The following is a 57,671-nucleotide window of genomic DNA, read 5'->3' as shown; positions in this document are numbered from 1 at the left end:
CAAACATGGATGTGCCGATCGCACTGGCAGTCACGCTTTCCTACGGCATGTCGCTCTACGAGACGATCGCCCATGGCGAACATGCCTGGTTCGATGCGTCGGTCACCTTGCTGTTCTTCCTGCTTACCGGCCGGACACTCGATCATATGATGCGGGGACGCGCACGTTCGGCGATCAGCGGCCTTGCGCGCCTGTCGCCACGCGGCGCGACCGTCGTCCATCCCGGCGGCTCGCGCGAGTACCGCGCGATCGAGGAGATCAAGGCCGGTGAGCAGCTGATGATCGCCGCCGGCGAACGCATCCCCGTCGACGGGCGCGTGCTCTCGGGCGCCAGCGATCTCGACCGTTCCGTCGTCAATGGCGAGAGCGCGCCGGCGCCGGTTGCGGCGGGTGACGGCGTGCAGGCCGGCACCTTGAATCTCACCGGCCCGCTTCTCCTGGAGGCGACGGCGAGCGCGCGCCATTCTTTCCTGGCGGAGATCATGGGATTGATGGAAGCGGCTGAAGGGGGCAGGGCGCGCTACCGCCGCATCGCCGACCGCGTCGCCAGCTATTATTCGCCCGCCGTCCATCTGCTCGCGCTTCTGTCTTTCATCGGCTGGATGCTGGTGGAGGGCGACGTTCGCCATGCCATGCTGATCGCGGTCGCCGTCCTCATCATCACCTGCCCCTGTGCGCTCGGCCTCGCCGTGCCGGTCGTGCAGGTCGTTGCCGCCGGGCGGCTCTTCCAGGGCGGCGTCATGGTCAAGGACGGCTCGGCGATGGAGCGCCTCGCCGAGATCGACATGGTGCTCTTCGACAAGACCGGCACACTGACGGTTGGCGAGCCAAGGCTCGTCAACGCCTGCGAGGTCGCGCCCAAGGCATTGGCGATTGCCGCTGCCCTTGCCGCCCATTCGCGTCATCCGATCGCGGTGGCCCTGCAAAAGGCGAGCGCCGCCGCGCCGCCGCTTGCCGGCGACGTTCGCGAGATACCGGGCGCCGGCATCGAGGCACGAACGAAGGACGGTGTCTACCGGCTAGGCAGCCGAGTCTTCACCTGCGGTGCCGACGGGGCGACGAACGGCCAGTCGGAGGCGATCCTGTCGCTCGACGGCCGGGAGCTTGCGTGCCTGCGCTTCGAGGACCGCTTGCGCCCTGCCGCTCGCGAGAGCATCGAGGCCCTGCACGGCCAAGGCCTCGAGACCGCCATTCTCTCCGGCGACCGTGGGCCAGTGGTGGCGGAGATCGGTCGCCGGCTCGGCATCGGAACATGGCGGGCCGAGCTATCGCCGCGGGGCAAGGTCGAGGCCTGCACCGCCGCGGCCGGCGGCCGCAGGGCTCTGATGGTCGGCGACGGCATCAATGACGCTCCGGCTCTACGCGCCGCGCATGTCTCGATGGCGCCGGCGACGGCTGCCGATGTCGGACGCCAGGCGGCGGATTTCGTCTTCATGCATCAACCGTTGACGGCGGTTCCCTTCGCCATCGAGACTTCCCGACAAGCCAGCCGGCTGATCCGCCAGAATTTCGCGCTGGCCATCGGCTACAACCTGATCGCCGTGCCGATTGCCATCCTCGGCTACGCCACCCCGCTCGTAGCAGCGGTAGCGATGTCCACCTCCTCGCTGATCGTTGTCACCAACGCGTTGCGTCTGGCGAGCACTGCATCGACGAATGCATTTGATCGAATGGAGCCCGTTGCCTGCCCGCGGCCCTTGGGATCGGACGATGAACACGCTTGTCTATCTCATTCCGATCGCGCTCTTTCTCGGCGGCCTCGGCCTCGCCGCGTTCCTCTGGGCACTGAAGAGCGGGCAATATGAAGATCTGGACGGTGCTTCCTGGCGCGTCCTCGACGACGGTGATGGCAGGCCGCACGCCTAACGGCTCTTCACTTGTTTGACCGGTGTCAAGAAGCGTTGTCCTCCGAACGGCTAGACTGATGTGACTTTTGTCGAGGCTTGTGCACATGAACACGCTGCAATTGACGTCGACGGATAGGGCCACCCTCATGCGTTCCCGCTTCTTCGCGCGGCTGCCACAGTCTACTTTCGAGGACGTTCTCAACAGTGCGTCGGTATCTGCATGCGAAGAGCGTGACGTCCTGTTCCGGCAGGACGAGGATGTCGACGATGTCTTCTTCGTGCTTTCCGGGCTGGTTCGGCTTTGTCGCATGGGAAAGGACGGACGCGAAGCGGATGTAGCGTTATTCTCGGAAGGTGAGATGCTCGCAGAGACTGCAATGTTTCTAAGGCAACGGGCGACGGCGAGCGCGGTTGCTGCCAAAAAATCGGTCATCGCGCGCCTGAACGGCGGCAAGCTTCAACACCTCGCCGCGACGGATCACGAGGTTGCGCAAGCATTGATCGAGCACCTTTGCTACCGCGGAAAGATGACGGAGGATTTACTCGCAGAAGATCGCTTGCTCACCGCCACGCAACGCGTCGCGAACTTCATTCTCAGTCATTGTCCCAAGGACTCGACTAGTTTCCGCCTGCCGTTTCAGAAGAATATCCTCGCGGGCAAGCTCGGCCTCGCTCCGGAAGCCCTGTCGCGCGCCTTTTCGACGCTACGCCAGTCGGGAGTGACGGTAAGAGGTCGATTGATCGAGATCCACGATCGGCACGCGCTCGAACGATTCTGACGTGGCGGTTGACTCTGGCTGTGGGCCGCTGTTGGAGTTTAAGAGCTCGGTCGACCTGCATCAATGCTGACCGACGTATGGGAGGGTAGGCATGTCTTCGGCTCTACCCTGAATTTCGTCTCCTGCAATCGTCATCATTTCTCCGCTATTCGCCTCTCGAGAAACTCCTCCACTATCAGCGCCAGCTGGGCCGGCTGGTAGCCAACCGTTTTGAGATGCAGTTCAGGACTTTGGGGCATCTCGTACGGAGATGTGATGCCGGTGAAATTGGCGATCTTTCCGGCGAGCGCCTTCTCATAAAGGCCCTTTGGATCGCGCCGCGCGCATTCCTCCAGTGGCGTGTCCACGAATATTTCAATGAACTCACCTTGATCCATCATCTCGCGCGCCATACGCCTCTCTTCCCGGAAGGGCGAAATGAAGGATACGATTACGATCAATCCTGCATCGGCCATCAGCTTTGCCATCTCGGCGACGCGGCGGATATTCTCAACCCGATCTGCATCGGAAAAACCAAGATCGCGATTGAGGCCGTGACGCACATTGTCGCCGTCTAGCACATAGGTGTGCTTGCCACGTGCATGCAGCGATCTCTCGAGCGCATTGGCGATCGTTGACTTGCCTGATCCGGATAAACCGGTGAACCAAAGAATGGCGGGGCGTTGATGCTTGATCGCACTACGGGCCGCTTTATTCACGTCAAAACCATGCCAACGGACGTTTTTGGGACGGCGTCGCTGGGAAGCGTTCATGTCGGCGCCGACTGTCGGGTCCATCAGGACGAGTTCGTCGCTATCTTGCTCCATCTCCACACCGTTGTCATGCCGCAGGAAAAAAAGAACGGCTTTGCTGAAAAACGCCTTGCAAGGCGACGAGCGAATGGAATCTTTTCCAGTGAAACAGACCATAGCGAGCGTAGAGAACGTTCGTGCTGTTGCACGAGTCCTGCATTACGCCGTCGAGGATCAATGAGATCATCAGTTACCGCTGTTGTTCGAGAACCTCGGCGACCTCAAAAAATCTCGCGTAGGGCCCCCCGGCAAAATGAGCCCGCAACTCATGGAAATTCTCGACTGTTTCATTCAGTGGCCGTTGTTCCTGTCGCTCGAGCACGACGTCACCAGAAAGTCGAGGCGGAGCAACGCCTAGGAAATCACAAATCGTTGCCAGGCATCCGGTCGGATCGCCAAGGAGACCCTCGTACTCGATCGTGAGCGTGTTGGTCGACGCAAAGGAGCGCTTGACCCGAGCGTGGAAATCTTCGGTAGTCTTAAAGTAAGTCTCGCATTCAGCGATCGACAGTTTCACGCGTGGTGGCGGAGCCATATCTTTGTCGGAGCTAAACTTCAGCCAGTGCCCAGTCCGTCTCGCCTGTATCAACGAGCGCAGCGATTCCAATGTGTTTTTGCGAGTCAAGAGGATGACCTTGAGACCCGGCCAACGGGCAAGCTCGGACAGAAAGCCTGGACGCTCCTCGAATTGAGGTTCGTTGATCTTGCAGCCAACGTGCGTCACCTTCTCCTCGCGTGCAGGACGGCGCAGATAGGCAAGCTCGAGCAGTTCGCGATCGCTGCGCAAAAGGCGATCCTTATCGGGCCAATTCGGATCGTATTGATTGAGCAACTCACCGTTGCTCAAGACGCTCGGATGCTTGTTTAACAATGCTTCCAGGTAATGCGTGCCGGTTCTTGGCATCCCAAGAATTACAAATGGTTCTGGTGGCGCTGCGGGATAGGTCATCGGAAGGGCCTGCTCTCTACTGGATCGAACAGATACTGCATCACGTATCTCCTCAAATGGTGGTAAGTGGCCTCAAGGCATGAGGCGTCGACGTAACAGTGCCGCCGACAGGAAGAACGGCAATACTGTATAGATGCACAGTGCACCGATATGCAGCCCGACACTCTCGCCCGGTCGGCCAAGCAATGCCGGGCGAAGAAGATCCACTGCATGCGCAAGCGGCAGGAAGCGCCCCACCTGCTGAAAGGCGCTAGGCAGGTGCGAGACTGGAAAGACCGCGCCGCCCAGGAACAACATGGGTGTGAGGACGAGTGTCTGGTAAAAGATGAAATAGTCGTAACTGGGCGCAAGGGCCATAACGACCATCGCCAGGCTCGCGAAGGCGAAGCCAGTGAGAACGACGACTGGCAGCGCATAGAGAGCGGATGGCCATGCTGTATAGCCCAAGATGCTGGCAACTATCATGATAGCCGTGCCTGCTAGAAAAGCCTTCGTGGCGGCCCACGCCAGTTCACCGAGAATGATGTCGCCGAGCGTGAGTTGCGTGCACAGAATTGCTTCCCAGCTCCGTTGAGAATGCATTCGACCGAATGCCGCATAAATCGTTTCGAAAGTCGCCGAGGTCATCGCGCTTGCGGCGACCATGCCCGCCGCTAGAAAAGCGATATAGGAAGCGCCGTCGACCGGACCTACCATTATTCCAAGGCCAAAGCCGAGGGCGAACAGATAGATCAAAGGATCGGCGAGATTTCCGAGTATTGCCGCAATCGCGATTTTTTTCCATGCGAGATAGTTGCGTCGCCATACGGCGATCCAATTCCACGCGTTGGCGGGCATGGCCGCCGCCCAGCCTTCAACCATTGCTCAATTCTCCATGTCGCGCCCGGTCAGCCGCAAGAACACATCCTCCAGATTCGGAGGACGCTGCAAAACGCGCAGATCCGCGCGCCCGCGCAGTTGCACGCGCACCTGCTCGGGATCGCTCGCATAGCAAAAGACAGTCTCGCCGCTCATTTCGATACGCTCCGCGTAAGGATTAATGAGCGCGCGCAGCTCTCGCGGATTGCCGCCGTAGATCTCAAGCACGGGGCATCCGATCTGCTCCTCGATCAGCGCGTGTGGGCGGCCCTCGGCGATGATGCGCCCTCCATCGAGCACGCACAGGCGGTCACACAGCCGTTCAGCCTCTTCCATAAAGTGGGTCGTCAAAATTATTGTCTTGCCGCGCGCCAGCAGTAGGCGCAATCGCTCCCAGATCAGATGGCGCGCATGCGGATCGAGGCCGGTGGTCGGCTCGTCCAATACAAGCAGCTGCGGGTCGTTGATCAGCGCACGCGCAAGTGTCAGGCGCCGCTTCATGCCCCCCGACAGTGTATTGACGCGCGCATCCGCCTTGCTCTCGAGGCGGGCAAACTCAAGCAGCGGCGGGATAGCAGCTTCGATCTCGCTTCTGCTCATGCCGAAATAGCGCCCGAACACCAACAGGTTCTCGCGGACCGTGAATGCGTGCTCCAAATTGTCGAACTGCGGGACCACCCCGATGCGCCCGCGCGCTAACCGAGCGCGTGCTGGTACGGGCATGCCGAGTACGGTGATCTTGCCGGCGTCAGGTGGTGCCATGCCGAGTACCATACGCGTAATTGTGCTTTTGCCTGCACCGTTCGGTCCCAGCAGGCCGAAGCACTCCCCCGCCGCAACAGTGAACGACAGCCCGTCAACGACGACCTTGTCGTCATAACTCTTGCTTACGCCAGTAAGATCGATTGCTATATTGGACATACGTTCAGCTTGCCGTGAAGGTCGTGTCGACCAGCGATTGCTCGGTTGAATGCGTTTGCCTGAACAGCATGCCGTCGCACCATATGTGTTCAACGCGTCCCCACTCGCAGGCTGCAGCTGCACTTGGGAAGAAGCCACGCCCATGGTAATTGGCACTCGTGTTGCAAAGCAGCGGGATGCCCGTGAGCTTTTCGTATTCGACGAGTACCTCGGCAACCTTGTGGTGAGAACTCCTGGAAATCGTTTGCAGCCGCGCAGATCCGTCAAGGTGCACAACAGCAGGAACTTTGTCCCGCCACTCCGGCCTCGTCTGGTGATCGAACAACATGTATGGATCCGGCGTTCCGGGGCTGAATATATCCGGCGCTCGGTCTTCGAGGCATATCGGCGCCACTGGCCGGAAGTGTTCGCGAAATTTGATGTCGTTGAGATAATCTTTCATATCCGGCGAGGTGGCGGCTGCCAGAATGCTTCTTCCTCCCAACGCCCGTGGCCCCAGTTCGGCGCGCCCGGACAGGAAAACCACGGGTTTGTTGCTGGCGAGGATGGCCGCAAGTTCCGGGATGCTGCACGGCGTAGCGTCCCATCCGGCCGGCACATTGCCCGCTTGCAGGCTCGGGCCACTATAGACTGACCATTCCAGCGGGACGAAACCCTCCTGTGCCACTATTTCGGCGCAAGCTGCACCAATTGCAGAGCCGCTGTCATTCGGAAAGGGCGGCACCCAGACTGCATCGAAGAGGCCCGCCTCACGCAGTGCACTGTTCCATTTGATGTTGAGCCCGCAGCCGCCGGCTATGCACAAGTTGCGCGACCCCGGAAACGAATGGTGCTGCAAGGCAATCGCCATCTCCTTAACAACGAGGCGCTCGATGAAAAGATGAAAGGATGCGAGCACATCTTCCGGTGACGCGGCCGTCAACAGGAGCGCGCTGGCTGCGAAAAATTCATGCACGGCCGCAAGCGAGGCCTCAGCGTCGTTGATGTTTGCGCGATAGGTACGGGCAAGGTCCGTATCGCCGGCAAAGTGCTCCTCGTAGAGCTTCTGAAACACCGCGACGATGCGTTCATCAACCGAGCCGAGCGCGATATAGGCCATCAGCTTGCCAGCCACGCCCAAGTCCCACCCCCCTCGGCTCGCCTGCTTATAGGGCCCGAAGTAATGGCCCGCGGCAGCGTAGGTCTGGCCTATCATCGGGAACAGAGCTTTGAAGAAGCGGGCTGTCTTGCCCTCCACATAATAGAGGCGCGGAAATATACAGCCATCCCACACTAAGCAAAACGCAGGTTGCCCTGACTTGGCAAAGGGGCTGGTGCAGTATGCAGAGGCCACATGGCCCGTCACATGCGGATAGCTTCTATAGGGAAAAACCCGCCCATCAAGCGTCAGGCCGGAGCCGTCGAGCGAGTCGAGAAGTCCCTCGTCATGGCGCTCAACGTAAGGCGCCCCTCTGAGGGTAAGAGGGGTCACCCCACTGAGGACCTGGAATTGGGACTCGACCTCACCGTCCCAGCCGTCGATAACAAACTGATCAATATCCCGCACATTAAGGCCGTGTTCCGCCAAAACGGCGACAACTGCATCGAGATTATCGATTGTTTGATATCGCGTATTGTTATCCCGCTTCTCCTGCTCAACGCAGAAGACGAGCTTTCCATTCTCAACAAGGGCGATAGCCCCGTCATGGGTCAGTTTGATGCCACAGACGCGCATAGTGTCTCCATGTAAGTTGAATCTGTTAGAAACCGGGTTTCTGGAAACGGGCGAGCAAGCAGTCTTCGTTGGCCGACTCACCCCGGCAATCAAGCCGCTCCGCCTCGATCAACGTTTCTCCCAGCATCGCCATGACGGTCTCAGCACCAGCAACATGGCCCCAACGTCGGCAATTTGCGTCGCGCGCCGATCCAAAAACCAGCTGCCCACCCGGCGCAAGCATGCTCGCCAGGTTAGAAATGGCACCGCGCATCGCGGCTATATCCTCGAGGTAGTAGAGAACTTCGGCCACGACGATCAGATCGAAGAGCTTCCTAGTCGAGAACTGTTGAACGTCAGCGACTATCCAACTGATGTGTGACGGGTCCTTCATCCGTTGCCTCGTTCGAGCAATGGCTTGCGGCACAACATCAATCACTGTGAGCTGCTTGCAATGAGGCGCAAGTTTCTCCGTGAATGCGCCGGCTGCGCACCCGACTTCGAGCGCGTTTGTGATGGGACCTTGGGAAAGCGACAGCCGAAGCATCTGCGCATGCCGCTCCCGCTCAAACTCGTTGCCGTCGAGCCGCCAGGGATCCTCCGCCGCCAGCTCATGGTGCAATAACTGATAGTTGTGAACCTGCGTCAAAATTCGCCCTCCGGTACAACGTGTACGATCAGTCGTCACCGCAGACACCGGCGGCTGCCACTGTTGAAGAGTCCCTTGCAAGATTCAGTCTTCGAAGCGTCGCCGCATTTCCCGACGTTCCTCTAGCGCTCGGTTCGGTTGGCAGGGGTGGAACGAGGACCACTCCTTCTCCACCCGTGTCTGTTCCTTTGGCAGGAGAGCTGCGCGACAGCCAATCGCTATTGCTCAACGTGCACAGGGCGTAAGCTTTCAAAGGGAGCAACAAAAACAAGTTGATCGGGGTGTGCAAAGAAAACGCCAAAAAACGAAGTTGGCGAGCACGCAGGGCGGCCACGCTGCAGCGGATCATGGTCATGGAGGCAATCATTATGATTGTCCACCAGGGCACTGTAGTTGCCAGCGCGACTTGCCCGACCCCTGATAAGACCGCGAGGGCAAGAAGTAATGGTCCGAGATTTTGTCCGACCACGTCCAACGTGATAAACCGATCGAGGCCCGGCAGTAGGCGCAGTGCAAGCAAAGTGTCGCGGAAAGTGCTCCGTGCCCAGCGGAGTTGTTGGCGCAGGTAAGGGCCCATCCTGTCCGGGACGACGGTTGCCACCATCGCGTCCGGAACGTACTCGGTTCGAAAACCTGCTTTCAGCATCAGAATGGTGAGGTGGCGATCCTCACCGAAATCGCTTGGCTTTCCCCGAAAAAATTGCGACTCGTACTGATCAAGTAGCAAAAGGAGAGCAGACCGGCGGTACATGGCACAGGGGCCGCAGCAGCACATAACGGCACCGAAGCGAGCCTGTGCCGCACGCTCCTCATTGCAGGCGAGCCAGTACTCCATGTCAATTAACTGGGTCAACCACGTGTCGTTTCGGTTGCTAGCCGTCAATTGACCCATGGCCGCGCCTATTCCTGGATCTTGCATCTTCACAGCGAGCTTGGTGACGGCGTCAGGCGCTAGTGTCGAATCCGAGTCTACATTGAGCACCAAATCTCCAGACGACTGGCGTATCGCAGCGATCTGCGCCTTGCGTTTCCCGACATTCTCGCGAAGCAGAATGAAGTTGAATCTTGGATCCCGCGCATAGGTGTCATGTACAGGTCCCAATTTGTCGCGGTTAGAAGAACCGTCATCGACCACGTAGACGCGCAATTTTCCAGCGTAGTCCTGGTTTGCAATGGAAGCCAGACACTCGGAAAACGTGCTCGGATCCTCGTTGTAGCAGGGGACAATGACGTCCACGCTCGGCAAAGGGGCGTGGAACACGAAGTCCTCCGAGGCCGATGAGAGGTCTTTCGGCAGCGCATACAATGTCTGCATGCTTTTATAAGTGGTCGAGAGCAGCGCATAACAGGAGACAGCGCCAATGCCGATTGTGTTGAGCAGGTCCATGGGATGTCCCGTTGTTCAGGGAAGTTGAGGAAGAGAGCAGATTCCAAATCCGCGCTCGCGTAACGCTGGAATAAGGCGGGCCAGCGCAATGACGGTTTGGTCGCGCAGACTGTCCTCAGTGCCCGGCCTGCATTCGTCGGGAGGGCATCCGTCGTGCAACAGCACAACTGCGCCGGGCTGGACAGAGGCAAGTACTGCATCGACAATCGCGTCGGCGCCGGGCCGAGACCAGTCACGCGGATCTACCGACCAGTGGAGGGGCGCCAGTCCAGCGCCCGCTGAAGCACTAAGCACCTCTTCGGTCCAGATGCCATAGGGGGCTCGCACATGCCGTACCGATGCCTGGGGGCAGGCCATACTGATGACCCTGTTCGCCTCAAGTATTTCATCGTGCACATCGCTCGGTCCGCATCTGGACAGATCTGGATGAGTCATCGTGTGGTTAGCAACTTCGTGCCCTTCTGCAATCATGCGCCGGATTAGCTGGGGGTGTTCTGCCACATAGGCGCCGATCACGAAGAAAGTCGCCGGCACACCGTGTTTTTCCAGCACGTCCAGGATTTCCGGTGTGCAAAGTGGATTAGGACCATCGTCAAAGGTCAGATAGACAGTGCGGCCAGCGCTGTCGCTGCACGTGCTGCGCACTCTTGATAAGCAGTCAACGTGTGTCACAGCTCCGGTCCATTCCGATCAATAAACGTACCGGTCGGCCAATCAGACATGGCCGATTCAATGGGTAAAACGACGACGAGTGCGTCTTCCACGCGCGTGGGGGGCAGATCCAAAAGCGCAACAGGGCGCGTGGACCGCACCCGAATCCCCGACAGAACGGTAGCCGGTAAGTGTCGGCCGAATCTTCCCACGTGCTTTTGCATCGCGTGCCGAACCGCACCGAAACCGAATGGGACACGAAGTTGCTGCAATACTGGGTACATGACGCGAACTGAGTGGCTGATTCCAAGGCCTTCAAGGTCCGGTCGCACTCCATAAAGGCCTAACTCAGCCACTAGCAGATCGACCTCACCGACCTTGATGAACCGACGCAGCAAGCCCATGTGAGCCGCTACACCGTTTGAGTCGTGTCCGATTGCCCTAAGCTCAGGCCTTGCTCCGGCCCAACTCCTACTGCCTTCGAATGGCTTTGCGTTAAAAGCACCAGTCGGTCCATAAGTGTTGCGAAAGAAGCTTGCGAGTTCGACATGTTCGTCGAGTTGCAATTCACTTTCCCAGCGCAGCGTCCATTGCACCTGAGAGCGCACGCAAGACCTCCTATTTCGTTCTGTTTCTTGCGACGCGTGCCTCAATGCGGTCACCGTCGGTCCACTTGACGTTGGTCAATAGTCACACTTTACTAATGCAGCGCCTCCACAAATTCGTAAAATCGTTTTTGTGGATGGAACCCATCCACGCTCTGGAAGTACGCAGCCGATAGTTGGCCGCGGTCGAGGGCGAGCACGCCTGAAAGTTGCCGGCATAATCATGGCCGTTTTCGAGACGCCGACAACGGAGCCCTGGATTCAGGTCATGCTGGAAGTTTAATGTGACCGATGAATCCGGACCTTAGGATTGTTTTTCCGCATCCTCGCTTCGGCCTGCAGCACATTAGCGCCCTGCCTACGCGAAGGGGCAAGCGCGATACTCAGAATAGAGATGATTTCCTTCAGTGGACGAAGAAGAGACCGGCAGCTTGCAGCACCCGCCATCGTGTTCTTTAGTTCTTTAGGATGAAGGCGCGCGTTTCAGTGTGAGCGTCCGGCGAGCGCATTTTTTGCTCAAGACGTAGGTGTTTAGCTAGCGGTTGCGCTTTACCTCGTCGGCCATAATGCGCTCGATCATTTCGGGATCGCATTGCTCGGCAATGAGAAACTGGCGGATCCCGCCGTCCCACGTCCGTATGTCCGCGAGAAGCTCCTGGAGGCCCTCTACGCCATCGCCAGTCAAGCCTCTTGTACCGTATTCGCTTCAGTCACGGTCGTGGACCATTTCGCCCTCGGCGATGTTGTCCGAGTTGCTGGTGACTTCCTCGATCAGTTCGAGGTTCTCGCCGATCATGTCAGCGACCTGTCTAAGCGTGTAGATAATCTTCGAGCGGGCCATCAGGCAGCCTCGTGCAGGTCTTTTGCCGGCGTCCACTGCCACGGCAGCAGTTATTCAAGGCGATTCGTGGGATGATCTTGGATCCGGGTTAGGACGTCTGTCAGATAGACCTCCGGATCGAGGCCATGTTGGACCGCGATCAGCGCGAGCGCAATTGGACTCCCGTAACGCTGCTGGCGGCATTTCAGACGCGCCTCAGGTGACTTCAAACCGCTCAAGCATCTTCTTGAGCTGCAAGTTCTCTGCATAAATCCGTCGAGCGAGCAGCCCCTTGAGCCGCTGATTTTCTAAGTCAAGGGCAGCCAGTTCGTCGAAGGAAATTGGGCCTTCTGCGGCCTTGGCTTGGCCTGTCTCATCCTCACGCACGTCCACTGAAATACGTTCACGGCGCTTTCGTGAAACGCCGCCTTTGGAGCTTCTTAGAGGCTGCGATACTGGCGGGGCGTCTTCCGATCGCACAACAGCGTCGGCTGCCAGACGACGGCGCTCTTGCGGCTCCGACACTTCGACCCCCACAGTTTCGACCGAATTTATTGCCGCTCGTCCAACCTCTGCGTTTCCCAGGTCTTCGACGGCGATACCTCCATTCGGCTCGACTGGCGGGCGGTTATCTGCTTTAGGCGTTGCGGTTGCTTCTGTTGAATTAAACAGATGCGGCGCGATCTCTTCCGCTTCCCGGGTCAAGGCCTTGAAGTCGGTTTTCCCCCATATCGAGTTCGTCCGCCCCGTTTGCTGCCGCCGCGCCGACTTGAACTCTACGATGAATTTGCGTGGTGGTGCTTTCATAGTTTCAACCGCACAGTGCCGATGGGGGATTCCTGCCGGGCGGACAAATACAGCCCCTTCCTGTTCTTTTCAAGTGATCGCGACGCAAGGTGATGCTAACAGTATCCGACAGTGGCGAGACTTTCCACAAGCCAGCAGAGCGCCTATTACGCCCTGCGCGGAGTTCCGATCTTGATTAATCCATCCCAAGTCTCTTGCGCAGTTCGGCGTTTTCCGTACGCAGTTTCTCCGCCAGAAGGTTGCGAAGCCTCTGGTTTTCCTTTTCGAGTTGAACGAGGTCTGCCAACTCATCGCCAGCCGGCACCGGCGTCGCGGCCTTTTGCTCAACAGGCTTTGCAGCTCGTTTCCACTGATAGTAGGTTTGCTCGGATATCCCGGCGCGCTTGATGGCGTCCTTCAGCGTGCTATCGCGTTGGGCGACTTCCGTCTCGATGAGCTTGAGCTTATCGGACCTTTCTTGCTCGCTGTACTTCTTAGCCTTAGCAGCCGTTGCCTTTGACTCCTTAACCTGTTCCGTAGCTTTTTGACGCCGTGGCGACCTCTGTTTTTTTGCAGTCGGTGCTTTCGTTTCGGCGGCCGCTTCAGACGCGGCAACTGGTCCCGTGTTACTCTCGTCAGCCACTGTAGATTCCTCCCTTTGCCACCTATGATTTGGACTGAAAGAGCTAAAGAGTCAACGCGAGTGTTAAACTCCGACTTCACGTATGGTTGATCTTTTGCTGCCAATATGAGCTCGTCGAGGGAGGGATGGCGCGAGAAGGCCCAAACGCCGCTTCAAATCCACCATCCTCACGCACCGCGCCGCGCCTACTTCAGGATCACAAATATCCCTGAACACATCTGCGGACACCCCTGGAAGTGCAAGGGGATATTTCGGTCGGGGTAACGTGCGCGCAGTCGGGTGCTGATATCTGTCCGGCCTCTGCTGCATGATCGTGGTGGACGCGGATACACGGGATCGACACAGCACAAGACCTCGACCCAGAAGCCCGACCCGGCTGTGGTAGAGTATCTCGCCACTTGGATGGCGCTTCCTTTGGAGCCGCCACGCCGGTGGAGTCCATTTCAAGTCGCCGGTCGACCCAAGCGGCACCCTGGATCTCAAGCCGCACCGCCGCAACTTGCGTGCGGCGTTTAGCGACCAATCACGGCAACGTGCTCGGCCAAAGTGTCCGCTCGGCAGGGGAGCCAAATCCAATCCTGCGCTGAGGAGGCGACCAGCGCCGCAGATCCAAGTGTTCGCCAGAAGCGGCGGGTGATCTATTTTCTGCGCTAGCAAGTCTCGGATGGAGATTCGATCCGGGCAGCCTCCTGTAGCATGATCTCCCGCATCCACATGCTTGCCTGATCCCTGTTGTGGAGGCCGGGCCACTGGACCGCCTCGGTGAATGCTGGAAGTGGTAGCGGAAGCTCAACGATCAGTAGCGGCATTGTCTTTGCAAAATGACGGGCGAGCCGCAAGGGTATCGTCGCTATACGTTCCGTGCCTGTCAGCAACGACGGTAGCAAGCTAAAGCCGGGCGCGGAGACCTCGACGCGTCTCTTGAGACGATGCTCAAGCAATAGCCATTCCTCGAGAGAGGGTTTCAGCGTCCACCCGAACGTGCCTGAAACATGCCCCATCGACATATACTTTTCGAAGGAAAGCGGTCGCGTTAGATGCTGGTTCGTAGGGCAGCCGACGCACACGAATCTCTCCTCGAACAGATCCGCTTTGGGATGCTCGTTCGACATATACAGTTCCGGCATGATCAGAAAATCGAGTTCACCGCGTCGTAGCAGGTCATTGGGATCATCATCGAGAGCCATCAGCTCGAAACCGACGCCGGGAGCGTCCCGCGCCACACGCTCGACAACCTTCTCAAAGAACACAAGCAGCATGAAATCGGACAGGATGATCCTGAAGCGGCGCTGCGACGTCGCCGGGTTGAACACGTCCCAGGAAATGATGGAAACCTGGATGTGCAGCAGGGTGTCGCGGATTGCCGGAGCAAGGGCTTCGGCACGTGGTGTTGGGATAAGCTCGCGGCCCTGCATTATAAACAGCTCGTCGCCGAAATAGGTACGTAGGCGGCCGATGGCCGCGCTCATAGCCGGCTGACTGAGGTTGATCCGGCGCGCCGCGGCCGTGAGCTTGCGTTCGGTCATCAGAGCGTCGAGCGCTACGAGGAGATTGAGATCCAGGCCCTTAAAACGCATTTTCTAGTCCATAGATGGCGCAATTGGGAGTAATGGGCCCTGGCCGAACTCATACGCGTCGGGGCGCGCCCGTCTCATCATCCGGACTGCCGGGGTTTGCTCTAGCTTCGACAACAGGAAATCGATCCCCGTCCAGTGCGACAGGCGCGGGGGCCAAGCGCTGCTGATAATTCAACCTGTGCGTCCATAATTATCTCTTTTCAGCGCTCCGTCGTTCAGAAGCAGGCACGCGCCTAGACTTGGTTTGAGCGGCAAATGGCTCGCTGAGTTCACCGCCGGCCGGTCTACCGGTCCGATATTTAAATCGCGGCGCCACTAACATGGAGGCCGGTGAATCGAAAATGGTATTTTCTCATGGACCGATGAGCAGAGCTCATAATGCTGCGCGGCGCCACGCACTCATTAGATGCGAATCTCCGGCGCCGTCGCCAGGAGCGCCTTGCACTCTGGCGGTCGCGGTGGATGGTGAAGCGAGCATTGCGAACTTAAGGCTGGCTTACGACCTGTCTGGGAACGAGTGGATGCTCCGGCCGGTTCGCTTCTCCGGTTGCCGGGTCATGGCCGCGGAGCTTGCAACGTCAGCGGCCAGGGAGCAGGGGGTCCAGTTGCCCCCGTAGCTGATTTCCACGTCAGCGTCGAAGAAATAACCCGCACCCCGGCATGTTTTAATCAGAAGAGGGTTAGCCGGATCAGCCTCCAGTTTTCGGCGCAACCGCAAGATAAAGACATCAACGCTTCGGTCATATACCTCTTCTCCACGCACCCGGCTCGCAAACAGAAGCTGTTCTCTGGATAAAACGTCGCGTGGTTTTTCCAGGAAGGCGATTAGGAGATTGAACTCACCAGACGTCAGCTTGACCTCGCCGCTGTGTTCGGAGATCATCCGGCGTTGCTTGAGATTGAGCGTCCAACCGGCGAAATGAAACGAGCGTCGATCCTTTGTCCTGCGACTGATCGGGCGCTCGCGCAACGCTACTCGGATGCGCGCTAAGAATTCTCGCATTCCAAAAGGCTTAGCTACGAAATCAGTTGCTCCAAGCTCCAGTGCAACAACTTTCTCAGCCTCCTCGACACGATCGCCGCTGATGGTAATTATGGGAACATCGGATTTAGTTGCCAAATTGCGGACGATGTCGAGCCCATCCTCACGACCTAGATTAAGATCAACAACAGCAAGATCGACCGCATCGCATGTGAGCACGCGATTGAACTGCCAACTATCCGTCACTGCGGTTACCTTATAGGCGTGCATTGTGAGATACTCGGTAATGAGGTGCCGCATGGCGACATCGTCATCGATGACAAGAACATGTTTCAACGTCTCACCTCTCAATCTCGGATCAGGCTGCCGAGACCCACTGTCACGCAGCTTTATCAGGACCTGTACACGCAACAGTTACCCCACTGCCAATCCGCTAGGCGAATGTCAGCATGCGGGCACGAGATGACGGCGCTGCCGCGTGGCGACAGGTCCAACAGTTTGGGTCCCCTACGACGAGAATATGGTTCGTACAAATACCGACTGGAGGACTTGAGGGGCTGGTCGCGTAGCCGCTGAGCGGCAGCTCCAACAATGATGAACCTAATGCTGGTTGAGAAGGTCAGCCACGGTCTCTCCGCGTCGGCGGGCGTCGGCCGCAAGCCAAATCTCGCCGACCTCATAGATCTCACCGTAGGTACGGAACGGAACAATGACATCGATGGCGGCGGAAAGCATATCAATCAGCGTGCGGTCTTCAAGAGCAGCCCCCTGCGAGCTGCTCTTGACGAGCGAAAAGAGCTTTTTGAACGCCTGAACAGGATCGGCCCCATGTATGGTGGAGATTGATCCTGGATGGCCAGAAACGACTTCGCTGAGATAAGCCCAAGCGGCATCGTCGCGCAGCTCGCCGAGCAGAATTCGATCCGGTCGCATGCGCAGGCTGGCCTGCAGCAGCTGTTCTGCCGTGACCGCGCCTAAACCTGTTCCATCCTTCGAATAGAGTAGCCTTACATGGTTCTCATGCGGAATTACGAGCTCGAGCGTGTCTTCGATTGTGATGAGTCTCTCCTGCGGCGGGATGGCGCCGATCAAAGTCTTGCTCATGGTCGTCTTGCCGCTACCCGTGTGCCCGCAGAGCAGCATCGTCAGCCGAGCAGTCACGCATGCATGCAGGAATCCCTCCAGATCACCTCGGTCGTAGTGCTCAAGAATCCGTTCGTCCTGTTCAGCTTGGCGCTGCTTGCGCGAGCGCCATTGATTCCATCGCGAAGCATCATACCGGGACGCGACTTCCTTGAGCTCCGGAACACGGGACCCGGGGCGCCGAATTGTCAGGCTGACGGTGCCCGATGGCACAGCGGGCGGTAAACAGATTTGAAGCCGCTCTCCATTTGGCAGTTCGGTGGCGCACAGAGGACTTCGCGGTCCGACATCCTGCTTTCTTAACGCTCCTGCCAAGATCGCGATGTCTTCAAGATCATCGTAGGTGAGCGGTAACGGATATTTTGCGAAGCCGCCGGCCTGACGAACGAAAGCCTCTCCAGGTCTATTAATCGCGACTTCTTCGGTCCTTGGCTCCTCAAGCCATCCCAAAACTGGTTCAAGGAGAAAACGCAATTGTGGAGCTGCCTCCGTCTGCATTCAGGCCTCCGATTTACTATCTGGACGAGGGTTGCCGATTTCGCGCTCTCGACGCCCCAGTGGCTGTCCGAAGCTCGTATACATCCGAGAAGTCGATGTCCCGCGCGACAAAAATGGATACCGCATCCCCCTGATTTTTTTTCAGAGTGGGTGGAATGTTGATCGACGCTCTTAGCATCGTGTTGGCGGTCTGTTCTCCATTCCCCTGCAAACCGTTAATGCTGGTGCCGGCACCTGAGCTGCCAGCGTAACTACTGGCCGCCTGGAAAGCACCCTGGACGGCGCTCAAGAGCATTGCCCCGCCAACGCGTTGCCAGAAGTGATTGTCGACCGTGCCAGGCAGGCCCGAGCGACCGAGTTCGTCAGCGCCTGGTGACGCGAGCGACACTACGGCATGATTGGGTGTAACGGCGCGATTCCAGATCACGAACACGCGTGAATCCCCTTGCTGTAGGCCACGCTGGATTTCGCCAACGACGGTTGTGCCGCGATCCAGGAGGACAACGTTGCCAGTTGCTCCGCGGACGTCCTGGGGTAGTACGCATTTCACGTAACCGGCCAAGTTGGTATCGATCGCTGTTTGCAGAATGCAGGGAATAGTCGTTCCTTGCGTAATCATGAAGTCAGGGTGCGGTAAGAGTGTTGCCCGGCTAGGCTGCAGCACAGTCGGCTTCATCCGCGTTGAAAGATCATTCTCGACAGGAGCTTCGCCCGTAAGTGAGGAGGAGTCTTGCTCCTTGTCTTCGTGTTCGTGGCCAATGTCCACTCGTTGGGCCGGCTTGCTGTTGCCTTGATCACCGCTGCTATAGGCAAAAATCGGCGTTTTCTCAGGCTGTTCGGCATCGCGTTCAGGCTGGCTCATCTCTGCCGCAGGAGCTGGCGGCTGCGCAGGCTGCTGGGTTGCTGGGGGATCGGGAGCAATATCGATCGGCGACGGTCGAAAGGGCTCGGTGTGGGTGAGAACCGTTGTTTGAGGCAGGGAAGTGTCGTTTTCTGCCTTTGAGCGTCCACCCAGCCAGATGAGACATAAGGATAACGCCAGAATCAAACCTGCGACCATCAGCTTCTGCAATCCCGAAAGTCGCCGGCGAGGTGAGTCATAAACCACGGATCCGGACGCATCCACATCGTGCACAGATTGCGGATTGGCGTCGTTCATCGCCTTGGCTCCTTTAGAACGCGCCAAACATCGGGCCTGACCGTGCCGGTGCCCGGGTCTCGGCCAATGGGATCGTACGCGCTATTCCAGATGCATAACACTGTGTCTCCATCTCTCAGTCGCCAACCACGAGCGACCGAGGGAATCTCGACATAATCGCCTTTGACCGAATAGTTGGCTGTGGCTTCCTTGCCGTCTGGATTGATCGTGTAAATCGACGGTATGCGCACATTGCCAGGAAAGCGGAATACAGTGGTGATGCCGTTGTCAAAAACTTCCAGGGGCATCAGCGAGCGATCCCCCTGGGCGACATAACGCCAATTGTTGGCGCTCGGACTGTCGCTCGCCGGCTTATCTAATAAGTCCTGAGCCCTGCGTTGATACAGTGCTTCCGCTCGGAGGCGATAGGCGGCAGACGTCTGCTCCGCTTGCTTCCGCCGAGCCGCAGCTTCATCGACAGGGTAGGCGAATTGTACGCTGTAGTAGAGTTCAGGCTGCTCTTTGTCGAGCCCGGACATGGTCTTGGCAGAGATGCTGAAAACATAGCGCCGCATACCCGCGTCGCTCGCTGTCAGCACGATGACCGGCTGCGAGGGGAGGACACGACTTGCCTTGAAGAAGAGATAGTTGCCGCGCGGAAGGGCTGCGAGGTCGTTGCTGTTGGAAACGGCGACGGCTGTGACGGTCTCGTTCGCCCCAAATGTGACAACCATAGTTGCCCCGACAGCGGTTGACAGGCGCACCACCTCGTCCGGGTTGTAGGCTAGATAGCGCATGCGGGGATCCAGTTTGCCTGCCGTAGGAGTGTCTTCCGCACGCGCGCCCACCGTGATGAAAAGCAAACAAGCCAGCGTGAAAAACGCTTCTTTCCTCATGGTTGATTGCCCCCCAGGTTCGAAACGGAATCCTCCGAGGTTTCATAGGAGGTAACAAGTAAGCCCCCCGGATTGGTCAGCCTCGATCGGCCGGGCAGGCTTGTCACTTTTTCGTAGCGAACTGTTGCCGTCCAAGTACTCACCACCGGCATCTGCCCCTCCAGGACGAGCGTACGCTTGTAGCGAATTTGTTGCACGCCCGGCGTGATATCATTCGAGGCGATGTGCTCGACCTCCAGCCTGCCGCGCTTGCCAATTACGACTTGCGGCGATTCTGGATTGGGGTAGTTGAAGAACTCTTGATATTCCTGTCGCACGGCCGGAGCGCTGAAACTTGATACGAGGTCATAGGCATACTGAGCCGTGTCCGCTGTATAGCTCTCGCGCAGGCGCACATATTGCCAGAGTGAGGCATTCACAACTGCCTCCTCTTGCGTCGCCGGCAGGCGTGAGACGGACACTTCACTGTCAACTGTACCATCGGGGCGTACCCAAAGATAAACAGGCACAAGCTTATTTAGCGGAACCAGGGTGGCGATAGTAAAAGCCTGTGCGACATTTCCAAGAACAGCGACCGCCGCGGTGACGACCAGCGCCTTCGAGAGACGCCGTGCCGACTTCGCACGTGCAGTTTGAAAGGCTTCCACTTCCTTATAGTGGGCAGCCAATGCTTCTCTCTCCACCAGCAGAGCGTGTTCAGGGCCCTTCATTAAGCTCTCCCGCGACCTGAAGGTCCGATGGAGTCGGTTGCCACCGTCCAACGTTCAGCGGGAAAACTGGACCCTTGCAGGTCGCAAGCTTGTCGGTCGTCTGGCACGCGGCTAGAGTAAGGGTAAGAAGCAACAGGCAATACTTCATTCCATCTTCCAAGTTGAGTGAGTTGAATGCTAGGCCCGCGTCAATTGAGCGAGGTGGCGATTAAGGCTGCTGCCAATCTGGTGTGTTCCGCCCAAAAACCCGCCTCCAATGTTGCCGGCGATCACCGGGAGCGCGACGATCAGAGCGTCGCCGGCGAGAAAGAACATGTCGAGTTCGTAAAGGCCGATGATCTTAGCTGCGGTCGTGCCCGATAAAGAGATCACGCGCAGCATTATCGCAAGCGAGGCCGCTTCGATCGCGATAACGATGGTTGCCACGATGTTCAGCAGGAGCAAAAGTATCCCGTAGGAGAGGAGTTGACCTACCCATTTCGCAGCCATGTCTCGAGTGCGATCAAAGAGGTAGCCTACAAGGATCAGCGGTCCAATTGCCACCAGCACCTTCGTGAGAATTCCAGCGGAATCGTAGATTGCGAATGCAGTCCAAAGCGCGCCGTAAAAAACCCACTGCGCGCCTTCAAAGGCGAGAATATCTTGGCCGTTCATTGGGCCGATTTCGGATGCTATCCTTTGAAAGTGGAATTGGCTTTGAGCGAATATGATGTCGAGCTTTACTGGGATCTCAACGAATGGAATGTGACTGCCACTGACCCGGTCCACGAAGTTTGGAATCGTGTCCTCAAAGACTGACACGACGTAATCATGGTAGTTCGCCTGCCCCACCACGAGGGCGACAACAAGGGACACCGTGATGACCTTCGTAATGCCACGACGCGTGTCGATTTCACCGCGCATGACCAAAATGCCTTGAACTATTATCCAAAGTGTGACGCACGCCACCAGCGGCGCGCTGACCGCGCTCTGGATCTTCTCCAGTATCATGTTCAGCTTGATGTTAAAGGCCGTATCGAAGATCATGTGAATAGCCGTAAACGGCGCGGCAATTCTGAAAGTCATCGCTCCAACCTGACATGCTTCTCTCCACCTTCGGGGGGACGGGATGCCCGTCCACCCGAGCGATAAAGCCAACTACAAAATTACGGCGCCGGGCCGAACATTGTCGCAGTTTCCTGGCGCTCACGCCGCTGTGTCGTTGCCTCCTCTGCTGCTTGAAGGCGTGCCTGTGCAGTGGTCATCGTCAATAGGCTGGTAGCCTGAGTGTTCTGAATAATCGCGTCGTGGATCTGTTTGAGAATTAGACCGTTCGTGACGGTCGCCTGCATAATGTTCCGCGAACGCGAAAGCTGATTCAGCGTGCTGGCGTTTTCCTTCAAGCGATGATCCATGGCATCCAGATTGTTGGCTGCGGCCCCGGCTGCATTGGAAGAACCTACAATCTGCTCGCGTAAGAGAGACCCTTCCGCGTCGTTACCCCACTTCACATCATTTTCGGCATCCGATGCGATCGCGCGCGCTGTCGCCGATGCCGGCGCCCGAGCAGCAAACATCTGCTTTTCAAGGTGATCCGTAGACGGATAGCGGTTCGGCTGGTTGAGTGAGCTTAAAACCCCGGTGACCGCAAAGGACGTCGTGAACATCTGCACCATTTGTACTGTCTGTTCGAGCAATGCGATTGTGTGAACAAGGTTTTGCGCAGTGTTTGCCGCAGTTAGACCCGACTGGAATTCCGTTGCAGGATCGCTGACGACAAACTGCGCTCGGGCGGGGCCCTGCAGAAGGACGCAAACCGCAAGCGCCGTTGCCGTGAGTTGTGCTATTTTCATGAACATTGCCTCCGTCAGTCTTGTACTTCGTCGTAACGCGCTATGAACTCGTCGAGCCACTCAGAAGGGTCCTCGCCATATGTCTGACGCAGCTGATCGGCAAAGCGCACGGTATTCGCCCGTCCCGAGAGTACGGCGACATATTCGCGCATCTGCCGAAGATCGAATTCGCAGACAACGCTTCCGCTCTCGCGCTTAAGCAAAAACTTGCGGCTCCCGACTGTCATATCCTCACGGATCGCCTGAAATTCTCGTTCGGTACATTTCAGTCCGCCGATATAGGCAGATCGGTCCGCCGTAGGTGATGGGTAAAGGATTTTTGTCATGCATTGCGCGACGAGGCTGGCTCCTAGACGCGACTCCAAGACGTGCTCAGGTTGCTGTGTTGCAAGTATAAGCATGCCGTTGTTCTTGCGCACGGTGAGCAGGAATTTGTCCACAACGGCGGAGAATTGCGGGTTCAACAGATAGAAACGAAACTCGTCGCAGCTCATGACAAATCGGCGGCCATCCACGACAGAGCCCACTCGATGCAAAAGATATGCAGCGGCCGGTGCACACACCTCCTCATACTCCAGGAGTTGCGTCATATCGAAGCCCGTGACCGAGGCATCCAGCCTTACTTCATCGACCTCGCCGTCGAAAGCCCAACCGAGCGCGTTTCCTCTGCACCACCGCTGTAGTCGCGCACCCGCGCCCTCGGATGGACCGTGCAACAAGAATTCGCGAAGGCCTGCGAGTGAGCGCATACCCGGCTCAAACGAAAGCTGCCGAACAATACCTCGCTCCAGGCGACGATTCTCCTCTGGAGTGATGCCGCCGCGTCCGTCGCTCTCGATCAGCGCCACGATCCATTCGCGCAGAAAGTCCCGCGAAGCCGATGTATTGGGCAGGCCCCGCAGAGGCGCCAAGCCGCTCGGCACTCCTCTGCGTAAAGCCAGGTATGTTCCTCCCGTTGCACGTACCAACAGCTCACCACCACGGTCCTTGTCGAAAAAGACGATCGCGCCATTGCGGTGAGCCATGCTCTGCTCGAGCATGGCCAGGATAAAGGTCATGAGCGTCGTTTTGCCCGTACCGATAGGGCCGAATATTGCGGTCATGCCCACGTCGTTCTCATGGGGGACATAATCGAAAGGGGTCCCACCATTGGTGCGAAAGCGCGCAACTGCGTTGCCCCAGTGCCCTCCAACATTGCCGCCAGGAAAATTCTCAAATGAAACCAGGCCGGCAAAATTTCGCGACGTGACCGCCCCGGGGCGCGTGCGCCACTTGAAGTTCCCCGGAAGCTGCGACCAGTAAGCGGCCTCCATACCGATAGTTTCTTGGACGATGACTGCGCCTGCATCCGTCAACCGAGTGCGGGCGTGCGCAGCGCGATCGGCGAGGTGGTTAAGATTATCGGCATAGACGCAAAGACTTAAATGATGCGAACCCATAACGAATTCGTTGCTTGCCAATGCGTCCTCTGCCTGGGCGAGTTCATCGATCTGGGTGATGGCCTTGTCACCGGAACTCATCATTTGACTGGACTTGAGGCTGAGCTTGGCATGAGCCTGTGCACGAGTGAGGAACGAGAAACTTTGGCTTAAAACAAGCGGGAAGTCTGTGGACAACAGCGTGTTGAGCATGCCCGGCCGCGTCTTTGCCGGATATTCACGGAACGAAAAGATGGAGCCTACGTAACTGTCTTGCGGCGTTCGAATCTCTAGCGCCCGCTTGCCGCAGATGACTCGGTCGGTATAGATCGAAGCGCCAAGTGAGCCGCTGACGACTGGAACCGGTGACCAACGGCAAGTCATGATAAGGCGGAGGGCTTCGCCGATCTCCGAGAAAAGCACGTCATCTTTCTCGCGAACACCGAGCCGGCGCAGGCCATACGCGTCGAGTCCGCCAGCAAGCACGTGCCAGAGATCTTCCAGATTGCGCATCTGGCTTGCAAGATCGTTCTCTTTCCTTTTGTGGAACTTAGTGAACCGGCCGCTTATTTTCGCAAGGGGCGCGCGGGGAAACACAATCAAGGTCAGGAAGTGATCGTTGCGAAAAAGTTTGCCGGAGAGCACACGCTGCTCAAAAGCGTCGCTCAGACGACTTGCAAAAACGCTGCGGAACTGCCGAGCTGGCGGCGACGGCACATGGTTATGGCGCACGAGATGAGCGTTTATTGACACATTATCATCGGCGATGTTGCGCAAGAGCGTATTGAACGCGCGGCAGCGTGCATTGCGGATTTCAATATCTTCCAGTTCAAAGGGCAAACCTCTGACATGTGCCATAGTCATGATCGAACCGTCTTCCAAAAGGACCACGTGATCGCTAAGGTGCCCGATATAGGGAAGATAAATTTCCCCAGACCTCTCGGTCGTGCCGCTTGTGCCGAGCATCACACCATTCCTCTTCCGCGCTGCGGCACCTTTATTGGATTGGGGCTGACACTTGCCCCACCCCAAACCTGACCGTCAATGCTTCTGCCGGCACTCTGCAGAAAAAGCAGCACTACGCTCACGGCGTTATAGTCACGCTCGACGATAACGCGCGCTCCGAACCAGAGTGGCACGAGAACAAGTTCGTAAAGGGGGTTCTGGAAGATGACGATCAGAAACCCGGCTGACATCATGAACAACCCGGCCAAGGTCAGCGGCACTCCCAGAAACAATGCCGGTCGGGTGGCCGCCACATAAAGGGTGCTTTCTTCCAGACGCGCATTCATCCGCCGGCCCCAATAAGCGTTTTACCGAGAAAGCTGGCTCCGAACATGATGACGATCCCCCCAACAACGCCGGCAACTAGACCGAGTGAAGCACGACCGAACATCCAGGATAGACCGATGGCGACGATGCCGAGAACTGCCAGTGACTGTCCGAACGGACCAAGGATAAACGTGCATATGTTGTTTAGCATTGTGGCAGGGTCGGCGCTTGAGCCCACCTGGGCCGCAGCGGGCCCGGAGGAGACAAAGCTCCACCCGGCCGCCCCACCAGCGGCGGGCGCATAGGTAACGGCCATGCGCAACGCCGTGTCCAGAAGGCTAAAACGCTTCAAATGCTCGTGGCACCTTTTGAGGAATGTCATTACTTCACCTTTGTGTGGTTCAATCGAATATGAGTTGATTGTCTTCCATTGATTTGCCGTCATTCGGCATCTCTGGAGGATTTGATGAATCGCCGCCGGAACGGTGCCCATGGGGACCCCAGACATCCCACGTTTCTTCAGGCTTCGCCTTTTCGCTGCCTTTCTCCGGCGGGAGGAGTAGCGGAGGCACGATCTTTCGCGCGGCTAACTCAACCTTCCGCACATAACCGTTCGCAAACCCGCGCGTCAGATCCCCAGTATTGTAGGCGGAGATTGCCCGACGAAGCGCGCGTTGTTCTGCCGCGGCAGTCTTGCCGCCCGCGTAGCGGCTCTCAAGCAAGGTCCCTGCAGCCGAGAGTGAGATGCAGGGCTGAAATGCATTTTCGGGCGTGAGACCAAGCGCAGAAAAGTTCGTTGAATTGATCTGCATAAGTCCGACGTCGATCGAATGTCCCGCTTTGAGGCGCTCCTTGACGCTCTGCGTTGCTTCCATCGGATCTTTCCAGTGAAGGGTTTCACCGGTGGTATTGTCATGTGCCGAAAGCGGTTCAAAATCACTTTCAACTTTGGCAATCGCTGCAAGCGTTGATGGAGAAACCCACGGCGAGCATTCGCGGGCGAGCTGGCCGAACTCACGTAAGGACAGTGGTGCTGCTTCGCTTGAGAGATACATGGACGTCAAAAGGACCAGCGAGACTGGCCAAACTACATTCAACATTTCCCCCTGTCCCCTCTATCGCAACCCGTCGGCCGTGATTGGCATCTGTTGTTCGCGATTATGGGAAGGGTCTGTTACTCTTGGATTTTCGAGTCGCTCCTTTCTGTTTCATCTGAAGCAAATGCCGTTCAGGGCGTCAGGCGAGTACCCGATCCAGGAGCATCACCAAAGTGACCTGCTGCGGCTGTCCTGGAACTCAAGTCGGACCAAGCCAGGCAGCTTGCTTCAAAGTTATTCGGCTGTAATCAACTCAAGTGGCGTGATTAATGTAGGCCAACACACGTTGTCGTCATTGCAGGGACTGCGACCTTCCATGCCATCGTCTCGATTTTGAGCAATTTGATGAAGCTTTTGTCGCCCTTGACCATTTGTCTCGTCAGGCTAACGTCGGCACCGGTTCGATAGATGCACACGTCATCGGCAGCTTTGGCGCGCGGGCGATAGGCGATCGCTCTGGGTGTTTATCGTAAGCTCATAAGCTCACGACCAACAGCGCCGCGATCCGAGGCGGGGGATCTCCTGCCTGAATCGCGCCGCTGTCTTGGCTCCCTTCACCTGGCGCGGGCTCTTCAAGGCTATGTCTTGTCCGCGTGGTCGCATACGACCGCCTTCGCGCTCCTCGGATCAGCCCGACACCCGCCGCTCCCTCAAAGGCCGCATCACTACTTGCGCTGGCTTCTCTTGCCTCGCCGCTCGAAACCCGGGACGCGCGCCATGTGAGCGCCCGTGAACCGCCTCGGTCGCCCGGTCGCCAGACACCTTGCGAAAACAAACGTTTATGGGTTGGCGCTTAATTTTTTGGTTGAGCGCTCGCTTACGAGATGAACTTGATCACTCACTCAGCGCGAATACCCTCCAGTCCTCAACCGCTCAGGTGAGGCTGCCGAGAATCCACGCTCGCAAGATCGAACATAAGAGCGCGAGAGCAGCGTTAATGGAAGATGCAGTTTTGCTGACCGGACCGGAGCGGCGTCGGCGAACGGACTTTGAAGATCGCGCCCGTATTCTTGCGGACAGTTTCGCGCCAGACGCCCTGGTTTTCCAACGTGCCCGCGTTTCACCGGTTGGCTCGACAGACCTCACGTAGCTCCTCTCGGCAACCCAGCGGCTTCACCCCGTAGATGCCCGTAGCGGACACCGCTCACTGCCGCGGTTTCAATCGCAAGCGCCGGTGGTCCCAACCGCTAAAAACCTCGGCGGCTGTGGTTGGCGACTCTGTCAATGAGCGGGTGGCGGAGCCGCTCGCCGATCTGGATCCCGGCGATCTGCGCGGTTCCGGCTTTCAGCTCCAGTACAAAATGCGCGCCAACCCGCGGGCAGATGGGCATCGTAGAGAAGGGTCGACCCTTTTCGATCGCACGTATCTTTCCATCTTCGCCGACAAACATGAGATCGAGCGGAATGGCCGTGTTCTGCATCGTGAAACAGCGTGGCTGGCTGTCCTCAAAAACGAACAGCATGCCATGATCGTCGGCCATCGCGGTTCGGAACATCAATCCGCGCCGCCATTCTGCAGGCTCGTCCGCCACTTCTATCGAGAAGCGTTGCTCGCCCGATTTGGTCTCGACCGATAGAGCCGCCGGGTCGGGCGGTAGCAGCAGCGGGTCTCCGGCAAAGACCGTTTGAGCGTTGATGGTGAAGGCCGCCAGCGCGGCGAGATTCAGCAAGGGCATGGAAGGATCTCCGGACTATGGTCGGCACGCCAAGGACGATGGATGCGGGTGGGCTCGGCCGCCGTTGCCAATCATCCCCAAAGTCCCTACCTGAGGCGTGCCGCCACATGAAGAGCACCGGGCGAAGCCACCCATCCCGGCGCGCCGTCGCACGGCCAGTTGGTCGACACCTGCGCCGTTCGGCACTCTGAGCAAGCGTCGGCGACGCGCACGTTTCGTTCGGGAACTTGCTGCCGCTCCACGCGCCGGCGCTGGTGCGGCCATTGACACTAGCTGGCGCTGCTGGGTCCAGCGCACATCTCTCCCGCATGACCTTGGCCAGGTGCGTCACCATCCTTACTTCGCAGCAGGTGTGCACATCTAACCACGTCACGTCTTAATCCTCGTGCGAATTGCATACGCCAAGGTCCTGGATGACACCGGCTTATGCAGCGCAACAGCGCAGGCTTGATCGCCGCCCGTGAGTGGCATGTTAAGGTTAGCTCCTCCGACCAGGATGACGGGCACTGTCTTGAGGGCCGCTTGAACGGCGTCCACGCATTGATGCAGAAGAAAAGACGAACGGTCCGCGACAATGAGATCGGCTATTTTCCCCCTCAAAATCCAGTCGCAAAGACTCTCAAATGTCTTGAAACCGACTGGCTCAAAGCCCAAGGCGGCAATCCTGTCCTCATACAACTCAAGCGCCGCTGGATCAGGCTCTACTATGGCGATGATCTCTCCGTTGCCAAGGGGTGTATTAGGAGCACCAAAAAAACAAGCAGGACTGACTGGCTCCTTCGGGGAGGCTGGTAGGTAGATGTCGAAGCGCGTACCGCGCCCAATAGTTGAGCGAACGTCAATGTACCCTGCAAGCGCGCTCACATGACCGTGCACCGCAGCGAGACCGAGTCCCGTTCCGCCGATGCGAGAGCGCGTGGTGAAAAAGGGCTCAAAAATATGTGGCAGTACGGTTTCAGCAATGCCTTCGCCGGTGTCTGCCACGGACAGGAGGACATAGTTCCCAGGCGGCAGATCGCCATAAGCAAGTATCTTCGATTGACAGACCACAGCGCGAGAAACGCTGACCTCAATGCAGCCTTCATCGGTGAACGCCTCTGAGCCGTTTTTGCAGAGGTTCATCAGGATCTGCTGTATCTCGAGTGGGCTCCCTTCGATGACTGCTCGCTTCTCGTCAATTTTGAAATTCAGCTTTACATCCGCTCGAAGCCCTATGCGCAGCAACGGAGCTAGATCCATCACTACCTCGGAGACGTCGAAGGGCTTGATCACACGTTCCCGGTTTCGGCTCAGCGCCAAAATCTGATCGATAATCAGCCTCGCTCTGTCGCCTGCCGAGATGATTTGGTCGATGTAACCTCGAGTTCTTGAGGGGCGACGCAGGAGACTGTGGGCCATCTCGGCGTAGCCGAGGATAGCCCCTAGTATGTTGTTGAATTCATGCGCGATACCACCTGCAAGTGTGCCGACGGCTTTCAGCCGTTCCGCATGCTCCAACCGCTTCTCCAGCAGGACGCATTCGGTCTGCCTACGTTGAAGATCCAGGTAGTTGCAGACACGGGCAGCCGCGCACTCAAGAAGTTGGATCTCACTAGAAGAGGGCTGGAAACCGCCTCCCTCGTAGAGAAGGCAACAAACCGCCATGAGTGGATCTGAGACCTTGAAGACAAGCAGCTGACAAAGCCCCGGTGTACATTCAGCAAAGCAGCCACCGTTTTGCGCGGGAAACAGGCGAAACACGGGCTTGCGCTCCTCCGCCTGGGCAAGGGAAGCGACTTCAAGAAGCCAAGCATCATTCCAGGTAGGCGCAGGAGCATTGGCGGCAAAACACTCGGCAACACACCCCGCACTCACGTCGACCAGTGCGAGCGCGCACTGATCAGCATTGAAAAAGCGCTGGACAACTCGCAGTGCCCCTTGGGTAGAGGCGGTTAGCGAAGCCTCTGTTGCCGCACGACCTTCGAAGCAAGCCCCAATCTCCCTGGTTGCTGCTTGAAATTCCAAGCGCCTTGCCAATCGATCCGTCTGCAGACGCAGCCTGGAGACTAGCGCGATTATACAGAAGCAAAGGCATATAGAAATCACGCCTAGGAAAACACGTGCCCGCTGCTCACTCACATTGAGCAAGCTGTAGCCTTTCAGATATTCGCGCTCCAGTTCTGCAGCTTTGTCGATAGTGTCGGATGACGCGATCGCGTTTACAGCGTCGTTCACCTGCGGCAGCAAGGAAAGGATAACTCGGCCATGGCGAGCAAGCGAATGTTTAGTGGCTTCGTCCTCGCCCGTCGTCGCCTGAAGCCGCTCGAGATATTGATCGATCCGTGACGCAAGGCTCGAGCTCGGCCTCAGCGAAAACTGCAGGATCAGGTTGCCCAGTTCGAGAGGCAGTGTAGTACCAGAAACGTCGGTTTCCGACGGCAACTTCGCAAGCAAGCTCAGCGACTGGACGAAGCTACTGAGAGAAGCTTGCAAGATCACGTTTTGCGCGCCCATAGCTGCCACGGCCGCGTCAGTCCTTTCGACCGAAGACTTTACCTGCCTGAGCAGGTGAGAGAGGTCACCGGCGTTCTCAAGAGCCGCCCTGTCAAATAACGGCTCTAGCTTTGTCACGCTCTTCCGCAGAGCCCCTATGGTGGCGGGAAGAGGTTGGATACCCCCCGGGAAACCGGCACGGGCGCGGAGGACGTCACGTTGCAGTAATGCACAATTGACTTGAATTTTCTCCAGCTCACTTAGGATAGTGTGGCTGGTCTGTTCGTCCTGCCAGCGTGGCACCGCAAACAACAAAGTCGCAAGCACCAACATTAGGACAAGGTTGACACTGAGCCATTTCTCTCTGGGGGACGACGAACAATCATCCGCGTTTTTCTCCCTCTCTGAACACCGGGCCTCGAAGATCAGCTCAGTCTCAATCTGGTGGGTGAACGGCCGCTGCTGCATTAAGAAAGCCACTGTGGCCTCCATTCAGCAGACATCGCGTGCCCGCGACGATACGTCATAGCCTTGCGGCATCGAACGCCCCACGTTCGGGTGGGGCCGAGGAAAGTTGCCCGCCTTATTGGGCCTCGAAGGAATTGCATCTGGCGACGAATGACACTTTATTTCCCTTGGACATTCGAGCGGATGTTCGGCGTCACGGGAATCTGCACCTCTGTTGTGCTGAATATCTGGGCACCTCTCGCTCTGTTTCAGCCAGAGATGCTTGACATGCAATGAAGAGCTTACGCGCAAATAGCGCTTACACGGTGAACGTGACGCGCTATGAAGCTCATCGCCCCCAGTTTGAGCGTTCTCTGCTTCTGGAGGAGGATGCTAGATCCACACGTGCGTCATTGTCGGCCCTGTTGAGGCGCTCTGCGGTCGGACGCATCTCGCTCAGTTCCGCTCGAGAAACGGGTCCCTGACCTCCTGCGTGCCCAAGAGCTTGAGCGCGAGCCTCCTCGATCCTACGGTCCAAATTTGAAAGCGACGGCTCTGCCGCATGTCGAGCTGCAGACGGTGCAAGCGCCTCTACACCGGGAAGCGCACTGACGCTCTGCAAGTGGTCGACTGGCAGTTGCGCCTGTTGCTCAGCATTTAAGTGGTGATACCCTTTTAAAAGGGCGCGGGCAGCATTGTGCCGGGTGACCTGATCTGGCGGATCTGTGACGAGCTCAACTGCCCGATTAACGAGACGATCTCTATTTCCACTGTCCAGGTCACCTAGGTAGTCTCCTACCTTGGAAAGGGCCATTGCTTGAACTCTCGGGGGATCAATGGCCAAGATGCGGTCGACAGCGTCTGTTTTTCGCTCAGGAGTCTGAAATTTGAATGTTGGCGCGATTACGGGAGCTACAGCCTGTGCGAACGTACGGTTCGCCGGGCCTTCGTCCGGCGCGAGTTCGGCCACGGCCCTGTCGTGCAACGCTCTGGCTGCGCTGCCGAGCTGGTTGATCCGCCCGTGAAACTGTCCCACTGGGCTTGCCTGAACCGCCTCTCGTGTTGAGCGGCTCGTTAGCTCGAAGTTCGTCAGGTTATTTGCCGTTTCAGCTGTGTCGTGGGTAGGTAGACGGCTTGCTATCTCGGCCACCAGGTCGTTTGGAAAGTGAGTGTTTCGTTCGGCACTGCCGCCATCTCGGACTGAATTTCCATCGATACGCCTCCGCTGTCTTTCGCGTTCCATTGGTCACACTCCGACGTTGTTTCTACAGCTCCAAGGCTAACATCGAAGAGGGACCCGCTAAACGGATATTGCGTTACAGTTGTAGTTCTCCCTGAGGCGTCAAACCCAAACTTACGAGCCTGCCGAAGCATCAACTTCCTTAATTAAAATTGCGTTGGCCCCGGAGCCGCAACTTCCAGGTTATTGGATTCTGCCGTCGATGCGCGGGCTGAAAGAATTCGGGTCCTTTCGAAATCTTCTATCACTGAGTACGTGCTGCGATAAGAGGTCATGAGTAGGGAACGTGCAGTCAGATCTCGGCCTTCGGGATTGATGCAAACCATACAAAGTCAATAGTCCATTCGCGCCGGAGGCATGTCGGATCGGTGTTCTCTTTCGCAGCGAGAGGCTCACATTTCATGGCGGGCCGTCGCCGTGCCATGTCGTCTTGCCTTTTCCTCACTGGATAGAACAACAGGTGAAAGAATTCATTTTCCTCCACCCCGCAGAAGTGAAGACGAAACGGACTCGCCTTTCTATTTGCATCTATTTCGAATACAACAGATCAGCAAACACGAGTTTTGAATTACAAAGATTTCACTGCGCAATTACATTTGTAACAAAATGATTTACATATGTTCTTGCTTGTATTTCCTTACGCGCGGTAACCTGTATGAGGCGGAATCTTCTTCTCTTCACGAAGGCGTCGTGGCTGGGATTGGGGCCTGTCATGCAATCGCTCGACCCATACGGTGGATCAATGACTTCAGGCAAGAATGCGGCTTCAAGCATAATTCTAAGCATCATGTGTTCACTGGCTGCAGGTTTTTGTACGGCGAGTCTGTACGCAACATTTCGCCACGGATTTAGCAGTGAAGCGATGATGACATTCGACATCCTCGCCTTTTGGTACGAGACGCCTTTCTATTTGGGTTACACAACCCCCGCCTTCTATCGCGGCTTGGCTGTTGTCGTCGTTACGTCTGGCCTCGTTCTGCTAATCCAGCGAACCGTATGCCCGGCCGATCGCGAACATTACGGCACGGCCCGCTGGGCTGGATTGAACGAAATGCGGCGCGCGGGCTATCTCCAACGATACAGTCGCATCAGCGGCCCGGTATTTGGGAAGACGAGCCGCCCTTCTTGGCCTGGATATTACCTGACCAACGGGGAGCAGCCTCACAGCCTCGTTGTTGCACCGACCCGCGCTGGCAAAGGCGTGGGCGTCGTCATTCCAACGCTACTTACGTTCACAGGATCGGTGATCGCACTGGATGTTAAGGGGGAGCTGTTTGAGCTCACCTCCAGAGCACGTAAAGCCCGTGGCGATCATGTGTTCAAATTCACACCGCTGGACCCGGAGCGCCGGACGAACTGCTACAATCCTCTCCTGGATATCATGACCCTGTCTCCAGAGCGGCAGTTCATAGAGGCGCGTCGCTTGGCGGCGAACCTCATTACGGCCAAGGGGGAGGGCGCGGAAGGTTTCATCAACGGCGCACGAGATCTCTTTGTCGCCGGTGTACTGGCCTGCATTGAACGTGGCACGCCAACGATCGGAGCCGTTTACGACCTTTATGCTCAGCCGGGGGAGAAATATAAGCTTTTCGCGCGGCTCGCGGCGGAAACCCAGAACAAAGAGGCTCAGCAAATCTTCGATAACATGGCGGGCAACGACACGAAAATCCTGACCTCTTACACTTCAGTGCTAGGCGACGGAGGGCTCAACCTATGGGCAGATCCGCTGGTTAAAGCGGCGACAAGCCGATCAGACTTCTCAATCTACGATCTTCGGCGTCGAAGAACTTGCATTTATCTCTGCGTCAGTCCAAACGATCTCGAGGTGCTTGCGCCACTGATGCGCCTACTGTTTCAGCAGATCGTATCTGTTTTACAGCGCTCGCTGCCTGGCAAGGATGAGAAGCACGAGGTGCTATTCCTCCTCGATGAATTCAAGCACTTGGGCAAGCTGGAGACAATTGAGACAGCCATTACGACCATCGCGGGCTACAAGGGCCGCTTTATGTTCATCATCCAGAGCCTTTCGGCACTGACGGGCACATACGACGAGGCCGGCAAGCAAAACTTCCTCAGCAATACTGGTCTGCAGGTCTTCATGGCCACGGCCGATGACGAGACGCCGGCTTATATTTCGGAAGCTATCGGTGACTATACGTTTCAAGCACGCTCAATTTCCCACGGTCGAGGCCTCGATCGCAATATTCAGATTTCAGGTCAAGGGGCACCGCTATTGCGACCCGAACAGGTGCGCCTGCTGGATGACGAATGCCAGATAGTCCTTATCAAGGGAAAGCCGCCACTAAAGCTGAAAAAGGTGCGATACTATTCCGATCGAATGCTGAAGCGCATCTTTGAAAGCCAAACTGGAGGCCTTCCGGAGCCAGCATGCTTGACGATGTCGGAAGAGGATCACAGACTATGCGAGATGACCGCAGTTGCAACAGCAGTCAACCAGGTTCTCTCGTAAACCATCCGGCCAGGGCCGCAGGTTAGGCAGCCTGATGTTGTAGGGACCTCGTTGGCTGCCAATTCCTCGGGGAGCAATTGCTCGAGCCTGGTGATCGGGGTGTCGGCGATGCGAGCGAGCACGTCGGCAAGCCATGCCTGCGGATCGACGTCGTTAAGCTTGGCGCTCATGATCAAAGCGTCGCCATGAAGGCGGCACGATCGGCACCACGATCAGAGCCGGCAAAGAGCCACGATTTTCTGCTCATGCTGCGCTTCCTTTCCTGATGCTTGTGGCTGTTCTCGCAAACCCCGTTCTATCATCAGCTCGAAGCGGTAGCGCCTCTTCACCCTCTACAGATCCAGCGCAAGCCGAATACATCTGGGATGTTCCCATGACAAAGCGGCTTGTTGAGGTGATTACGTCGGTCGAGCGTCGCCGGCTCTGGTCTCGTGAGGAGAAGGAGCGAAGGAGCGGCTGGTCATCATATTCCTCTTAGTGAGCTGCCATCGCCGCAGCGCCAAGTCGGCAAGTGCGACTACGAGTTCCGGAAAAGCGATGGCGCACAATACTGACGTTGCCGATCAACATGCGGCAAAGCCTTCAATGACACTTTTAAGGAGAACGAGACAAATACCGCGTGTCAGCGCTCTGTCGCATGTCTGACATTGTCTGACATCAAAGGGGCTTGTCCTACACGACTTCCCACTGGCTCGTTTAAACGTATGTGACTGGCACACCTCTTGCTGAGAAGAGGGGCGAAGCCGGTTTAACCGCTTCGACACGTGAGGCTTTTCGAAAGGCGAAACATGGCAGCCACATTTGTGAACCAGCTTGATGATGGCAATGACCCTGCTACGGTGACCACCATGGGGGCTTCTGGCCAGATGACCACGGTCGCCAAGGCGATCGATTCCAACCCCAATCAGGTTCCCGAGCATGCCGCCGATCCTCGCGCCTATCTGAACGAGATCGACGGCGACAGGGCGATGACCTGGGTCAAAACGCGTAACCTGTCAACCGTCGACAAGCTGTCGAAAGATCCTCGCTACAGCGAATACCTGGCCGACATCCTGAATATCCTACAGGCCACCGATCGTATTGCTTCGCCCCGGTACGCGCACAGCGGGATGATCGACAACTTCTGGCAGGACGGCACGCACGTGCAGGGCCTGTGGCGACGTACGACCTGGGAATCCTACAGGTCCGGCGACCCGCAATGGCGCACCATTCTCGATATGGATGCGCTGTCCAAGGCCGAGGGAAAGACCTGGGTGTTCAGAGGCGGGGACTGCCTGCCCCCCGCCAACAATCTCTGCCTGATCCGCCTGTCCGATGGCGGCAAGGATGCGGATGTGGTGCGCGAATTCGACGTTGCCAAGGGTGAATTCATTAAGGACGGCTTCGTCCTGCCCGAATGCAAGCAGTGGGTGGCCTGGGTGGACGAGAACACCATTTATGTGACCCGGGAATGGACGCCGGGGGAAGTGACCGCTTCCGGCTACGCCTACGTCACCAAGGTGCTGAAGCGAGGCCAGAGCCTGGATCAGGCGGTCGAGATCTTCCGCGGCGACAAGAAGGACGTCTCGGCGCGGCGCGGCGTGCTGCGCGACATCGACGGCAATTATGTGATGGACACCTCCTATCGCGGCCTCGACTTCTTCAATACCGAGCGAGCCTTCTACCCGAACGGCCACACCGACACCCAAAAGGTGATCCTGCCCCTCCCGACCAAGGCCACTTTTGACGGCTACTACAAGGGCCAGGCAATCTACCGGTTGAAGTCGGACTGGACCTCGGCCAAGGGCACCGTTTTCCAAAATGGCGCGATTATCGCTTTCGATCTCAAGGCGGCGCTCGCCGATCCAGCGCACGTCGAACCGCTTGTGCTGTTCATGCCAAACGAGCATCAGTCAGTCAAAGGTATTACTCAGACCAAGAACCGTCTCGTGCTGTCGATCCTGTCGAATGTCAGCAGCGAGGTGCGCAGCTTCGATTTCGGCAAGGGCGGCTGGTCGTCCTTCAAGGTGGCCCTGCCGGAAAATTCGACCCTGTCGGTGACGTCCAGCGACAATGAGAGTGATCAGCTGTTCGTCTTCTCAAATGGGTTCCTCGAACCTTCGACCCTGTTTCGCGCCGATGCTGCAAGCGGCACAGTCGAGAAGATCAGGTCGGCCCCGGAACGCTTCGATGCCGAAGGCCTGCAAGTCCAGCAGTTCTTTGCGACCTCGAAGGATGCCACGAAGGTTCCGTATTTCCTCGTGGCGCGCAGGGACGTCAAGCTGGACGGCACGAACCCGACCATCCTCTACGCCTATGGCGGTTTCGGAATTCCAGTGTTGCCCAACTATTCGCCGGTGCTTGGCAAGCTATGGCTGGAAAAGGGCGGTGCCTTCGCGCTGGCCAATATTCGCGGCGGCGGCGAATTCGGACCGAAATGGCACGAAGCTGCTTTGAAGACCCATCGTCGGCGCGCTTTTGACGACTTCCAGGCCGTGGCGCAGGATCTGATCGCAAGGAAGGTCACCTCGACACCGCATCTCGGGATCATGGGCGGCTCGAACGGCGGCCTGCTCATGGGCGTGCAATTGACCGAGCGCCCCGATCTGTGGAACGCGGTCGTGATCCAGGTGCCGCTTCTCGACATGGTCAATTTCACCCACATGTCGGCAGGAGCCTCCTGGCAGGGCGAATATGGCAATCCAGACGATCCGGTCGAAGGCGCCTTCCTGCGCTCGATCTCGCCTTATCATAATGTCAGGGCGGGCGTGGCCTATCCCGAACCGTTCTTTGAGACATCGACAAAAGATGACCGTGTCGGTCCGGTGCACGCGCGCAAGATGGCCGCCTTGTTTGAAGATATGGGGCTGCCCGTCTACTATTATGAAAATATCGAGGGCGGTCACGCCGGCGCCGCCAACCTGCAGGAACAAGCCCGCCGCTACGCGCTCGAATACACCTACCTGTCTCAAAAGCTCATGGACAACACATGAATCCATAAGCCTTTAGGCCGTGCGGGGCCGATTTGAGCAAGATCAAGCCGGCGGCGAGGGCGGAGACTTGGGGCGCGCACGACGGGTGGAACCGAAAATCTGCACCAGATGCGCCGACAAATTCCGCCGTTCGGCAACAGCGCGCCAATAACGCGCCCCCGCGCAGGCCTCCATGGATACGATGCACGCAAGCTGCGTCGCCAGGGCCGCAGGTTAGGCAGCCTGATGTTGTAGGGACTTGGTTGCCCTTCAATTCCACGGGAGCAATTGCTCGAGCCTGGTGATCGGGGTGTCGGCGATGTGAGCGAGCACGTCGGCAAGCCATGCCTGCGGATCGACGTCGTTAAGCTTGGCGCTCATGATCAGCGTCGCGAGGGTCCCGTCGCCCATGGTATCGGAGCCTCTTTGCGTTTGTAGCACGGTCGGCAAAGACATTCAGGTCTCCAGAGCTCACCGGCGTCAGCTTCACCCCACCGCTGTGTTCAGAAATCAGCCGGCGTTGCTTTGAAGCGTCGAGTCACGGGATCGGGCCGGAGCGCGTTTTAATGCTCGAGGCAGAACAGGAGCCGTTAACCGGGCACGGCATGACGCGCCGCTGCTACACCTGTCTGAATGCCAGAACCGCGTTTGTGCCTCCCATGGCGAACGCGTTGCTTAACGCTACTCGGATCTCTCGTTCGCGTGGCACATTTGGCGTGACGTCGAGATCGCATTTTGGATCATGCTCATTGTAGTTTGCCGTGGGCGGGACAATCCCATCGCGGATAGCCATCACACAGGCAATCATTTCGAGCGCGCTTGCTGCACCGAGACAATGTCCATGCATAGATTTGGTGGACGAGACCGACATCGAGCGAGTATGATCCCCAAAAACCCGCTTGATCGCCGCCGTCTCAACCTCATCATTCGCTTTGGTGCCGGTGCCGTGTGCGTTGAGATAGTCGACATCATCGGCATTCAGCCCGGCGTCTTGAAGGCACTGACGCATCGCAGCCTCAGGCCCTTCGGCAATCGGTGCAACAATATGGAAGGCGTCCGCCGAAAGGCCAATGCCGGCGATCTCAGCCAGGATCGTTGCACCGCGCGCTTTAGCATGTTGATAGCTTTCCAGCACAGCCATGCCAGCACCCTCTCCAAGTACCACGCCCTTTCTGTCGGCAGAGAAGGGGCGGCAAGTGTCCGGTGCGAGAACGCGCAACGCTTCCCATGATTTTAGTACACCCCATACAAGCGGTGCATCGCTACCCCCGGCAATCATGACGTCCGCTCGGCCGAGCCTGATCAGGTCCACCGCCGAGGCGATTGCATTGTTGGCGGAGGCGCACGCGGCAGTGACGCCGAAAACTGGCCCGCGCAGGCCCAGATGGATGCTAACTTGGCCCGCAGCGGCACCAGGCATCACTCTTGGAACAGTGAGTATCCCGGTCCGCTTGGCGCCGTCCATAAGCAGGGCGCGATAATTCTCCTCAACTGCCTCGGACCCACAAATGCCGACGCCAACAGTTGCACCACAGCGATCGGCATTCCATTCGTCACAGGAAAGCCCCGCCTGCTCTACCGCCTCACGGGCAGCAAGCACAGCAAGAAGGCTGAAACGATCCATCGAGGCGAGTTGCTTTTTACAGATGTCGTGCTCCGGCAGTGCTTTGATCTCGGCACCGATAATGCCGTCTAGCTCATAAAGCTCGGCATTGGAGATCGGCCCGATGGCGGAAATGCCAGCACACATGCCTCGCCAAATGGAGGCCGCATTGCTGCCGAGGGCGCATAGCCCGCCGATCCCGGTTATGACGACGCGTTTATCCATTCAAGACACCTTTGCCATTAAGGTACGCAGGGCTTCCACCAAATCGCCGACGGTATGAAGATTTGACCAGGCATCCGTTATGTTCATGTGGATCTCTACGTTATTGGCTTCCTCGAGGTCCCAGAGAAGATCCGCCAGGTCGAGTGAATCAAGGCCGAGCGAGGTTAGTTCCGTAGCGACCGTTATTTCTTCGCAATCCGTTGATGTAGCTGCCCCCGGCGCGCTTCCTGATTGTAGCTATAACTTCTTCAACAAGTTGATCGGACACACCGGTTCCTTCCATTATACGTTTCCATCTCGAGGCCGTGTTAATACTGGTCTGGCATGCGTCGAATGCTGCGCCTCTCGAACCTCGCATAGCCAGCTAAGTGGATTGCGATTGAACTGGAATGGACATGCTTTGATTTTGGTATAGAGAGCAAGATTCATAGAAAAGCACTTGTATGTGAAGTACATTTTATATGCACCATCGACTAAGATTTGGAAAATAGATTGTTTGGATAGACCGCATTCATGTTATCAATATACTGAACACTTTTTTGCTCGGAGATTATCCTTGAAACGGTAGCAAGCGCGCTATAGAAGCTACCGGTCCAGTGCATGGCGGCGAGCATCCAAACAAAAAGCCGACTCCGCACGCGTGAGTCTTGCTTGTAAGCTCGCCTCTCGGACCTGCCATCCCGCCACTGCTTCCGTCCCTTGCTTCCTGCGGCAGAGTGCTGGTAGTGCATCGATACCGATGGTGCAAAGGGCCGGTAACCTCTTTGCCCACGCTGGGTCTTGGGGCGCGTCAGGATCCGAGACAGCGCGACAATGAAATGTTGCCGGGTTCACACTCTGACCGCTATTCCTCAGAAACGCGCGTAACCGGCACCGCTGTCTGTTTGTAGAGTCAGCGACAACTGTAGTTCGACCTGGTTTCCTGCTCCTCATTTAAACGGTTGATATTGCGCTTCATTCCTCTTTGCGTAATTGGCACGAGTTTTGAAACCTCTCGTCGCGACGCGTCAGGGCCTCCCGACCGTGACCTAGTGATCGCACCCTGAGAGGAGACTTATGCTTAACGAAGGTCGACCTGCGAAGCCCGAATTTGTCGGAAGCCAGTTCATCGATGTAGTCGCGGCTATCGATAAGATTGCGGCATCATCCCCCGACAGGATTGCGATCCAGCATGGCTCGGAGGAGCTCACATATGGCGAGCTGCGGGTGCTGTCAGATACCATCGCAAACACCGTACGGGAGCGCTGCGCGGATGGCGCGGTCGTGGCCTATTGCGGCGAACGGAACTCTAATTGGGCAGCCACAGTAATCGCCATTCTGAAAAGCGGCTCAACATATTTGCCGCTCGATCCATCCTTACCGGCCTCCCGACTTTCCTTCATGATTAAGCAAAGTGGATGCACACTGATTATCGGGCCAGAAAAACTGGAAGCGCTTGGTCTCTTTGAGAAGGAGTGCGACGGCGCCAGACAATTCATGACGGTGGAGACGGCGCTACTCGGTAGCCGTTTCTCTCCTGCAATGCCATCTTCGGCTGAACCCCCTCTCGCTTACATTCTGTTTACGTCCGGTTCGACGGGAACGCCCAAGGGCGTGATGGTTCAGCGCGCGGGCCTAAACAACCATTTGATGGCCAAGATAAATGCGCTCGAAATAAGTGAGCAGGACTGTGTCGCACAGACTGCCTCTCATGGCTTTGACATCTCCCTATGGCAGCTTTTGGCAGGATTGTGTGTCGGCAGTTGCGTCGCGATCATAGATGATGCGACACTGAGATCTCCCTTGGCCCTTCTTAAAGCACTGCAGGCACATCGGATCGCAATCGTCCAATTCGTTCCATCGGTGCTCGCCATGTTCGTTGAACACCTGCAGACGCTCTCAGCCAAGGAGCGGCTCCTCGGTGCCTTACGCATGGTATCCACGGTCGGCGAACCGCTGACGCCTGCCTTGGCGCGCAGTTGGCTGACACTCTATCCTCAAGTCCCCATTCTCAATCATTACGGCCCGACAGAATGTGCGGACGGGGTGACGCACCATTTGATATCGATCCCACCCAGCCCAGCTGACACCTATGTGCCCATCGGTAGGCCGATTTCCAATCTTAAGGTTTATGTCGCCAATGGTTTGCGCCTGTGCAAAGCGGGGGAGGTCGGCGAGATCTATGTCAGCGGAGTCGGCGTCGCCGACGGATACATCAATGATAGCGACCGTACCAGAGACGCCTTTGTGCCAAACCCGTTCTCCGACCACCCATCCTATCGGCACCTCTACAGGACCGGCGATCTCGGACGCATCAGGGCAGACGGCCTTCTGGAATGTCTAGGTAGACGAGATCGTCAGATCAAGCTCCGGGGGCACCGGATCGAACTTGGAGAGATCAAGTCTCACCTCGCGGACAACCAAATTCAGCTTCGGGGTTTCAGAATTGAGCTGGAGGAAATTGAAGCGGCGCTTGAATCTCATCCTGGCGTTGCGCGAGCCGCGGTTCTGGTAGAAGGCGCGGATGACGATCGGCAGCTCGTTTCCCTTCTGGCCCCAGCTCACGAAAATCTGACCTCAGGAGACATTCTAACTCATCTGCGGCAGGCACTTCCGTCTTACATGCTGCCGTCGGATTTTCGGATGGTGGAACGTATGCCGCTCACACCCAGCGGGAAAATAGATCGGGCTCGCTTGTCTTCCATTTCATCCCGCCCGATCCGAAAAACGAGATCGGCTGAACCGCGCACGGAAAGGGAGCAACTCCTCGCTGCGATTTGGCAAGAGCTGTTGGGCACCAAAGCTATCGGCATTGATGACAGCTTCTTCGACATCGGCGGAAATTCGCTTCTGAGTGTGCGGTGCGTCACACTGGCGCGTAACGCGGGAGTAGACTTGACGGTCGGTCAGTTGCACCGGACACCGACGATCCGGCAACTGGCAACGCACCAAGCGCCGGCGGCGACATGTGCGACCCTCAAGGGACCGCTGCCGGTAACCCCTGCAGTCACACATTGGAATCGTATCGTCGGACTCGGCGAGCACTACAACATTGGCGATCTTTTCTTCATGCCCGCCGGTCTCCTGAATATTTCCATTCTTGAGCGTGCCGTTGTGCATGTCATCGGGCGGGAGGAAGGACTGAGGCTCCGTATTAAGCAAACGGACAGGGGCCTATCTCAGGTAATCGGATCAATAGCAGATTGCCCCGTAGAGGAACTAGACCTTGTCGGAGTAGCCACATCAGAACAACTAACGATCATTGAGCGCGCCTGTGCTGAGCGTCAGCACGGTTTTCGATTTGACGGTCGGACGCCTCTTGTCAAAGTCTCAGCCTTCAGGACATCAGAAACCGGCGATTACTATTTGCTTGTTCTGCTGCATCACTTTGTAGCAGACGGGGTTGGATACAGGCTGTTCCTGAATGCGCTCGATAAAGCTTATAGCTCGCTTGCTGCAGGCCGAATCGCTGCAGATCCAGGGACCACGCCCCTTTCTCAATGGCTCGCCCGATTGAATGATTACGCGAATGGCGAAGCGCCAGCCGAACTCCCACATTGGGAGAGTCTGCGGTATGAGTTGTTTGATATCCGTGTAAGTGACGCCGGGTCACGTCCGGCGGGATTTTCGGCTGAAACTGCGAGGTGGCTCCACTATGAAGGCTTCGATGGGCCAATCGAAGAGAAATTCTGCAGGCCGCTATGGAAGGATCAGGCCACATACCGTCTAAGGATCGATGAGGAGACGACGGCGCGCCTTCTCAAGATTGTGCCGACATCTGCGCATTGCGAAGATTTTGATATATTGCTCGCGGCTATCTCGGGAGCATTTGGCCGCGCTTTCGGAAATTACTCGCTCTGGATTGACAGTCTCACTTCGACCCGGGGAGGTCTATTCGACGACATCGATCCGTCGCAAACGATTGGCTACATCGGTGAACTGGTACCCCTGCCGTTATACGTTGCCGGAACGGAGTCTCGTCAAGACCGGGCTCGCTCTATATATCAGCAACGCAGCGCCCTGCCGCGCAAGGGCATAGGTTTCCGGGCATTGAAGTTCTTGAATCGGCATCCCGCCGTGCGGGAGCGGGTCGATCGTCTGCCGTTACCCCGGATCGGAGTGAACTATCGAGCGAGACTCCAACGTCACTATCCGCGCCGCCTGCTATCCACAGATCCACACCCGCTGTGGATCGGCGAAGATATGAATCAGTCAGTTATGAACTATCTCTTTTGGTTTCGTGTCGGATGCCAGTCGGGCAAACTACAGATTGAAGTGAGATACGATCCGAGACAAGTGGGCTACGAATCTACCCGCAGCCTCTGCACAACCTTGCGCGAAGAGCTGCAACGGACTGTCGATGCGTTTGCAGAGGCCAACAGATGAGGCCGTTGGAGCTACATATCAAAGGCAAAGACGAACGCATGGCATCGCCGGCAGACCACATTAGTTTGTTGGACGGCAAGGTTTCCCACCTCATCATGCGCCTTTCCATTCCGTCGATTATCGGTTTGTCGATCAATGGAATTCAGCAAGCGGTGAATGCAATCTTTGTCGGTACGCTTGGCCCCCAGGCCATCGCGGCCGTCAGCATTGCTTTGCCGTTGGTGGTGCTGCTGTCTGCGGTAGGGCAGGGGATCGGGGCCGGTACAGCATCATTCGTGTCCCGCAATCTTGGAGCTGGCAATTCATTGGAAGCGAGTCGTGGTGCGAGCTTGGCACTCGGTCTCGTGGTTCCGATCGGAACGACGCTTACTGTCACCATCCTTTTCAGCTTGCGCGACGCTCTCACTTTGCTCGGCGCCAGTCCAACGATAATGCCAGCCGCGCTCGAATATGCCTCGACGCTCCTGGTTGGTTATACTCTTATCCTGTTGAACATGGTCAGTGGGTTCATCGTACGGGCTGAGGGTAACACCCGGTTCAGCATGTGGACGATGATTACGGCTTTCACGTTGAACGCCCTGCTCGATCCGCTTCTGATTTTCACTCTGGATCTCGGAGTTCGCGGAGCGGCGCTGGCAACACTGTTGTCCCAGATCGTCGCCACCAGCATGTACATCGTATATTTCGCCAAGCAACGCGGGATTGTCCGTTTCCGAGCTTCCTACATCACTTCGAGGGGCGACCGATTAAAGCAGATAGCCGCCGTTGGAGCCCCAGCGACGATCACCGGTATTTTGACAGCGGCTTCATTTATGTTCTTGTACAGGGCTGCTGCCACGTTCGGCGACAATTCGATTGCCGCTGTGGGTATAGCCGCACGATTGCTAACAATCGGGACATTCCCGATCGTTGGATTTTGCATCGGCTCACAGGCGGTCCTTGGTTTCAGTTGGGGAGCACAGGATTTTGCTCGGGTGCAGAAGGCCGCGACGTTCATGCTTTCCACAGTCTGCGCCTTTTCAGTCAGCTTTTCTGCTGTGGTTGTGATTTTCGCCCGGCCAATCGTCAGCCTTTTCAGCGACAGCGAGGATGTGACTGAAATCGCTGTCTCCACCTGTATTATGTTCCATCTCTTTTTCGGGCTGTTTGGCGTCCAATACGTGGTAATAACCATGCTTCAGTCGTTCGGGAGAGCACGCCTGAGTGCCGTCGTTTCCTTCGCAAGGCAAGGATATCTCTTCGTACCAGCCATACTACTATTTCCTCGTATTTGGGGATTCACGGGATTATTGATCAGCCAGGCAGCTGCTGAGCTACTGGCAGGACTGCTTGCCATCTTTGTAGCGGTCAAGCAGTTCAACAACCTCAAAGGAATGCTCCTGCACCGCTAATCCGAGGTCATGCACCCTTGGCTGCTACTGCATGTTTCCTTAAATCGTATCCACTTTAAGGACAAAAACATGCAGCAATTCAAAGTGCTACAGCGACCTTTGCGCGTCTGATAAGACGCGCGGCGCTGTAGTGCTTAAGCCGCTCGAAAAAACAGCGTCCGGCGACCGTAGCCAGCCGTAAGCGCAACGTTCCATGCGGTACTCAATTGTGCTCGAGCGAAAGGAAATCTCAAGTGATAGAGACGCTGCTTCCATCCAATATAGCCGTGCAAACCTCTCGGGCAAGTAGAGGCCCAGAAGTGATGCCCGAAGAAGCGAGTGCCGTGGCTGGGGCGATCGAAAGCAGGAGGCGTGAATTCTCCGTCGGACGAGCCTGTGCCAGATCGGCATTAGCCAAGCTTGGCTTTCCTCCGTGCGCCATCCCAAGTGGACCTGACCGGGCTCCAGTTTGGCCAGCCGGCATAGTCGGCAGCATAACACATTGTGCTGGATTCTGTGCCGCCGCTGTGGCCCTGCAGGAGGACTACGTTGCGCTCGGAATCGATGCAGAAGTCGATGAGGAGCTGCCGTCGGGCGTGTTGGAGCTCATTTCGGTTAACGAGGAGCGAGAGTGGCTGGCCAACGCACCAAGGCGCCTCAATTGGGGCCGATTGCTCTTCAGTGCCAAGGAGAGCATCTTCAAGGCGTGGTTTCCGCTCACACGTGAATGGCTGGAATTCGAGGACGCGGTGATCACTTTCATTCCGGACGGGACGTTTGTTGCTCGGCTTCCGAACACGCTCATGCCGACCCGCAATTGTGCTTGGGAACTCCGCGGCCGCTTCAGCATTGCAAATGGACTAGTACTAACTGCAGTATTCATCGCGGGGTAGCGTTAGCCCCGGCGTCAAAGCCTCGCGTTCTCCAGTTACGCGCGATCGGCGCCTGATGGAGCGCTCAATGGTGAGCCGTGACAAGGTGATGGATCGACTGAGTGAGTGGTGCTCACCAATATCCGTGGGCCAGCGCCCCGGCGCTCCAACTGCGAAAGTATTTTGCAAACAACAGCCGGTAGTGTGTTGAAGATTCCGCAAATTCCCTCAGAGGGGCGACACCATGGCAGGCTGGTGGTGTTGAACGTCACCCGCTCCCCTCACGAGCAACCCCGGGGATGCTCCAGCCCGCTATTGTGTATTGTCGCTCGCTTGATTTCTCAATGTAGTCCACGGCTGGTCTCCCTTCGGTTGGCGAGGCAGGAGAGGGGGGTGAAAGATCGATAGTCGCAAAAGCATGAGTGCCAGCTTAGGGTGCGGAACGGGCACTCACAACAGGTTGTGCACCTGGCTCCGCTGAGGAGCAGCAAGGGGGATAGCGGTGCGGCCCCTGCGCACATAATCTGAATGTAACTCCAAGGCGCGTGTCCAGGCCCCCGCGGGCTTTTCTCATTCACCTTGGAGCAGCAGAAGGAGACCGCGGCGAGCTGGTTGGAGGTGACGGTCCACCAACCTGCGGGCAAGCCTTAGTGCTGTTTCTGACGAGCCGATCGAGCGCATTGTCATCATTACAAACGTTTTCCAGCCCACGCCGGCGGCACTCCCATTTCCTTGAGCAACCGGCCGGCGCCGTCGATCTTGTCCATGGTCCAGAGCATGAAACGACTGTCGACGTGGATGCTGCGATTGCGATCTCCGGGAAAGGCCCAGTCCCCAATCACGCCCTCTAGCGTGCCGTCGAAGGCGAGACCAACGAGCTCGCCGCGCCCATTCAACGTCGCCGAGCCGCTATTGCCACTGGTAATGTCGACCGTGGACAGGAAGTCGACCGGTAACGTGCCCAGCGCTGGCGCGACATAGGGGCCATAGTCCTTAGCGCGAATCGCGGCAATGGCGGCTTCGGGTGCGTCGAACTCACCCTTTCCGGTATGCTTGGCCAGCAGTCCCTCAGCCGTGGTGAAGGGCGTCCAGATCTGCCCGTCTTGCGTTCGCCTCGCCACCTTGCCCCAGGTGAGGCGCAGCGATCCATTTGCGTCGGGATACACGGGCCGGCCGATCGCCTTCCTATAGGCAAGCAGGCCCTGCATATAAGTCGCGCGCGCCGCCTGCGTGCGGCCGGCGAGATCCTTGTTCGTGCGCTCCGCGGCTATCTCGCCGGGATAAAGTGCAACCGCCAGCTTGATGAAAGGATCGTCCGATGCCTCGAAAGCAGCAGCCGGTTTATCGAGCCAGCCGAGCCGCGTAGCCGTGTCGGCGAGTTTGGTGTCTGCATAGAGTCGATCAAGGCCGATTTGGCCCAGAGCGGTCTCGAACGCAGTGTCGCGGTCCTTCGCGTCCAGCCGGTGATATTCCTCGAGTGCGGCCTCGAACAGCTTGCGATCGATGTCGGGCAGATACTCGCGTTCGAGCTGCGTCAGTCGATCGATGGTCTCGCTGCGGTCACGATCCTGAAAGCCGCTTTCGCGGGTGGCATCTGGTTTCTCGTGCTCCTTCGCCCAGCGATAGAGCGTGCGTGCGGATGAGAGGATCCGCGCTTGGCCGAGCAGCGCCGCCCCCAGCCCCTGGAGCGAGGCCCGGCTGCTCTCCTCCACTCTGGCATCCAGCTCGAGGACCGCCGCGCCATAGCGCGCCTGCAGCGCGGGATCGGCAGCGACCCAGTTGCGATAAGCTGTCTCCTCGGTGGCCTTGCGAGCGTTGAGCCCAACCGCATCAGCGCCGGCGAGATCGCCCGCCAGCTTCTTCGCGTAGTTTTCCACGCCTTGCAGGATGGAGGCGTAGCGGATCTGCGCAGTGCGGTTGCCTAGCGTGGCCTGCTTTATCTGGGCGGCATAATTCGAGAGCCAACGCTGCCATAGCGGTTCGTACTTCGCAAAGTTGAACCGGACTTCCCCAGCGGTGCGAAACCGATCGGTAGTACCGGGAAAGCCAGCGACCATCACAAAATCGCCCTCTTTCAGGCCTTCGCGAGCGATGCGCAGCCAGTTCTTCGGCCGGTAAGGCACATTGTCAGGCGCATAAGGCCGGGAGGAACCATCAGGAGCGACATAGGCGCGATAAAAGCCGAAGTCGCCTGTGTGGCGTGGCCACATCCAATTATCCTTTTCGCCGCCGAATTCACCGATGCCACGTGCGGGCGAATAGACGAGGCGCACGTCCTGAATTTCGAGCTTCTGCTGAAGGTAGTAGGAGGCGCCACCATAATAGGCCCGCACGTCGCAGCGGCGGTTGGGCTGTCCTTCACACGCGGCGATCAGGGCCTTGCGGTTCGCGTCGAGCTGCTCATGGCGGGCAAAACCGGTCAGGTCGGCCGAGATTCCCTTGAGCATGTCGGCGGTCACTTCCCGTTGATCTTCGATAACATAGATGCGGCTGCCGCGAGCCGCAGGCAATTCTTCACTCAGGCTTCTCGCCAGAAAGCCGTTTGTGAGATGGTCCTCGCCCTCCTTGCTGATGTTCTGGAGGGATCCCACTACGCAGTGGTGATTGGTCGCGACCAGCCCTTCGGGACTGACGAAGGAGGCGGAGCATCCGCCGAGTGAGACGATCGCGTTGAGCGGGGCAGCGTCGAGACGGCTCAGCTGGGCGGGATCGATCTGGAGCCCATCCGCGCGCATGGCCGCGCCGATTTCTGCAGTCTGGTCGGGCATCCACATACCTTCGTGCGCCGACGCAGCGCTAGCGGTCCAGAGCAAGGCGATGGTACTTGCTTGGGCCAAACATTTCATATTCCAGTTCATGTTGATGTAGCTCCCGTCTTGGTGGCTGATTTATCTCGTGGGCTATATCGATGACCAGCGCGAGACGCTGTTCACCCGTCGAGCTGATCGCGGGAGAGCGATGCAATATGCTCGGGTTCTCCTGCCAAATTTGTGTACCTTGAACATCGCCGCCGGACCTGGGGTGGCCCTGCTCGATCGTCTTCGCGGCTGCCACTCCGTGACGGCACAGTGGACTGTTAACGCGCGCATCTGCATTGCGCTCACCTCTCCTTATATGGGATTGCATACCGCGACGGTTGCCAACCGTCCGATGCAGTAATCGTGCCAAAGGAAAACAGTTTCAAATACAACGTGGGGAGACCGCTCCATGTATGTCCCGTCTCCGACATTCGTAGCGGAACCGACATATTGACGCGGCCCTCGCATCGCCAACTAGACCGCCGGTCAGCCGCCGCCTTAACCGCCTGCGAGAGAGAGAGAGAGAGAGAGAGAGAGAGAGAGAGAGAGAGAGAGAGGTAGACGGGCATAGGGAGTGCGGAAGTTGTGGAAATGCACCAGTCACGTGGCAACAAGGCAAACAATTGCGTGACAGGGCTGGCTCTGCGGTGAATGCTCTTCTTCTTTGAGGAAGGGGAATGCATGACCACCACCAATGAAATTGCCGACAAGATCGCCGCTGATCATCAACTCACCAAGGCCCAAGGGAAGGCGATCGTCGAAGCAGTCTTCGGCGCGATCACTGCCGCGGCAACTGCTGGCTCCGAAACGTCGATCCCCGGCTTTGGCAAGTTCAAGGTAAAGGACACGCCGGAGCGGGAAGCGCGTAATCCGGCAACCGGTGCCACCATCAAGGTTGCTGCTGCGAAGAAGTTGACCTTCACGCCGGCAAAAGCTCTCAAGGACGCCTTGAACAAATAGCGTCTGCCGCCGTTGGCGGGCACGCTGAGATTAAAGTGACTCGAAATTCGGTAGCGTACTCCTGCATGTTTCCTTACATACCCGATTTAAGGATAAATACATGCAGCAATTCAAAGTGCTGCAGCGTCCTTTGCGCGTCTGATTGGGCGCAGGGCGCTGTAGCTCACGCTGCGGCGGAACTATCTGGATGCGCCCGGACCAGGCAAATTTCGCTACGCGCCCGTCACGTCGTCAGGCGCGTAGATGCCGATCAGTCGGCGCCACGAAGCCGCATCTGCCAATAAAGCAAGGCCGCAGCCGCGGAGCACCTCTGCTGCGGAAATCCACCCGCGTCCCGGCCAGGTTTTAAGTCCAGCATACGCAGGGAAGGTCAGCGCCGAGGGGCGCGCACGTAAATCGTTACTTTTCCCGAGTTCGACCCTCCAAATCTACGTTTCGAAGTGCGCTCTTGAAAGGCGCACGTCGAACCGATGCGTGCGCATCATCACGTATCGCGGATATGCTGGCGCAGATTGCGTAGATGACGGCGGGCTCTACGGGTTACGCGCATTGTTAGAGCTTCGCCAATGTCGGACACCGTAAATGGTCCCGTGAGCGCCATCCCATTGTTCTGCAAAATTTGCCCCTCCCGTAGACACGCTCAACGCGGCTCGCCTGGGATGCGGTGGTCGCCAGAAGACCGCGGGCGCCGATGAAACTAGCCGTTCCACAGCGAGAGACTGGGCGAGAACCGGGACCGTCTTTGGTGGACGGCAGAGCTCGCGCACCAACGCCAATCGGATGGACAGTCAGAACGGGGTGCGTCGGTCCATACATTGGAAGCTGTGAAGTAAAGCGCGCCGATGAAGCCGATATTTGAATAGCTCCCATCAAATCAATCGATTAGGCCAACGGGCCGATGTGGGGTAACGGTAAAGGAGATGATGTTGAGGCGTTAAACCATGATTAGCTGCAGTGCTAATCCATGGTGGCCCAAGTTACAACAGCCTCCTCGGCAGCGATGGTGACGATGTTCTCATCGCGCCCACTGGCAACGGCTGGATGGACTATTGATAACGCGTGAGCACGAGATCGCTGAAGAGGACCAAAAATGATCGATTTGTCGCGTCCGGAAAGCTCGAATAGCCATGAGGGCTGCGGCCAAGATCTGGGAGACCCCAGCACTACATCAACCCTATCAGTTATCTTTGTCGGTGGTGGCACGCTTAGTATTAGATGTGCACAGATGGCAAAGGAAATGGGCTGTTCCGTACCCGCCGTTCTACCTACAGATGATGTGTTCCGTACCTGGGCTACTCATTTAGGCATCCATTGCTTCGATAACGTCGACCAGACCTATGAATTTCTATGCGATGTGAATGTCGATTTGATATTTTCCGTCGTTAATCCCGTTATCTTGCCAGCTCATTTATTGGAGCAAGCACGTGTAGGTGCGTTCAATTATCACGACAGCCCACTGCCGCGTTACGCAGGGACCCACGCGACAAGCTGGGCAATTCTGGCGCAAGAGAGCCAATACGCCATTTCGTGGCATCACATGGATCCTGGTATTGACACGGGCAACGTAGTTGTGCAGTGCCCGGTGCCCATTGCATCAACCGATACGGCATTGACCCTCAACCTTAAATGCTATGATGCCGCGATAGAAGGGTTTCGCGCTCTTCTAGCGAAAATAGCGCGGGCCGATCTCCAGGGCCGCCCGCAGCAGCTGGCAAACAGGACCTATTTTCCGAGGAAGCAACGGCCTATTGCCGCTGGTTGTCTAAGATGGAACCAGTCCGCGCAGGAATTATCAGCGATTGCTCGTGGTTTGGACTTCGGCCCTTATCATCCGAATCCGTTGTGCTTGCCTAAGGTTGTCGTCGGAGAAGATGCTATCCCGGTTCGGCGCTTGGAGGTATCCACTCGGGCTTCTGATTATCAGCCAGGCTCCCTGCTCGAAATACATCCAGACCACTGGCGTGTCGCGACGGAAACAGAAGACGTTGATCTTTGGTTTGGTGCTCCCAATGGCCCGTTCGTCGATGCGATAGCACTCGCAGAACGCTCTTGTCTGAATGTAGGTGACCGTCTCGCGATTTTGAGCGATGACCACGCATTGTCCATAACTACTATCTGTGAAGCGTTGGCTCCACGGGAGAGATTTTGGCTGCGGCGACTTGAGACATTCAAACCATCGCAGCTACCTTATGTTTCGTCTCTTCTGGGCGAACAACCGCCCAAATGGCACACGAGCTCCTGGCGCAATATAGATGCCTTGGCAGAACTCTCGCCGACGCAACGCGTGGAATGCTTGTTGAGTGCTTGGTTGATTTATTTGGCCCGCACGGCAGGTGAAGCAGAGCTTCAGCTAGGTTGGCGTCCAGCACTCGATGAAACGCAGATTGATGGGCGTCTGGCGCAGAAGCTTATAGCGTCTATCGTGCCGATGGAAATTACCATCGACGTCAATCACGGTTTTTCTGAGCTACGCGCGACGGTCGCGGCTGAATGTGTTCTATTGCGTAGACACACTAGCTTTGCCCGCGATCTCATAGCACGTAGCCCGGCACTGTCGGGCGACAAAGGGCTGCAATTGCGTCAACCGTGGCCAATTGGCGTTATGATGACGACGATGAGCCACGGCCCTTCAGTTGACGAACTTGGGTCCAATCCCGAGTCGGAAATGATCCTGCCAGGCAGCTTACTGACGCTTGAAATCAACGCGGTCGACGGGAGCTTTAGGTGGCACATTGATGAAAATCGCTGGGCGCCCGAGAAAATCGGCAATGTTACGCAGCATCTAGAGAATTTTCTAAGCGTCGCTACACTCAATCCACAGCAACCGGTCGGCCGGATCGAGCTGCTGTCAGCTGAGGAGCGGGGCTATCTTCTTGAAGATCTGAACCGGACGGAAGTGGACTATCCGTCGGAGCTTTGCGTCCATGAACTGTTCGAGGCGCAGGTGCGCCGGGCGCCCGACACCGTGGCAGTGGTCTTCGAAGGGCAGTCGATCTCCTATGGCGAACTGAATGCTAAGGCCAACAGGCTGGCCCATCATCTGATCGACCTTGGGGTCAAGCCGGACCAGCCGGTGGCCATCTGCCTGGAGCGCAGCCCGGCGATGGTGGTGGGGTTGCTGGCGATCCTCAAGGCGGGCGGTGCCTATGTGCCGCTCGACCCGGCCTATCCCTCCGCGCGGCTGCGGCAGGTGCTCGACGATGCCGCCCCGCGGCTCATGCTTTGCGATGCCGCCGGCCGCGAAGCGCTGGGCGCCGAGGCACTCGCCGATCTGAGCGTGATCGACTTCTCGGACGGCGAGCTTTCCTGGGCCGACCAGCCCGCTGACGATCCCGACCCGCACGCCCTCGGCCTGACAGCGCGCCATCTCGCCTATGTCATCTACACATCAGGCTCTAGCGGAACGCCAAAAGGCGTCATGGTCGAGCATCAACAGTTGTCGAACTATTTGCAGTGGTCAAATCGAAGCTTTTACCAGAGAACTTCGAATGGCTCGCCTGTAACGCATTCGATGACTTTTGATGGCATCGTTACGACCCTATTCGGGCCGCTGCTGGCGGGAACGAAACTTCATCTTCTAGATCCGGCTGTCCAAATTAACTCTCTTGCTGAATCGACGGATGGACAAACCTTCGATTTGGTCAAGGTTACTCCCTCGCATCTGAGCATGCTTAACAAAACGATGCATGATGGGAAGGAAGAAGCTCCAACAAAAGCACTTATGGTTGGCGGCGAAGCCCTAGTTCCAGCCGACATGCGATTTTGGCAGCGGCGTTTTCCAAATGTGCGCCTGATTAACCATTTTGGTCCGACAGAGGCCACCGTTGGATGTGCCTCATTCGAAATAACGGGCGATCTCGAAGGCCTCACGTCAATCCCGATCGGGCGTCCGATATCGAACACGCGGCTTTATGTGCTTGACGACCATGGCCAGCCCGTTCCGTTCGGGGCTGTGGGCGAGCTTTATATCGGCGGGGCAGGGGTTGCGCGCGGCTACCTCAATCGCCCGGAGCTGACGGCGGAGCGGTTCCTGACCGATCCGTTCAGCGGCGAGGCGGATGCCCGCATGTACCGGACCGGCGACCTGGCGCGCTATCTGCCGGACGGCAATCTCGAGTTTCTGGGCCGCAACGACGAGCAGGTGAAGATCCGCGGCTTCCGCATCGAGCCGGGCGAGATCGCCGCCCGGCTCTGCGAGCATGAGCTTGTCGGCGAGGCGGTGGTGGTGGCGCGGGAGGATCACGCCGGCGACAAGCGGCTCGTCGCCTATATGGTTGCAAAGAGGACGGACGGGTCGGACGAGGCCGATGGCGCGGAACTTGCCGCGGCGTTGCGGGCCCATCTCGGTGGCCTGCTGCCGGACTACATGGTGCCGTCAGCCTTCGTGCGGCTGGACGCACTGCCGCTGACGCCGAACGGCAAGCTCGACCGCAAGGCACTGCCGGTTCCTGACGACGAGGCCTATGCGCGGCGAGCCTATGAAGCGCCGCAGGGCGCGGTCGAAACGGCGCTGGCCGGGATCTGGGAAGAGCTTCTCGGCATCGAGCGGGTCGGCCGCCACGATAACTTCTTCGAACTCGGCGGTCACTCATTGCTGGCAGTGCAGCTGATGGAGCGGCTGCGGCGGCAGTCGCTCGGGGTGGAGGTGCGCACCCTGTTCGCCAAGCCGGTGCTTTGTGATCTCGCCGCAAGCCTTGGCAGCCACCACGAGGTGGCGGTGCCGGCCAACCGGATCACCGAAGAGAGCACGGCGATCACGCCAGAGATGCTGCCGCTGATCGATCTGACCCAGAAAGAGATCGACTGGATCGTGTCGACGGTGCCCGACGGCGTCGGCAACATCCAGGATATCTATGGCCTGTCGCCGCTGCAGGACGGCATTCTGTTCCACCATTTGCTGGCAACCGAGGGCGATCCCTATCTGCTGGTCTCGCAGATGGCCTTTGCCGATCGGGGCCTGCTCGACCGCTACCTGGCTGCGGTTCAACAGGTGGTCGACCGGCACGATATCCTGCGCACCGCCTTTGTCTGGCAGGGACTGTCGAGCCCGGCGCAGGTTGTGTGGCGCAAGGCGCCGCTGGCGGTGAGCGAGGTCGAGCTGGACGAGAATGGCGGTCCCGGCCACGAACGGCTGAAGCGCCGGTTCGATCCGCGCCACTACCGTCTCGCCCTTGGCCAGGCGCCGCTGATGCGGTTCGTGATTGCGCGCGAGCCAGGCAGCGAGCGCTGGCTGCTTTTGGTGTTGCGGCATCATCTGATCGGCGATCACACGACGGCCGAAGTGATGCATGCCGAGGTCCGGGCCGTGCTCGAGGGGCGCGCGCATGAGCTGGCGCCGCCGCAGCCGTTCCGCAATCTGGTGGCGCAGGCCCGTCTCGGCGTTTCGTCCGAAGAGCATGAAGCGTTCTTCCGGGAGATGCTCGCCGACATCGACGAGCCGACCACACCGTTCGGGCTGAGCGAGGTTCGCGGCGATGGCCGCGGATCCCGCGAGGCGCAGCGGATGCTGCCGCAGGCGCTCAACGATCGGCTGCGGGCCCAGGCGCGGCGGCTGGGGGTGAGCCTGGCGAGCCTTTGCCATCTGGCCTGGGGCCAGGTGGTGGCGCGGAGCAGCGGCCGCGAGCAAGTGGTGTTCGGCACGATGCTGTTCGGCCGCATGCATGCCGGTGCCGGCGCCGACCGTGCCATGGGCCTGTTTATGAATACCCTGCCGTTGCGACTGGATCTGGATGGCACCGGGGTTGAGCAAAGTGTGCGTATCGCCCACGCCCGTCTGGCCGAGCTGCTCTCACACGAGCATGCCCCGCTGGCATTGGCGCAACGCTGCAGCGGCGTTGTCGCACCAGCGCCATTGTTCAGTGCGCTGCTGAACTATCGCCACGCCACGCCGGCCCACAACACGCCGGCCCAAAGCACGCCGGCCATGTCCGACGTGGGAGCAAGCGACGTGCTGTCCGGCATGGAATGGCTGGGGAGCGAGGAACGCACCAATTATCCCGTGACCCTGTCGGTGGATGATTTTGGCGAGGCACTGGGGCTCACGGCGGACGCGGTCGAGCCGATCTCCCCCGATCGCATCTGCGGCTACATGCAGCGGGCGCTCGAGCAGCTGGCGGAAGCATTGGAGCAGGCTCCCGACAGGCCGGTGCGCGAGCTCGACATCCTGCCGGCCGCTGAGCGCCGCTATCTGCTGGAGGAGCTTAACCTGACGGACGCGGACTATCCGTCGGATCTGTGCGCCCACGAGCTGTTCGAGGCGCAGGTGCGCCGGGCGCCCGACGCGGTGGCGCTGGTCTTCGAACGGCGGTCGATCTCCTATGGCGAACTCAACGCCGAGGCCAACCGGCTGGCCCATCATCTGATCGGGCTTGGGGTGAAGCCCGACCAGCCGGTGGCGATCTGCCTCGAGCGCAGCCCGGCGATGGTGGTGGGGGTCTTGGCGATCCTCAAAGCCGGCGGCGCCTATCTGCCGCTCGACCCGGCCTATCCGAGCGCGCGGCTGCGGCAGGTGCTCGACGATGCCGCCCCGCAACTCATGCTTTGCGATGCCGCCGGCCGCGAAGCGCTGGGCGTCGAGGCGATTGCAAGCCTGAGCGTGGTCGACTTTTCGGACGGCGAGCTTCCCTGGGCCGACCAGCCCGCTGACGATCCCGACCCGCATGCGCTCGGCCTGAGCTCCAGCCACCTCGCCTACATCATCTACACATCAGGCTCTACCGGCACGCCCAAGGGCGTCATGGTCGAGCATCGGGGATTGGTGAACTATTTGCACTTTGCCTGTGGGGCCTACGTGCCCAGGTCTTCCTCGGTGGTCTCCTCGTCCTTGGCCTTCGATGCCATTATTACCAGCCTGTTTGCGCCCTTGATGTGTGGTGGCCATGCACAGCTTGTCAGGCGAGACGAGGTCGAGGGGGTAAAGGAAAGGATCCGCTCGCATTGCGGGATCATCGACATCACCCCGAGCCATCTGGACGCTCTTGGGCAACAGATGCTGGCGGACTCTGCCGCCAGCCAGGTTGACCTGTTTATCATTGGCGGTGAAGCGCTGTTCGGTTCGACAGTCGAATTGTGGCGCAGGGTCCAGCCTGCGGCCAGAATGGTGAATGAGTACGGCCCCACCGAAACGATCGTCGGCTGTCTCTTTTATGAGGTTCCGGCAGCGCCAGCTGTATCCGCGAACGTCCCGATCGGCCGTCCGATCGCGAACGCGCGGGTGTACCTGCTGGACGATCATGGTCAGCCTGTTCCGTTCGGGGCAGTGGGCGAGCTCTATATCGGCGGGGCAGTGGTTGCGCGCGGCTACCTCAACCGGCCCGATCTGACGGCGGAGCGGTTCATCGCCAGTGCCTTTGTCGAAGGCGATCGTCTCTATCGGACCGGCGACCTGGCGCGCTATCTGCCGGATGGCAATCTCGAGTTTCTGGGCCGCAACGACGAGCAGGTGAAGATCCGCGGCTTGCGCATCGAGCCGGGCGAGATCGCCGCCCGGCTGCTGGAGCATGAGCTTGTCGGCGATGCGGCCGTCGTGGCGCGCCAGGATGCGACCGGCGACAAGCGGCTTGTCGCCTATGTGGTTGCGAAGACGGCAGACGGGTCGGATGAAGCGGATGGTGCCGAGCTTGCGGCGGCGTTGCGGGCCCATCTCGGTAGCCTGCTGCCGGCCTACATGGTGCCGTCGGCCTTCGTGCGGCTGGATGTGCTGCCGCTGACGGCCAACGGCAAGCTCGACCGCAAGGCACTGCCGGCCCCTGCCGACTCAGCCTATGCGCGCCGGGTTTTCGAGGCGCCGCGCGGCGAGATCGAGACGGCACTGGCGGCGATGTGGCAAGAGCGTCTCGGCATCGAGCGGATCGGCCGCCACGACAACTTCTTCGAGCTCGGCGGCCACTCGCTGCTGGCGGTGCAGCTCTCGAGCCGGTTGCCGCAGGCTGTCGGTGTCGAGGTGCCGCTGGCGACCCTGTTCGCCAGGCCGGTGCTTGCCGACCTGGCGGAAAGCATCGCCGAACAGTTGCGCCGCGCCGGTCCCAAGGACCTCCCGGCGATTGTCGCCGTGGCGCGCGACGAGCCGCTGGTGCTGTCGTTTGCGCAGCAGCGGCTGTGGTTTTTGGCGCAGCTCGACGAGGGCAGCACCAACTATCACATCCCGTTGGGCTTGCGGCTGCGCGGAGCGCTCGACCGCGTCGCCTGGCGGCGCAGCCTTGACCGTCTGTTTGCCCGTCACGAGGCGCTGCGCAGTGTCTTTGTCGCCCCTGAGGGCCGGCCCCGGGTCGAGCTGCTGCC

General features: G+C 58.1%; 38 protein-coding genes and 8 pseudogenes (1 of these 46 running past the window's edge). 13 read left to right on the top strand and 33 right to left on the bottom strand.

Annotated features, from left to right (window positions below; all coding sequences use genetic code 11):
* The 3 genes and pseudogenes from J2Z31_RS26465 to J2Z31_RS26460 form a co-directional block, all read left to right on the top strand.
* Positions 1-1,637 (top strand): annotated as a pseudogene (locus J2Z31_RS26465) (cation-translocating P-type ATPase) (its annotated part extends 568 nt beyond the left edge of the window); the annotation flags it as partial.
* 73 nt (positions 1,638-1,710) lie between these two features.
* Entirely contained in the window at positions 1,711-1,866 is a 156-nt protein-coding gene (gene ccoS, locus J2Z31_RS29510) for a cbb3-type cytochrome oxidase assembly protein CcoS (RefSeq protein ID WP_234939690.1), read from the top strand.
* 85 nt (positions 1,867-1,951) lie between these two features.
* Entirely contained in the window at positions 1,952-2,626 is a 675-nt protein-coding gene (locus tag J2Z31_RS26460) for a Crp/Fnr family transcriptional regulator (RefSeq protein ID WP_209606310.1), read from the top strand.
* Between the two features lie 134 nt (positions 2,627-2,760).
* On the opposite strand, the pseudogene nodQ reads toward J2Z31_RS26460, so the two are convergent.
* The 9 genes and pseudogenes from nodQ to J2Z31_RS26415 form a co-directional block, all read right to left on the bottom strand.
* Positions 2,761-3,393: pseudogene (nodQ, locus tag J2Z31_RS26455) on the bottom strand (bifunctional sulfate adenylyltransferase/adenylyl-sulfate kinase NodQ); the annotation flags it as partial.
* Between the two features lie 214 nt (positions 3,394-3,607).
* Positions 3,608-4,366: a sulfotransferase gene (locus J2Z31_RS26450; RefSeq protein WP_209606307.1), complete on the bottom strand. Its 759-nt coding sequence runs from the start codon at positions 4,364-4,366 to the stop codon at positions 3,608-3,610.
* Positions 4,367-4,438: 72 nt separating this feature from the next.
* Positions 4,439-5,227: an ABC transporter permease gene (locus tag J2Z31_RS26445; RefSeq protein WP_028002364.1), complete on the bottom strand. Its 789-nt coding sequence runs from the start codon at positions 5,225-5,227 to the stop codon at positions 4,439-4,441.
* 3 nt (positions 5,228-5,230) lie between these two features.
* On the bottom strand, positions 5,231-6,145 hold the full coding sequence (nodI, locus tag J2Z31_RS26440; RefSeq protein ID WP_234939709.1) for a nodulation factor ABC transporter ATP-binding protein NodI: 915 nt from the start codon (positions 6,143-6,145) through the stop codon (positions 5,231-5,233).
* Positions 6,146-6,149: 4 nt separating this feature from the next.
* Positions 6,150-7,859 carry a nodulation protein NodU gene (gene nodU / locus J2Z31_RS26435; RefSeq protein ID WP_234939689.1) on the bottom strand — a complete coding sequence of 570 codons (1,710 nt, stop codon included), beginning with the start codon at positions 7,857-7,859 and terminating at the stop codon, positions 6,150-6,152.
* 25 nt (positions 7,860-7,884) lie between these two features.
* The gene (gene nodS / locus J2Z31_RS26430; protein ID WP_234939688.1) at positions 7,885-8,487 is read right to left on the bottom strand and encodes a nodulation methyltransferase NodS; all 603 of its coding nucleotides are present in this window, start codon (positions 8,485-8,487) and stop codon (positions 7,885-7,887) included.
* 28 nt (positions 8,488-8,515) lie between these two features.
* Positions 8,516-9,874 (bottom strand): chitooligosaccharide synthase NodC, encoded by a 1,359-nt coding sequence (nodC, locus tag J2Z31_RS26425; protein WP_209606300.1) that lies wholly within the window; start codon positions 9,872-9,874, stop codon positions 8,516-8,518.
* Between the two features lie 15 nt (positions 9,875-9,889).
* Positions 9,890-10,546, bottom strand: a complete 657-nt coding sequence (nodB, locus tag J2Z31_RS26420; protein ID WP_209606298.1) for a chitooligosaccharide deacetylase NodB — start codon at positions 10,544-10,546, stop codon at positions 9,890-9,892.
* Entirely contained in the window at positions 10,543-11,133 is a 591-nt protein-coding gene (locus J2Z31_RS26415) for a NodA family N-acyltransferase (RefSeq protein WP_209606295.1), read from the bottom strand. Before J2Z31_RS26415 ends, nodB begins: the two co-directional genes overlap by 4 nt.
* 536 nt (positions 11,134-11,669) lie before the next feature.
* Between J2Z31_RS26415 and J2Z31_RS30055 the strand changes: the two are divergent.
* Positions 11,670-11,777 (top strand): annotated as a pseudogene (locus J2Z31_RS30055) (IS5/IS1182 family transposase); the annotation flags it as partial.
* A gap of 59 nt (positions 11,778-11,836) precedes the next feature.
* On the opposite strand, the gene J2Z31_RS30050 reads toward J2Z31_RS30055, so the two are convergent.
* The 19 genes and pseudogenes from J2Z31_RS30050 to J2Z31_RS26320 all read right to left on the bottom strand — a co-directional run bounded on the left by J2Z31_RS30050 (position 11,837) and on the right by J2Z31_RS26320 (position 30,570).
* A complete protein-coding gene (locus tag J2Z31_RS30050; RefSeq protein WP_268828539.1) occupies positions 11,837-11,971 on the bottom strand; it encodes a hypothetical protein in 135 nt (44 codons plus the stop codon).
* 50 nt (positions 11,972-12,021) lie between these two features.
* A pseudogene (locus J2Z31_RS30045) lies at positions 12,022-12,096 on the bottom strand (transposase domain-containing protein); the annotation flags it as partial.
* A 70-nt stretch (positions 12,097-12,166) separates the two neighbouring features.
* Positions 12,167-12,757 (bottom strand): hypothetical protein, encoded by a 591-nt coding sequence (locus tag J2Z31_RS26400; RefSeq protein ID WP_209606293.1) that lies wholly within the window; start codon positions 12,755-12,757, stop codon positions 12,167-12,169.
* 175 nt (positions 12,758-12,932) lie between these two features.
* Complete coding sequence (locus tag J2Z31_RS26395) at positions 12,933-13,379, bottom strand: transposase (protein ID WP_209606292.1); 447 nt, start codon at positions 13,377-13,379, stop codon at positions 12,933-12,935.
* A 650-nt stretch (positions 13,380-14,029) separates the two neighbouring features.
* The gene (locus J2Z31_RS26390) at positions 14,030-14,956 is read right to left on the bottom strand and encodes a LysR family transcriptional regulator (protein WP_209606289.1); all 927 of its coding nucleotides are present in this window, start codon (positions 14,954-14,956) and stop codon (positions 14,030-14,032) included.
* Between the two features lie 496 nt (positions 14,957-15,452).
* On the bottom strand, positions 15,453-16,274 hold the full coding sequence (locus J2Z31_RS26385; RefSeq protein ID WP_084617805.1) for a response regulator: 822 nt from the start codon (positions 16,272-16,274) through the stop codon (positions 15,453-15,455).
* Between the two features lie 264 nt (positions 16,275-16,538).
* A complete protein-coding gene (gene virB11 / locus J2Z31_RS26380) occupies positions 16,539-17,579 on the bottom strand; it encodes a P-type DNA transfer ATPase VirB11 (RefSeq protein WP_028002354.1) in 1,041 nt (346 codons plus the stop codon).
* Between the two features lie 16 nt (positions 17,580-17,595).
* On the bottom strand, positions 17,596-18,738 hold the full coding sequence (gene virB10 / locus J2Z31_RS26375; protein ID WP_028002353.1) for a type IV secretion system protein VirB10: 1,143 nt from the start codon (positions 18,736-18,738) through the stop codon (positions 17,596-17,598).
* On the bottom strand, positions 18,735-19,613 hold the full coding sequence (gene virB9, locus J2Z31_RS26370; protein ID WP_028002352.1) for a P-type conjugative transfer protein VirB9: 879 nt from the start codon (positions 19,611-19,613) through the stop codon (positions 18,735-18,737). The genes virB10 and virB9 overlap by 4 nt, the downstream gene beginning before the upstream one ends.
* On the bottom strand, positions 19,610-20,323 hold the full coding sequence (locus tag J2Z31_RS26365) for a type IV secretion system protein VirB8 (RefSeq protein ID WP_028002351.1): 714 nt from the start codon (positions 20,321-20,323) through the stop codon (positions 19,610-19,612). Before J2Z31_RS26365 ends, virB9 begins: the two co-directional genes overlap by 4 nt.
* Positions 20,310-20,471, bottom strand: a complete 162-nt coding sequence (locus tag J2Z31_RS26360) for a type IV secretion system lipoprotein VirB7 (protein ID WP_028002350.1) — start codon at positions 20,469-20,471, stop codon at positions 20,310-20,312. The genes J2Z31_RS26365 and J2Z31_RS26360 overlap by 14 nt, the downstream gene beginning before the upstream one ends.
* Before the next feature lie 29 nt (positions 20,472-20,500).
* Positions 20,501-21,388, bottom strand: a complete 888-nt coding sequence (locus J2Z31_RS26355; protein ID WP_028002349.1) for a type IV secretion system protein — start codon at positions 21,386-21,388, stop codon at positions 20,501-20,503.
* Positions 21,389-21,468: 80 nt separating this feature from the next.
* Positions 21,469-22,155, bottom strand: a complete 687-nt coding sequence (locus J2Z31_RS26350; RefSeq protein WP_028002348.1) for a type IV secretion system protein VirB5 — start codon at positions 22,153-22,155, stop codon at positions 21,469-21,471.
* Positions 22,156-22,169: 14 nt separating this feature from the next.
* Positions 22,170-24,539, bottom strand: a complete 2,370-nt coding sequence (gene virB4 / locus J2Z31_RS26345; protein ID WP_028002347.1) for a type IV secretion/conjugal transfer ATPase VirB4 — start codon at positions 24,537-24,539, stop codon at positions 22,170-22,172.
* Entirely contained in the window at positions 24,539-24,865 is a 327-nt protein-coding gene (locus J2Z31_RS26340; protein ID WP_028002346.1) for a type IV secretion system protein VirB3, read from the bottom strand. The genes virB4 and J2Z31_RS26340 overlap by 1 nt, the downstream gene beginning before the upstream one ends.
* Positions 24,862-25,227: a pilin major subunit VirB2 gene (gene virB2 / locus J2Z31_RS26335; RefSeq protein WP_050577591.1), complete on the bottom strand. Its 366-nt coding sequence runs from the start codon at positions 25,225-25,227 to the stop codon at positions 24,862-24,864. The genes J2Z31_RS26340 and virB2 overlap by 4 nt, the downstream gene beginning before the upstream one ends.
* A 19-nt stretch (positions 25,228-25,246) precedes the next feature.
* The gene (locus tag J2Z31_RS26330; protein ID WP_028002344.1) at positions 25,247-25,945 is read right to left on the bottom strand and encodes a type IV secretion system lytic transglycosylase VirB1; all 699 of its coding nucleotides are present in this window, start codon (positions 25,943-25,945) and stop codon (positions 25,247-25,249) included.
* Between the two features lie 1,184 nt (positions 25,946-27,129).
* Complete coding sequence (locus J2Z31_RS26325; RefSeq protein WP_234939687.1) at positions 27,130-27,612, bottom strand: DUF192 domain-containing protein; 483 nt, start codon at positions 27,610-27,612, stop codon at positions 27,130-27,132.
* A 375-nt stretch (positions 27,613-27,987) separates the two neighbouring features.
* Entirely contained in the window at positions 27,988-30,570 is a 2,583-nt protein-coding gene (locus J2Z31_RS26320) for a two-component system VirA-like sensor kinase (protein WP_328243654.1), read from the bottom strand.
* Positions 30,571-32,519: 1,949 nt separating this feature from the next.
* Here J2Z31_RS26320 and virD4 point away from each other — a divergent pair.
* Positions 32,520-34,247 (top strand): type IV secretion system ATPase VirD4, encoded by a 1,728-nt coding sequence (gene virD4 / locus J2Z31_RS26315; protein WP_209606517.1) that lies wholly within the window; start codon positions 32,520-32,522, stop codon positions 34,245-34,247.
* Positions 34,248-34,309: 62 nt separating this feature from the next.
* Here the strand turns inward: virD4 and J2Z31_RS30135 are convergent.
* Positions 34,310-34,488 (bottom strand): annotated as a pseudogene (locus tag J2Z31_RS30135) (transposase domain-containing protein); the annotation flags it as partial.
* A gap of 547 nt (positions 34,489-35,035) precedes the next feature.
* On the opposite strand from J2Z31_RS30135, the gene J2Z31_RS26305 reads away from it, so the two are divergent.
* A complete protein-coding gene (locus tag J2Z31_RS26305) occupies positions 35,036-37,219 on the top strand; it encodes a prolyl oligopeptidase family serine peptidase (protein WP_209606286.1) in 2,184 nt (727 codons plus the stop codon).
* Positions 37,220-37,468: 249 nt separating this feature from the next.
* On the opposite strand, the pseudogene J2Z31_RS26300 reads toward J2Z31_RS26305, so the two are convergent.
* The 3 genes and pseudogenes from J2Z31_RS26300 to J2Z31_RS26290 form a co-directional block, all read right to left on the bottom strand.
* Positions 37,469-37,621: pseudogene (locus J2Z31_RS26300) on the bottom strand (transposase domain-containing protein); the annotation flags it as partial.
* A gap of 196 nt (positions 37,622-37,817) precedes the next feature.
* A complete protein-coding gene (locus tag J2Z31_RS26295; RefSeq protein WP_209606284.1) occupies positions 37,818-39,026 on the bottom strand; it encodes a beta-ketoacyl-[acyl-carrier-protein] synthase family protein in 1,209 nt (402 codons plus the stop codon).
* Positions 39,027-39,212, bottom strand: a complete 186-nt coding sequence (locus J2Z31_RS26290) for a phosphopantetheine-binding protein (protein WP_408022066.1) — start codon at positions 39,210-39,212, stop codon at positions 39,027-39,029. It abuts the gene before it with no gap.
* Between the two features lie 870 nt (positions 39,213-40,082).
* Here J2Z31_RS26290 and J2Z31_RS26285 point away from each other — a divergent pair.
* The 4 genes and pseudogenes from J2Z31_RS26285 to J2Z31_RS29490 all read left to right on the top strand — a co-directional run bounded on the left by J2Z31_RS26285 (position 40,083) and on the right by J2Z31_RS29490 (position 45,654).
* Positions 40,083-43,391 carry an amino acid adenylation domain-containing protein gene (locus J2Z31_RS26285; RefSeq protein ID WP_209606282.1) on the top strand — a complete coding sequence of 1,103 codons (3,309 nt, stop codon included), beginning with the start codon at positions 40,083-40,085 and terminating at the stop codon, positions 43,389-43,391.
* A 38-nt stretch (positions 43,392-43,429) separates the two neighbouring features.
* Positions 43,430-44,782 (top strand): MATE family efflux transporter, encoded by a 1,353-nt coding sequence (locus J2Z31_RS26280; protein WP_234939686.1) that lies wholly within the window; start codon positions 43,430-43,432, stop codon positions 44,780-44,782.
* Positions 44,783-45,084: 302 nt separating this feature from the next.
* Positions 45,085-45,282 (top strand): annotated as a pseudogene (locus J2Z31_RS29495) (4'-phosphopantetheinyl transferase family protein); the annotation flags it as partial.
* Between the two features lie 6 nt (positions 45,283-45,288).
* Positions 45,289-45,654, top strand: a complete 366-nt coding sequence (locus tag J2Z31_RS29490; RefSeq protein WP_328243666.1) for a 4'-phosphopantetheinyl transferase family protein — start codon at positions 45,289-45,291, stop codon at positions 45,652-45,654.
* A gap of 668 nt (positions 45,655-46,322) precedes the next feature.
* On the opposite strand, the gene J2Z31_RS26270 is transcribed toward J2Z31_RS29490, so the two are convergent.
* Complete coding sequence (locus J2Z31_RS26270; RefSeq protein WP_209606275.1) at positions 46,323-48,491, bottom strand: S46 family peptidase; 2,169 nt, start codon at positions 48,489-48,491, stop codon at positions 46,323-46,325.
* Positions 48,492-49,112: 621 nt separating this feature from the next.
* Between J2Z31_RS26270 and J2Z31_RS26265 the strand changes: the two genes are divergently transcribed.
* The 3 genes and pseudogenes from J2Z31_RS26265 to J2Z31_RS26260 form a co-directional block, all read left to right on the top strand.
* Positions 49,113-49,391: an HU family DNA-binding protein gene (locus J2Z31_RS26265; RefSeq protein WP_028002333.1), complete on the top strand. Its 279-nt coding sequence runs from the start codon at positions 49,113-49,115 to the stop codon at positions 49,389-49,391.
* 1,090 nt (positions 49,392-50,481) lie between these two features.
* A pseudogene (locus tag J2Z31_RS30040) lies at positions 50,482-51,027 on the top strand (formyltransferase family protein); the annotation flags it as partial.
* A 621-nt stretch (positions 51,028-51,648) separates the two neighbouring features.
* The coding region (locus J2Z31_RS26260; RefSeq protein WP_234939685.1) for a non-ribosomal peptide synthetase at positions 51,649-57,671 on the top strand (6,023 nt) is incomplete at its 3' end.

Source organism: Sinorhizobium kostiense (genome assembly GCF_017874595.1).
Lineage (GTDB): Bacteria > Pseudomonadota > Alphaproteobacteria > Rhizobiales > Rhizobiaceae > Sinorhizobium > Sinorhizobium kostiense.
The sequence above is the reverse complement of the archived record's forward strand: the minus strand, read 5'-3'. Positions and strand labels throughout refer to the sequence as shown.

Bases quoted from the DNA above. Each gene is read 5' to 3' on its own strand.
- J2Z31_RS30050 (WP_268828539.1), bottom strand. From the start codon at position 11,971: ATGGCCCGCTCGAAGATTATCTACACGCTTAGACAGGTCGCTGACATG.
- virB2 (WP_050577591.1), bottom strand. From the start codon at position 25,227: ATGACATTCCTCAAAAGGTGCCACGAGCATTTGAAGCGTTTTAGCCTT.
- J2Z31_RS26265 (WP_028002333.1), top strand. From the start codon at position 49,113: ATGACCACCACCAATGAAATTGCCGACAAGATCGCCGCTGATCATCAA.
- J2Z31_RS26295 (WP_209606284.1), bottom strand. From the start codon at position 39,026: ATGGATAAACGCGTCGTCATAACCGGGATCGGCGGGCTATGCGCCCTC.
- J2Z31_RS26355 (WP_028002349.1), bottom strand. From the start codon at position 21,388: ATGACTTTCAGAATTGCCGCGCCGTTTACGGCTATTCACATGATCTTC.
- virB10 (WP_028002353.1), bottom strand. From the start codon at position 18,738: ATGAACGACGCCAATCCGCAATCTGTGCACGATGTGGATGCGTCCGGA.
- nodC (WP_209606300.1), bottom strand. From the start codon at position 9,874: ATGGACCTGCTCAACACAATCGGCATTGGCGCTGTCTCCTGTTATGCG.
- J2Z31_RS26450 (WP_209606307.1), bottom strand. From the start codon at position 4,366: ATGACCTATCCCGCAGCGCCACCAGAACCATTTGTAATTCTTGGGATG.
- J2Z31_RS26365 (WP_028002351.1), bottom strand. From the start codon at position 20,323: ATGAAGGGCCCTGAACACGCTCTGCTGGTGGAGAGAGAAGCATTGGCT.
- J2Z31_RS26445 (WP_028002364.1), bottom strand. From the start codon at position 5,227: ATGGTTGAAGGCTGGGCGGCGGCCATGCCCGCCAACGCGTGGAATTGG.
- J2Z31_RS26280 (WP_234939686.1), top strand. From the start codon at position 43,430: ATGGCATCGCCGGCAGACCACATTAGTTTGTTGGACGGCAAGGTTTCC.
- nodI (WP_234939709.1), bottom strand. From the start codon at position 6,145: ATGTCCAATATAGCAATCGATCTTACTGGCGTAAGCAAGAGTTATGAC.
- J2Z31_RS26460 (WP_209606310.1), top strand. From the start codon at position 1,952: ATGAACACGCTGCAATTGACGTCGACGGATAGGGCCACCCTCATGCGT.
- ccoS (WP_234939690.1), top strand. From the start codon at position 1,711: ATGAACACGCTTGTCTATCTCATTCCGATCGCGCTCTTTCTCGGCGGC.
- virB11 (WP_028002354.1), bottom strand. From the start codon at position 17,579: ATGCAGACGGAGGCAGCTCCACAATTGCGTTTTCTCCTTGAACCAGTT.
- J2Z31_RS26340 (WP_028002346.1), bottom strand. From the start codon at position 24,865: ATGAATGCGCGTCTGGAAGAAAGCACCCTTTATGTGGCGGCCACCCGA.
- J2Z31_RS26360 (WP_028002350.1), bottom strand. From the start codon at position 20,471: ATGAAGTATTGCCTGTTGCTTCTTACCCTTACTCTAGCCGCGTGCCAG.
- J2Z31_RS26350 (WP_028002348.1), bottom strand. From the start codon at position 22,155: ATGAAAATAGCACAACTCACGGCAACGGCGCTTGCGGTTTGCGTCCTT.
- J2Z31_RS26305 (WP_209606286.1), top strand. From the start codon at position 35,036: ATGGCAGCCACATTTGTGAACCAGCTTGATGATGGCAATGACCCTGCT.
- J2Z31_RS26285 (WP_209606282.1), top strand. From the start codon at position 40,083: ATGCTTAACGAAGGTCGACCTGCGAAGCCCGAATTTGTCGGAAGCCAG.
- J2Z31_RS26330 (WP_028002344.1), bottom strand. From the start codon at position 25,945: ATGTTGAATGTAGTTTGGCCAGTCTCGCTGGTCCTTTTGACGTCCATG.
- J2Z31_RS26270 (WP_209606275.1), bottom strand. From the start codon at position 48,491: ATGAACTGGAATATGAAATGTTTGGCCCAAGCAAGTACCATCGCCTTG.
- J2Z31_RS26400 (WP_209606293.1), bottom strand. From the start codon at position 12,757: ATGAAAGCACCACCACGCAAATTCATCGTAGAGTTCAAGTCGGCGCGG.
- virD4 (WP_209606517.1), top strand. From the start codon at position 32,520: ATGACTTCAGGCAAGAATGCGGCTTCAAGCATAATTCTAAGCATCATG.
- virB9 (WP_028002352.1), bottom strand. From the start codon at position 19,613: ATGAGGAAAGAAGCGTTTTTCACGCTGGCTTGTTTGCTTTTCATCACG.
- virB4 (WP_028002347.1), bottom strand. From the start codon at position 24,539: ATGCTCGGCACAAGCGGCACGACCGAGAGGTCTGGGGAAATTTATCTT.
- nodU (WP_234939689.1), bottom strand. From the start codon at position 7,859: ATGCGCGTCTGTGGCATCAAACTGACCCATGACGGGGCTATCGCCCTT.
- J2Z31_RS26390 (WP_209606289.1), bottom strand. From the start codon at position 14,956: ATGCGTTTTAAGGGCCTGGATCTCAATCTCCTCGTAGCGCTCGACGCT.